Origin of the sequence: Microbacterium sp. bgisy189 (assembly GCF_965345345.1) — a bacterium.
In the GTDB taxonomy this organism is placed as follows: domain Bacteria; phylum Actinomycetota; class Actinomycetes; order Actinomycetales; family Microbacteriaceae; genus Microbacterium.
On sequence record NZ_CBDRMZ010000007.1, the window covers coordinates 1 to 57,003 of the forward strand.

Annotated in this window: 53 protein-coding genes (1 of these 53 only partly in view); 36 read left to right on the forward strand and 17 right to left on the reverse strand. The window is 69.0% G+C overall.

Annotated features, from left to right (window positions below):
- The 5 genes from ACSF8R_RS09890 to ACSF8R_RS09910 form a co-directional block, all read right to left on the reverse strand.
- The coding region (locus tag ACSF8R_RS09890) for a pyridoxal-phosphate dependent enzyme (protein ID WP_434811714.1) at positions 1-688 on the reverse strand (688 nt) is incomplete at its 3' end.
- Positions 689-716: 28 nt separating this feature from the next.
- Positions 717-1,364 (reverse strand): GntR family transcriptional regulator, encoded by a 648-nt coding sequence (locus tag ACSF8R_RS09895; RefSeq protein ID WP_434811715.1) that lies wholly within the window; start codon positions 1,362-1,364, stop codon positions 717-719.
- Positions 1,365-1,456: 92 nt separating this feature from the next.
- A complete protein-coding gene (locus ACSF8R_RS09900) occupies positions 1,457-3,049 on the reverse strand; it encodes an isocitrate lyase (protein ID WP_434811716.1) in 1,593 nt (530 codons plus the stop codon).
- A gap of 147 nt (positions 3,050-3,196) precedes the next feature.
- Positions 3,197-3,838 (reverse strand): pyroglutamyl-peptidase I, encoded by a 642-nt coding sequence (pcp, locus tag ACSF8R_RS09905; protein WP_434811717.1) that lies wholly within the window; start codon positions 3,836-3,838, stop codon positions 3,197-3,199.
- On the reverse strand, positions 3,835-5,250 hold the full coding sequence (locus ACSF8R_RS09910; RefSeq protein ID WP_434811718.1) for an RNB domain-containing ribonuclease: 1,416 nt from the start codon (positions 5,248-5,250) through the stop codon (positions 3,835-3,837). The genes pcp and ACSF8R_RS09910 overlap by 4 nt, the downstream gene beginning before the upstream one ends.
- Before the next feature lie 135 nt (positions 5,251-5,385).
- Between ACSF8R_RS09910 and ACSF8R_RS09915 the strand changes: the two genes are divergently transcribed.
- The 4 genes from ACSF8R_RS09915 (at position 5,386) to ACSF8R_RS09930 (ending at position 9,892) form a co-directional block, all read left to right on the forward strand.
- Positions 5,386-6,399 (forward strand): hypothetical protein, encoded by a 1,014-nt coding sequence (locus ACSF8R_RS09915; protein ID WP_434811719.1) that lies wholly within the window; start codon positions 5,386-5,388, stop codon positions 6,397-6,399.
- 32 nt (positions 6,400-6,431) lie between these two features.
- Positions 6,432-6,971: a pyridoxamine 5'-phosphate oxidase family protein gene (locus ACSF8R_RS09920; RefSeq protein ID WP_434811720.1), complete on the forward strand. Its 540-nt coding sequence runs from the start codon at positions 6,432-6,434 to the stop codon at positions 6,969-6,971.
- A 36-nt stretch (positions 6,972-7,007) separates the two neighbouring features.
- Complete coding sequence (locus tag ACSF8R_RS09925; protein ID WP_434811721.1) at positions 7,008-8,765, forward strand: proline--tRNA ligase; 1,758 nt, start codon at positions 7,008-7,010, stop codon at positions 8,763-8,765.
- A gap of 62 nt (positions 8,766-8,827) precedes the next feature.
- On the forward strand, positions 8,828-9,892 hold the full coding sequence (locus ACSF8R_RS09930) for a TIGR00730 family Rossman fold protein (RefSeq protein WP_434811722.1): 1,065 nt from the start codon (positions 8,828-8,830) through the stop codon (positions 9,890-9,892).
- Positions 9,893-9,900: 8 nt separating this feature from the next.
- Here ACSF8R_RS09930 and ACSF8R_RS09935 read toward each other — a convergent pair whose 3' ends face one another.
- Together ACSF8R_RS09935 and ACSF8R_RS09940 are read right to left on the reverse strand one after the other, a co-directional pair.
- Positions 9,901-10,701: a DUF1206 domain-containing protein gene (locus tag ACSF8R_RS09935; protein WP_434811723.1), complete on the reverse strand. Its 801-nt coding sequence runs from the start codon at positions 10,699-10,701 to the stop codon at positions 9,901-9,903.
- 10 nt (positions 10,702-10,711) lie between these two features.
- Positions 10,712-12,220 (reverse strand): alanine/glycine:cation symporter family protein, encoded by a 1,509-nt coding sequence (locus tag ACSF8R_RS09940; RefSeq protein WP_434811724.1) that lies wholly within the window; start codon positions 12,218-12,220, stop codon positions 10,712-10,714.
- A gap of 122 nt (positions 12,221-12,342) precedes the next feature.
- Here ACSF8R_RS09940 and nusA point away from each other — a divergent pair, with 122 nt between their 5' ends.
- The 4 genes from nusA to rbfA all read left to right on the forward strand — a co-directional run bounded on the left by nusA (position 12,343) and on the right by rbfA (position 16,956).
- Entirely contained in the window at positions 12,343-13,332 is a 990-nt protein-coding gene (gene nusA / locus ACSF8R_RS09945; RefSeq protein ID WP_434811725.1) for a transcription termination factor NusA, read from the forward strand.
- A gap of 9 nt (positions 13,333-13,341) precedes the next feature.
- The gene (locus ACSF8R_RS09950; RefSeq protein ID WP_434811726.1) at positions 13,342-13,608 is read left to right on the forward strand and encodes a YlxR family protein; all 267 of its coding nucleotides are present in this window, start codon (positions 13,342-13,344) and stop codon (positions 13,606-13,608) included.
- A gap of 92 nt (positions 13,609-13,700) precedes the next feature.
- A complete protein-coding gene (gene infB / locus ACSF8R_RS09955; RefSeq protein WP_434811727.1) occupies positions 13,701-16,451 on the forward strand; it encodes a translation initiation factor IF-2 in 2,751 nt (916 codons plus the stop codon).
- 67 nt (positions 16,452-16,518) lie between these two features.
- Positions 16,519-16,956 carry a 30S ribosome-binding factor RbfA gene (gene rbfA / locus ACSF8R_RS09960; RefSeq protein ID WP_434811728.1) on the forward strand — a complete coding sequence of 146 codons (438 nt, stop codon included), beginning with the start codon at positions 16,519-16,521 and terminating at the stop codon, positions 16,954-16,956.
- Between the two features lie 88 nt (positions 16,957-17,044).
- On the opposite strand, the gene ACSF8R_RS09965 is transcribed toward rbfA, so the two are convergent.
- Positions 17,045-17,911 (reverse strand): A/G-specific adenine glycosylase, encoded by an 867-nt coding sequence (locus tag ACSF8R_RS09965; RefSeq protein WP_434811729.1) that lies wholly within the window; start codon positions 17,909-17,911, stop codon positions 17,045-17,047.
- A gap of 36 nt (positions 17,912-17,947) precedes the next feature.
- Between ACSF8R_RS09965 and ACSF8R_RS09970 the strand changes: the two genes are divergently transcribed.
- Genes ACSF8R_RS09970 through ACSF8R_RS09980 form a run of 3 tightly spaced genes read left to right on the forward strand, consistent with a single transcriptional unit; the run spans position 17,948 to position 19,868 of the window.
- Positions 17,948-18,592, forward strand: coding sequence for a uridine kinase (locus ACSF8R_RS09970; RefSeq protein WP_434811730.1), 645 nt, complete (start codon positions 17,948-17,950; stop codon positions 18,590-18,592).
- A gap of 23 nt (positions 18,593-18,615) precedes the next feature.
- Positions 18,616-19,503 (forward strand): tRNA pseudouridine(55) synthase TruB, encoded by an 888-nt coding sequence (gene truB, locus ACSF8R_RS09975; RefSeq protein WP_434811731.1) that lies wholly within the window; start codon positions 18,616-18,618, stop codon positions 19,501-19,503.
- Positions 19,500-19,868, forward strand: a complete 369-nt coding sequence (locus ACSF8R_RS09980; RefSeq protein ID WP_434811732.1) for a hypothetical protein — start codon at positions 19,500-19,502, stop codon at positions 19,866-19,868. Before truB ends, ACSF8R_RS09980 begins: the two co-directional genes overlap by 4 nt.
- A 6-nt stretch (positions 19,869-19,874) precedes the next feature.
- Here the strand turns inward: ACSF8R_RS09980 and ACSF8R_RS09985 are convergent, their stop codons facing one another.
- Positions 19,875-20,975: a peptidoglycan DD-metalloendopeptidase family protein gene (locus ACSF8R_RS09985; RefSeq protein ID WP_434811733.1), complete on the reverse strand. Its 1,101-nt coding sequence runs from the start codon at positions 20,973-20,975 to the stop codon at positions 19,875-19,877.
- A gap of 183 nt (positions 20,976-21,158) precedes the next feature.
- On the opposite strand from ACSF8R_RS09985, the gene ACSF8R_RS09990 reads away from it, so the two are divergent.
- The 13 genes from ACSF8R_RS09990 to ACSF8R_RS10050 all read left to right on the forward strand — a co-directional run bounded on the left by ACSF8R_RS09990 (position 21,159) and on the right by ACSF8R_RS10050 (position 36,004).
- Positions 21,159-21,608, forward strand: a complete 450-nt coding sequence (locus tag ACSF8R_RS09990) for a hypothetical protein (RefSeq protein ID WP_434811734.1) — start codon at positions 21,159-21,161, stop codon at positions 21,606-21,608.
- A complete protein-coding gene (locus ACSF8R_RS09995) occupies positions 21,605-22,564 on the forward strand; it encodes a bifunctional riboflavin kinase/FAD synthetase (protein WP_434811735.1) in 960 nt (319 codons plus the stop codon). Before ACSF8R_RS09990 ends, ACSF8R_RS09995 begins: the two co-directional genes overlap by 4 nt.
- A 114-nt stretch (positions 22,565-22,678) precedes the next feature.
- Complete coding sequence (locus ACSF8R_RS10000) at positions 22,679-23,428, forward strand: hypothetical protein (RefSeq protein WP_434811736.1); 750 nt, start codon at positions 22,679-22,681, stop codon at positions 23,426-23,428.
- Between the two features lie 47 nt (positions 23,429-23,475).
- Positions 23,476-24,633, forward strand: coding sequence for an ROK family protein (locus ACSF8R_RS10005; RefSeq protein ID WP_434811737.1), 1,158 nt, complete (start codon positions 23,476-23,478; stop codon positions 24,631-24,633).
- 51 nt (positions 24,634-24,684) lie between these two features.
- Positions 24,685-25,704 (forward strand): deoxyribose-phosphate aldolase, encoded by a 1,020-nt coding sequence (gene deoC, locus ACSF8R_RS10010; protein WP_434811738.1) that lies wholly within the window; start codon positions 24,685-24,687, stop codon positions 25,702-25,704.
- A gap of 20 nt (positions 25,705-25,724) precedes the next feature.
- Entirely contained in the window at positions 25,725-27,167 is a 1,443-nt protein-coding gene (locus tag ACSF8R_RS10015; RefSeq protein WP_434811739.1) for an aldehyde dehydrogenase family protein, read from the forward strand.
- A complete protein-coding gene (locus ACSF8R_RS10020) occupies positions 27,164-28,027 on the forward strand; it encodes an aldehyde dehydrogenase family protein (RefSeq protein WP_434811740.1) in 864 nt (287 codons plus the stop codon). Before ACSF8R_RS10015 ends, ACSF8R_RS10020 begins: the two co-directional genes overlap by 4 nt.
- Positions 28,028-28,112: 85 nt before the next feature.
- Positions 28,113-28,994 (forward strand): glycerophosphodiester phosphodiesterase, encoded by an 882-nt coding sequence (locus ACSF8R_RS10025; protein ID WP_434811741.1) that lies wholly within the window; start codon positions 28,113-28,115, stop codon positions 28,992-28,994.
- 63 nt (positions 28,995-29,057) lie between these two features.
- Entirely contained in the window at positions 29,058-29,264 is a 207-nt protein-coding gene (locus tag ACSF8R_RS10030; protein WP_434811742.1) for a heavy-metal-associated domain-containing protein, read from the forward strand.
- A 7-nt stretch (positions 29,265-29,271) separates the two neighbouring features.
- A complete protein-coding gene (locus tag ACSF8R_RS10035) occupies positions 29,272-31,458 on the forward strand; it encodes a heavy metal translocating P-type ATPase (protein WP_434811743.1) in 2,187 nt (728 codons plus the stop codon).
- A 213-nt stretch (positions 31,459-31,671) separates the two neighbouring features.
- Positions 31,672-33,846: a DEAD/DEAH box helicase gene (locus ACSF8R_RS10040; protein ID WP_434811744.1), complete on the forward strand. Its 2,175-nt coding sequence runs from the start codon at positions 31,672-31,674 to the stop codon at positions 33,844-33,846.
- A 96-nt stretch (positions 33,847-33,942) separates the two neighbouring features.
- Entirely contained in the window at positions 33,943-34,971 is a 1,029-nt protein-coding gene (locus ACSF8R_RS10045; RefSeq protein WP_434811745.1) for an ATP-dependent 6-phosphofructokinase, read from the forward strand.
- A 766-nt stretch (positions 34,972-35,737) separates the two neighbouring features.
- Positions 35,738-36,004, forward strand: coding sequence for a DUF559 domain-containing protein (locus ACSF8R_RS10050; protein ID WP_434811746.1), 267 nt, complete (start codon positions 35,738-35,740; stop codon positions 36,002-36,004).
- A 94-nt stretch (positions 36,005-36,098) separates the two neighbouring features.
- On the opposite strand, the gene ACSF8R_RS10055 is transcribed toward ACSF8R_RS10050, so the two are convergent.
- A complete protein-coding gene (locus ACSF8R_RS10055; protein WP_434811747.1) occupies positions 36,099-38,204 on the reverse strand; it encodes a S9 family peptidase in 2,106 nt (701 codons plus the stop codon).
- A 199-nt stretch (positions 38,205-38,403) separates the two neighbouring features.
- Between ACSF8R_RS10055 and ACSF8R_RS10060 the strand changes: the two genes are divergently transcribed.
- The 5 genes from ACSF8R_RS10060 to ACSF8R_RS10080 all read left to right on the forward strand — a co-directional run bounded on the left by ACSF8R_RS10060 (position 38,404) and on the right by ACSF8R_RS10080 (position 43,071).
- Complete coding sequence (locus ACSF8R_RS10060; protein WP_434811748.1) at positions 38,404-39,702, forward strand: anion permease; 1,299 nt, start codon at positions 38,404-38,406, stop codon at positions 39,700-39,702.
- A complete protein-coding gene (locus ACSF8R_RS10065) occupies positions 39,699-40,034 on the forward strand; it encodes a peptidase (protein WP_434811749.1) in 336 nt (111 codons plus the stop codon). Before ACSF8R_RS10060 ends, ACSF8R_RS10065 begins: the two co-directional genes overlap by 4 nt.
- 44 nt (positions 40,035-40,078) lie before the next feature.
- Complete coding sequence (locus ACSF8R_RS10070) at positions 40,079-40,978, forward strand: metallophosphoesterase (RefSeq protein ID WP_434811750.1); 900 nt, start codon at positions 40,079-40,081, stop codon at positions 40,976-40,978.
- Positions 40,979-41,101: 123 nt separating this feature from the next.
- Positions 41,102-42,568: an aspartate ammonia-lyase gene (locus tag ACSF8R_RS10075; RefSeq protein WP_434811751.1), complete on the forward strand. Its 1,467-nt coding sequence runs from the start codon at positions 41,102-41,104 to the stop codon at positions 42,566-42,568.
- Positions 42,569-42,606: 38 nt separating this feature from the next.
- Positions 42,607-43,071, forward strand: a complete 465-nt coding sequence (locus tag ACSF8R_RS10080; protein ID WP_434811752.1) for a DUF4190 domain-containing protein — start codon at positions 42,607-42,609, stop codon at positions 43,069-43,071.
- Positions 43,072-43,123: 52 nt separating this feature from the next.
- On the opposite strand, the gene ACSF8R_RS10085 is transcribed toward ACSF8R_RS10080, so the two are convergent.
- Positions 43,124-43,990, reverse strand: a complete 867-nt coding sequence (locus ACSF8R_RS10085; RefSeq protein ID WP_434811753.1) for a fumarylacetoacetate hydrolase family protein — start codon at positions 43,988-43,990, stop codon at positions 43,124-43,126.
- Between the two features lie 81 nt (positions 43,991-44,071).
- Between ACSF8R_RS10085 and ACSF8R_RS10090 the strand changes: the two genes are divergently transcribed.
- From ACSF8R_RS10090 to ACSF8R_RS10100, 3 genes are all read left to right on the forward strand, one after another.
- Positions 44,072-45,244, forward strand: a complete 1,173-nt coding sequence (locus ACSF8R_RS10090; protein WP_434811754.1) for a PrsW family intramembrane metalloprotease — start codon at positions 44,072-44,074, stop codon at positions 45,242-45,244.
- Between the two features lie 136 nt (positions 45,245-45,380).
- On the forward strand, positions 45,381-45,749 hold the full coding sequence (locus ACSF8R_RS10095; RefSeq protein ID WP_434811755.1) for an FKBP-type peptidyl-prolyl cis-trans isomerase: 369 nt from the start codon (positions 45,381-45,383) through the stop codon (positions 45,747-45,749).
- A gap of 141 nt (positions 45,750-45,890) precedes the next feature.
- Positions 45,891-46,448 carry a YceI family protein gene (locus ACSF8R_RS10100; protein WP_434811756.1) on the forward strand — a complete coding sequence of 186 codons (558 nt, stop codon included), beginning with the start codon at positions 45,891-45,893 and terminating at the stop codon, positions 46,446-46,448.
- 78 nt (positions 46,449-46,526) lie between these two features.
- Here ACSF8R_RS10100 and ACSF8R_RS10105 read toward each other — a convergent pair whose 3' ends face one another.
- Positions 46,527-47,837, reverse strand: coding sequence for an MFS transporter (locus ACSF8R_RS10105; protein ID WP_434811757.1), 1,311 nt, complete (start codon positions 47,835-47,837; stop codon positions 46,527-46,529).
- A 169-nt stretch (positions 47,838-48,006) separates the two neighbouring features.
- Between ACSF8R_RS10105 and rpsO the strand changes: the two genes are divergently transcribed.
- On the forward strand, positions 48,007-48,276 hold the full coding sequence (gene rpsO, locus ACSF8R_RS10110; RefSeq protein ID WP_239277182.1) for a 30S ribosomal protein S15: 270 nt from the start codon (positions 48,007-48,009) through the stop codon (positions 48,274-48,276).
- Between the two features lie 192 nt (positions 48,277-48,468).
- Here rpsO and ACSF8R_RS10115 read toward each other — a convergent pair whose 3' ends face one another.
- Positions 48,469-49,482, reverse strand: a complete 1,014-nt coding sequence (locus tag ACSF8R_RS10115; RefSeq protein WP_434811758.1) for an isopenicillin N synthase family dioxygenase — start codon at positions 49,480-49,482, stop codon at positions 48,469-48,471.
- 152 nt (positions 49,483-49,634) lie between these two features.
- On the reverse strand, positions 49,635-50,798 hold the full coding sequence (locus ACSF8R_RS10120) for an acyltransferase family protein (protein WP_434811759.1): 1,164 nt from the start codon (positions 50,796-50,798) through the stop codon (positions 49,635-49,637).
- A 155-nt stretch (positions 50,799-50,953) separates the two neighbouring features.
- Here ACSF8R_RS10120 and ACSF8R_RS10125 point away from each other — a divergent pair, with 155 nt between their 5' ends.
- Entirely contained in the window at positions 50,954-52,153 is a 1,200-nt protein-coding gene (locus ACSF8R_RS10125) for an LLM class flavin-dependent oxidoreductase (protein WP_434811865.1), read from the forward strand.
- Positions 52,150-52,794: an FMN reductase gene (locus ACSF8R_RS10130; RefSeq protein WP_434811760.1), complete on the forward strand. Its 645-nt coding sequence runs from the start codon at positions 52,150-52,152 to the stop codon at positions 52,792-52,794. The genes ACSF8R_RS10125 and ACSF8R_RS10130 overlap by 4 nt, the downstream gene beginning before the upstream one ends.
- 3 nt (positions 52,795-52,797) lie before the next feature.
- On the opposite strand, the gene ACSF8R_RS10135 is transcribed toward ACSF8R_RS10130, so the two are convergent.
- The 3 genes from ACSF8R_RS10135 to ACSF8R_RS10145 are packed head-to-tail and all read right to left on the reverse strand — an operon-like array spanning position 52,798 to position 54,566.
- Complete coding sequence (locus ACSF8R_RS10135; protein ID WP_434811761.1) at positions 52,798-53,595, reverse strand: DNA/RNA non-specific endonuclease; 798 nt, start codon at positions 53,593-53,595, stop codon at positions 52,798-52,800.
- A 31-nt stretch (positions 53,596-53,626) separates the two neighbouring features.
- The gene (locus ACSF8R_RS10140; protein WP_434811762.1) at positions 53,627-54,331 is read right to left on the reverse strand and encodes a gamma-glutamyl-gamma-aminobutyrate hydrolase family protein; all 705 of its coding nucleotides are present in this window, start codon (positions 54,329-54,331) and stop codon (positions 53,627-53,629) included.
- A 55-nt stretch (positions 54,332-54,386) separates the two neighbouring features.
- Complete coding sequence (locus ACSF8R_RS10145; RefSeq protein ID WP_434811763.1) at positions 54,387-54,566, reverse strand: DUF5302 domain-containing protein; 180 nt, start codon at positions 54,564-54,566, stop codon at positions 54,387-54,389.
- Positions 54,567-54,860: 294 nt separating this feature from the next.
- On the opposite strand from ACSF8R_RS10145, the gene ACSF8R_RS10150 reads away from it, so the two are divergent.
- On the forward strand, positions 54,861-57,003 hold the 5' portion of the coding sequence (locus tag ACSF8R_RS10150; protein WP_434811764.1) for a polyribonucleotide nucleotidyltransferase. Its footprint extends 107 nt past the window's final position; the window shows 2,143 of its 2,250 coding nt (coding positions 1-2,143); it begins with the start codon at positions 54,861-54,863; its stop codon lies beyond the right edge, outside the window.

Sequence of the window (57,003 nt, forward strand, 5' to 3'; positions counted from 1 at the left end):
TGGCCGAGGCGTCGATGCCGAGCACACGACGCTTCACGCCCGTGAGCTCTTCCAGCGCGGCGAAGCCCGCGATCATGCCCGCATGGGTCGATCCGGTCACGGTGCACACCACGATCGTGTCGTAGAACACGCCGAGCGTCTTCTCCTGTTCGGCGACCTCGAACGCCCAGTTCGCGAAGCCGAGCCCGCCGAGGCGATGCTCACTCGCGCCCGCGGGGATCGGATACGGCGTGCCGCCGGCATCCTCCACCTCCTGCAGCGCCTGCTTCCACGAATCACGGATGCCGATGTCGAAGCCGGCGTCCTCGAGGCGCGAGTCGGCGCCCATCATGCGTGAGAGCAGGATGTTGCCGACACGGTCGTTGGTCGGGTCGTCCCACGGCACCCACTTCTCCTGCACCAGGCGCGCCTTCAGGCCGAGATGTGCGGCGACGGCGGCGACCTGCCGGGTGTGGTTGGACTGGTAGCCGCCGATCGACACCAGCGTGTCGGCGCCCGAGGCGAGTACGTCGGGAACGATGTACTCGAGCTTGCGGACCTTGTTGCCGCCGTAGGCCAGTCCGCTCGAGACGTCCTCGCGTTTGGCCCAGACCTGTGCACCGCCGAGGTGCTGCGTGAGGCGCTGCAGATGCTGCAGCGGACTCGGGCCGAACGTGAGCGGGTGGCGCGGGAACTCGTGCAGCTTCATGCGGATCGTCCTTCGTGGGTGGCGGGGTTCAGGCGGTGTCGAGGTGCAGGCTGTGCCATGTCTGGGCTGCAAGCCTTGCTGCCGCATCCGCGTCGCCGGCGGCGCACAGTTCGATCAGCCGCTCGTGGCGCCTGGCAGACTGCTCACCCTCGGCCGATCCGAAGCGCAGGCGTTCGGCGCGATGCAGCACAGGTTCGTACTGAGCGATGACAGCGCGCGCGGCCGCGTTGCCGCACCGGTCCAGGGCGATCGCGTGGAAGTCGGCGTCGGCGGTGAGCGCCGCATCGAGGTCGTCGGCATCCCGCGCGGCGCGGAAGCGTTCGTTCGCGGCGCGCATCGCGTCGAGGTCCGCCGGCGTCAGCCGCGGTACGGCGGTGCGCACGGCGAGGGCGTGCATCGCCCCGACGACCGCCTGTGCATCGCGCAGGACAGCGGGCTCGATGGGGGAGACGACGGTGGATCGGCCGGGAACGGCATGCACGAGTCCGGCGCGCGAAAGCTCGAGCAGCGCTTCGCGCACCGGGGTGCGTGAGACCCCGAGCCAGGCCGCGAGCTCCGCGTCTCGCAGCTGCTCGTCGGGTGCCAGCGTGCCGTCGACGATCGCATCGCGCAGACGCCCCAGCACGGTGTCGCGCAGCAGCGGTCTCGGGGCGAACGTCTCTGTGGGAATCGGCACGATATGCAATATATCGCGCTGAGTCGAGATCAGGGGCCCCTGCTGGTGCAGGGGCCCCTGATCGGCGTTCGTCAGAACCGCTTGTGGCAGAGTCAGAACTGGTTCATCGTGTTGTCCTTGCCGCCGGCCTTCAGGGCCGCGTCGCCGGCGAAGTACTCCTTGTGGTTGTCGCCGATGTCGCTGCCGGCCATGTTCTGGTGCTTGACCGTCGCGATGCCCTCGCGGATCTCACGGCGCTGCACGCCCTTCACGTAGGCGAGCATGCCCTCTTCGGCGAAGTAGTCCTTGGCCAGATCGTCGGTGGACAGTGCGGCCGTGTGGTAGGTCGGCAGGGTGATCAGGTGGTGGAAGATGCCGGCACGGGCCGAGCCGTCCTTCTGGAACGAGCGGATCTTCTCGTCGGCCAGGCGCCCCAGCTCGGTCTCGTCGTACTCGACGCTCATCAGTTCGTCGCGGTTGTAGGCCGAGACGTCCGCGCCCTGCTCGACAAGGGCGTCGTAGGCCTGCTGGCGGAAGTTCAGCGTCCAGTTGAACGACGGGCTGTTGTTGTAGACGAGCTTCGCGTTCGGGATCACCTTGCGGATCTCGTCGACCATGCCGGCGATCTGCGCGACATGGGGCTTCTCGGTCTCGATCCACAGCAGGTCGGCGCCGTTCTGCAGCGACGTGATGCAGTCGAGCACGCAGCGCGCCTCGCCCGTGCCCTTGCGGAACTGGTAGAGGTTGCTGGCCAAACGCTTCGGGCGCAGCAGCTTGCCGTCGCGCTTGATGACGACGTCGCCGTTGCCCAGCTCGTCCTCCGAGATCTCCTCGACATCCAGGAACGCGTTGTACTGGTCGCCCAGGTCGCCCGGCTGCGCCGTGACGGCGAGCTTCTGGGTGAGGCCGGCGCCCAGCGAGTCGGTGCGGGCGACGATCACGCCGTTGTCGATGCCGAGCTCGAGGAACGCGTAGCGGACCGCGGCGATCTTGGCGAGGAAGTCCTCGTGGGGCACCGTGACCTTACCGTCCTGGTGGCCGCACTGCTTCTCGTCCGAGACCTGGTTCTCGATCTGGATGGCGCAGGCGCCGGCTTCGATCATCTTCTTGGCCAGCAGGTACGTCGCCTCGGGGTTGCCGAAACCGGCGTCGATGTCGGCGATGATCGGCACGACGTGGGTCTCGTAGGTGTCGATCTGCGACTGGATGAACTCGACCGCGGTCTCGTCGCCCGCCAGGCGTGCGTCGTCGAGCTTCGTGAACAGCAGGTCGAGCTCGCGGGAGTCGGCCTGACGGAGGAACGTGTAGAGCTCCTCGATGAGTGCCGGGACTGCGGTCTTCTCGTGCATCGACTGGTCGGGGAGCGGACCGAACTCCGACCGGAGCGCGGCGACCATCCAGCCCGACAGGTACAGGTAGCGCTTGTTCGTGGTCTTGAGGTGCTTCTTGATCGAGATGAGCTTCTGCTGCCCGATGAAGCCGTGCCACACGCCGAGCGACTGGGTGTAGACCGACGAGTCGGAATCGTACTCGGCCATGTCCGCCCGCATGATGTCGGCGGTGTACTGGGCGATCTCGAGTCCGGTCTTGAAGCGGTTCTGCGCCCGCATGCGGGCGACGTACTCGGGGTTGATCGCATCCCAGCTCGAACCCTGCTGCTCCTTGAGCGCGCGGATGGCTTCGATGTCGTCGTTGTACGCAGTCATGTTGGTTCCTTCGCGGTGGGTGGTTCGCTCACGGACGCTGTGGGCGAATCGCTTGGTTCCACTGTGTGCCAAGGAATGACGGTCTTCTGACCAAAACCGGCGTGAAGATTTGCCGAAATTCTGCGACTGCGAAGGGTTGGGGGTCCGTCAGTGGATTGCGCCGCCCGGCATCCCACCGTCGTCAGCGCCGACGAGCGTCGTGTCGATCGCGATGCGAAGCGCGGCGGCGATGTCGTCGAGCGGCAGCGTGGGCTGCCCCGTCGGCGCCCCCTCGATCGCCCACGGCACGTGGATGAACCCTGCCCGTACGTCACTGGGCACGGCCTGCAGCGCCGTGTAGAACACGTGGTTGCACACGAACGTTCCGGCGGTGTGCGAGACCTCGGCCCGGATACCGGCACCTCGGATGGCCGCCGCGATCGACTTGACCGGAAGTGTCGCAAATGCGCCGGCGGGGGCGCCGTGCACCGAAGGCTCGTCGATGGGCTGGGCTCCGTCGTTGTCGGGTATCCGCGCGTCGATCAGGTTGACGGCGACGCGCTCGACGCTGATCGCCGTCCGCCCGCCGGCGAGTCCCGTCGCGATGACGATGCTCGGTCGATGCGCCTCGACCAACTCGCGCATGGCTGCGGCAGACCCGGCGAAGGTCACCGGGAGTACGGCCGTGATCAGCTCGGCATCGCCGTTCCAGGTCGCCGCGACCCGCTCGACGGCATCGCCGCTCGGATTCGACTCGTCTCCACCGAACGGTTCGAAGCCGGTCAGCAGCACGACCCTGCGTTCCGTCACCCTCGCACCTGCTCGAATTCGACCACGCCATCGGCGATCGACGTGCGCCGAAGCCGAACGCGAACCTCTGTGCCGGGGAGCGCGGTCGCCCTCTCGAGCGTCGCCTCGACCGGTGGGTCGAGCAGCGCCACCCGCACGCCGTCGCCGCGCTCGCGCAGGACCACAGCGTCGAACTCGTCGCCTTCGCGCCCATGCAGCACGGCCGCTTCGATGCGGTCGAGGGCGCCGGCCTCGACCTGGCGCACGCGCTGCTTGCTCCGCTCCATGAGGTCGGGGATCGTGGGCAGACTCTCCCGTGCCCACGTGGGCACCTCGCGCCCGTTCGCGAGCGCATCGCACACCACGAGCGACCAGCGGTCGACAAGGCGACGCAACGGGGCCGTGGTGTGGGCGTACGGGGCGGCGATCGCCGCCTGCTCGCTCACTTCTGGGATGTCGCCGTCGAACGTCGTGTAGCCCGCGCCGCGGAACAATCCGGCCGCGTGCTCCTTCACGGCGCGCGCCACCGGCCCGCGGTCCAAGCTCTGCAGGTACGCGCCGTACGGCACATCGTCGGGCCACGGCATCCCGAGCGCGACGGTCTGCGCGCGGAACGCGGCGACGTCTTCGGGGGAGGCGGGCGGCATGGTGCGCAAGATGCCGATGCCGCCGTCGAGCATGATGCGCGCCGCCGCCATGCCGGTCAGCAACGAGACGTGGGCGTTCCAGTCCTCCAGCGGCACGCCCTCGTCGATCTCGAGGCGGTAGCCGTCGCCGTCGCGCTCGATGCGCACCTCCGGCAGGTTCAGGCTCGCGCCGCCGCGCTCGATCTCGCGCGCCGCGCGCTCAGCACCGAACCACGGCATCGCCATGAGCGTCTCGGGCGCGGTGCCCGACTCGATGGCGGCCTGGGCGTCGACATACGACCACTGGGCGCGCGAGCGGATCACGCCCCGAGTGAGGGACGTCTGGGTCGGAACACCCTTCGCATCGAGCTCGAATCGCCAGACGAACGCGCGCCGGTCCTGGTCCGGGAGCAGCGAAGCGGCATCCTCGCTCAGCACAGTCGGATGCAGCGGCACCCGGCCGTCGGGTGCGTAGAGGGTCTGCCCGCGTTCGCGCGCCTCATGATCGATCGCGCCGTCAGGCTCGACATATGCCGGAACATCTGCGATGGCGTAGTGCAAGATCGCACCATCGCTGGACCGCTGCAAGTGCACGGCCTGGTCGAGGTCGGTCGATCCGGCCGGGTCGATCGTCAGGAACTCGATGTCGCGCAGGTCCGCGAGCGTTCCTCCCGGCTCGACGGCGGTCGCCGTTGCGGCAAGCTCTGCCTCACGGAGCACCTCGACCGGAAACTTTTCGGGCACCCCGAGCTGTCTCCGCGCGGCGGCGAGAGCAGCAGCAAGCGCGTCGTCAACGCTTGTCGACATACCTGCTTCTGGGTCAGGTGGCGGATGCAGTCTGGAGCGGTGCACGGACACGAGGTCAGTGTATGCGGCGAGGTGTTGCGCAATTGTTGCGCGAACTCGTGATGGGCGTCGCCTGGCGCACCCTAGCGTGATGGCATGACCTCGTCACCACGCCGCCGCCACGCGATCGCCGTCGCAGCCGCCTCGATCATCGCGCTCCTGTTGACGGGGTGCGCAACGCCCGCTCCCGTCGCGCAGACGCCGGCACCCGAGACACCCACGACCACGCCAACGCCCACACCGACCGAGACCGAGCCCGTCGTCGCGCAGGTGCTGTTCGACGGCGACTGCGCGCAAGTGCTGCCGAGCGAGGCGATCGCAGAGGTCATCGGGGCAGCGGGTGATCCGCGCGAAGGGCGCGACCTGGGAACTGCCACATTGGGCGGCCTGGGCTGCGGGTGGACGAGTGAGGAGGGCTCCCTCGACGTCATCGCCTACCCGTCCGAGATCGTCCCCGCCGACATCGCGGCGCGTTACGAGACCCCCGTTTGCGAAGGGTTCCTCTATGACGGCTACGGCTGCCGCGTCGGTGTGCGCGAAGCTGACGCTTGGGCGCTGGTGACTGTGTCGCCCCCGCTCGGAGCGCCCGCCGACGAGGAGCCGCCGGCGAGTCTCGACGTCGCGGCTGCGCACGTCGCGGAGGCGCTTGCGGGAACGACCGGCAACGCGTCGACACCGACCGCCGAATGGTGGACGACGAGTTGCGACGACGTGGAGGCAGCCTTGGATCTCACGACCCTGCTCGGGGTCGACGAGTACGAATTCGGGTTTCCCGCCGACGGTGGCGAAGACGTCGACACCGAAATCAACCGGGCATCGGGCTCACTCATCGGCACCTGCCACTGGTACGGATACGCAGGCGACGACGCCCGTGCCGTGCAGCTCTGGGCCTACCCCGGAGCGGCGACGCAACTGGAGTCCTTCATCGAGGGCCGTGACGTCGCGCCCGTGAGCATCGAAGGTGCCGAGGAGGCGCTGACGTTCCCCGGAGACGGCTACTTGGATCTCGCCATCTCAGACGGCGTGAACGTCGTGTTCGTCGACGCGCACGATGTCGCGGTCGACGTCGACGTGGTCGGGAACGCGGTCCTCGCAGCGCTCGCCGGCTGACCCACCGACCTTGCCCATGCCACACTCAAGGCATGGGCAAGGTCTTCGACGGCATCGATGCATCACTGCGTGAGTGGATTGCGGCGCAGCACCTGTTCTTCGTCGCGACGGCACCGCTGTCGGGCGACGGGCGGGTCAATGTCTCGCCGCGCGGACTCGACAGCCTCAGCATCCTCGACGACCACACCGTCGCGTGGCTCGATCTGACCGGCAGTGGGGCCGAGACGATCGCGCACCTGCGCGAGAACGGCCGCATCACCCTCATGTTCTGTTCGTTCGACGCACGGCCGCGCATCGTGCGGCTCCACGGCCGCGGCCGCGTCGTGCTGCCCGGTGAGGCGCTGTTCGCCGTGGTGGATGCCGAGCACCCTGGTCACGTCGGGGCGCGGGCTGTGATCGTCGTCGACGTCGACCGGGTGTCGGATTCGTGCGGGTGGGGTGTGCCGCAGATGGACTTCGTCGCCGACCGCGACATCATGCGCCCGTGGGCAGAGAAGAAGGGCCCGGACGGCCTCGAGCAGTACCGTGCCGAGAAGAACGCCGTCTCGCTCGACGGGCTGCCCGCCCTCTGACAGCGGCGGGATCGCGCGGGTCTAAGCTGGATCTTCGTGGTCACACGTCTGTCGAACTTCTTCCTCCGCACCCTCCGCGAAGACCCCGCCGATGCCGAGGTCACGAGCCACAAGCTGCTCGTGCGCGCCGGCTACATCCGTCGCGCGGCCCCAGGCATCTTCACGTGGCTTCCGCTGGGTCTGAGAGTCAAGGCGAAGATCGAGGGCATCATCCGCGAGGAGATGGCCGCGGCGGGTGCGTTCGAGGTGCACTTCCCGGCGCTGCTGCCCCGCGACCCGTACGAGCAGTCGGGCCGGTGGACTTCGTACGGCGACGGCATCTTCCGCCTGCAGGACCGCAAGGGAGCCGACTACCTGCTCGCCCCGACGCACGAGGAGATGTTCACGCTCCTGGTGAAGGATCTCTACTCGTCTTACAAGGACCTGCCGCTGTCGATCTACCAGATCCAGGACAAGTACCGCGACGAGGCGCGCCCCCGCGCCGGGCTCCTGCGCGGCCGCGAGTTCACGATGAAGGACGCCTACTCGTTCGATTACACCGACGAGGGGCAGGACGCCTCCTATATGAGTCAGCGTGATGCATACGAGCGCATCTTCCAGCGGCTCGGTCTCGAGTACGTCATCGTTGCGGCAGACAACGGCCTCATGGGCGGTGCGCGCAGCGAGGAGTTCCTGCACCCCATCGCCGTCGGCGAAGACACGTTCGTCCGGTCCGCGGGTGGCTATGCCGCGAACGTCGAGGCGTTCACGACCATCGCCCCCGATCCCGTGCCCTTCGATGCTGCGGGCGCCCCGGTCGTCTTCGACTCGCCGAACACCCCGACCATCGAGACGCTGGTCGCCCACTCCAACGCGCACTTGGAGGGGGAGTACACCGCGGCCGACACGCTCAAGAACGTGGTCCTGGCGCTGACGCACGCCGACGGCACGCGTGAGCTCGTCGTCGTGGGTCTGCCGGGCGACCGTGAGGTCGACGACAAGCGCGCCGAGGTCGCGTTCGCACCGGCTGCGGTCGAGGCCGCGACGCCCGAGGACTTCGAGCGTCACCCGCTGCTCGTGAAGGGCTACATCGGTCCGTGGTCGCCCGAAGGGGCCGTCCTCGGCGAAGAATCGGCCACCGGCATCCGTTACCTGCTCGACCCGCGCGTCGTCGACGGGTCGAGTTGGATCACCGGCGCGAACATCGATCAGCAGCACGCGCACTCCGTGGTCGCAGGCCGCGACTTCTTCGGCGACGGGTTCGTCGAGATCGCGAACGTGCGCGAAGGCGACCCCGCACCGGACGGATCGGGGCCCGTCGAACTCGCGCGTGGCATGGAGATCGGACACGTGTTCCAGCTCGGTCGCTTTTTCGCCGAGACCCTCGGCCTCAAGGTGCTCGACGAGAACGGCAAGCTCGTCACCGTCACAATGGGTTCGTACGGCATCGGCGTCACCCGCATCCTCGCGATCCTCGCCGAGCTCAACAACGACGACAAGGGCCTCGTCTGGCCCGCTGCGATCGCGCCGTTCGACGTGCAGGTCGTCGCCACCGGCCGGGATGCGGCCGCATTCGAACTCGCCGAGCAGGTCTCGGCGCAGCTCGAGACGGCCGGACTCGACGTGCTCCTCGACGACCGCGCGAAGGTGTCGCCCGGCGTGAAGTTCGGCGATGCCGAGTTGATCGGTGTGCCGCAGATCGTCATCGTGGGTCGCGGCGCGGCCGACGGTCAGGTCGAGCTGTGGGATCGCCGCACGGGCGAGCGTCAGGTGGTACCGGCCGCCGAGGCCGTGGCCGCGCTCTCGACCCGCTGACCGGATGCCGCGTGTTCACCGCGCGGCCACCGCACGTCATCGTGACGTGACAGGCTGAGGGCATGGCACCAGGTTCCACCGCGTCCATCCCGCCCGAAGTCACGGATGCGCTCCGCACCGTGATCGCCGAAGCCGGCATCACGCACGACCAAGACCTCATCGCGCGCATCCTCGCCACCGGCGTCGGGCTGGGGCTCGATGACTCCGATCGGCTCGACCTCAAGATCACCTCTGCTGCGCTCACCGAGATGCGGGCGGCGTTCCAGCTGTTCGCGCCGTTCCGCGGTGTGCCGAAGGTGACCGTGTTCGGTTCGGCCCGCACGAAGCCCGAGTCGATGCTGTACCGACAGGCATCCGGGGTCGCACAGGCGCTGGCGGAGCGCGGGTGGATGGTCGTCACGGGGGCGGGGCCCGGCATCATGCAGGCCGCCGCCGAGGGTGCTGGGCCGGAGCGATCACTCGGGGTCTCCATTCGGCTGCCGTTCGAAGAGAAGCCCAACGCCGTGATCGCGGCATCCGCGAACAACGTCGCGATGAAGTACTTCTTCACCCGCAAGCTCATGCTCGTGAAGGAGTCGCACGGGTTCGTGTGCGTGCCCGGCGGTTTCGGCACGCTGGACGAGATGTTCGAGCTGCTCACGCTGCAGCAGACGGGGAAGGCGGAGCCGGTGCCGATCGTGCTGCTCGACGAGCCCGGCGGCACGTTCTGGGCAGGACTGCAGCACTACATCGACGAGCACCTGATTCCCGCGGGCGTCATCTCGCCCGACGACTTCGACCGTGTCCTCGTCACCGACTCGGTGGATGCCGCGGCCGAGGCGATCACGGGGTTCTGGCGCAACTACGACTCGTTGCGCTGGGTCGGTTCGCACCTCGTGCTTCGCCTTCGCGCCGAGCCGACCGACGATGAGGTCGACGACCTCAACGAGCGGTTCGGTGGGCTGCTGCGCGCCGGGCGCATCGAGAAGCGCGATGCCATGCGCCCTGAGCGCGAGGACGACGACAAGGTCGACTTGCCGCGGCTCGTGCTCGACCTCGACCAGTTCCAGGTCGGTGACCTGTACCGGCTCATCGGCGCGATCAACGCGCTGGGGTCGGCGCCGGGAGGGCGCGCGCACGCGAAGTGAGCGGCGCGTCACAGATCGGCGTAGCGCGACCGAATCGCGGTGAAGACGCCGTAGGCGATGAGTCCGACGCCGACCAGTGCTGCCAGGAAGGGGCCGAACGGCATCTGGATGAGTCCGTCGACGGCGCCGTCGAGGCCGCCCGCGGCATCCGCGTCGCCCTTGACCGCTGCCACCACGAGCAGCACGCCGACGATCCCGAGTGCCGCGCCCTTGCCGATGTACCCCGCGATGCCGAGCACATCGACGACGCGGCCGATGCCCGACCGTGGGAGTGTCATCTTCTTCCGGTAGGTGCGCAGCATTCCCGCCACGGCGAATCCGATCCCGGCCCCGACGAAACCCACACCGACGGCGGCCAGGACGAACACGCCGCCTGGAATCTGCAGCACGCCGCGGCTGGTGTCCTCTGCCGTGCGGTCGGCGTTCGGCCGCGCACCGAGGCCGACCGCCGCCGACACGACACCCAGGGCCACGAACACGGCCGCCTGCCCCCACGCCGAGGCGCGGGCGCCCCAGTCGGAGAGGTCGCCGCCGCGCACCAGGATGCCTTCGGCCACGCGCCACAGGGCAAGGGCGATGAGCGCGGCCGCGATGACCCACAGCACGACGAAGCCGAGCGGGGCGGTCGCGATCGCCCGGAACGCGCCGGACTGGTCGGCATCGCCGCGGGCGCCGAACGCGACGGCGAGCACGATCGCGCCGAGCAGCACGTGCACGACGCCGTTCGCGGCGAAGCCGGCGCGGGCAAGCGCACGGAAGGCGGGTTTCGACGTCGCCTCTCGCGCGACCTGCGTGGCGGGGTCGCTCATGTCGCTCCGATCAGTTCGTCGGTCGGTCGTGGTGCAGGTGGTCGCGGTGCTTGTCGGCCTGGTGCGCCTTCGTGACGATGTCGAGCGGGCCCGTCACCGTCAGTTCATCCTCCCAGCACTCGATGCCCGATACCCCGGGAAGCCGGTCGCGGGTGAACACCGGGTCGCGACCGGCTCGTCGCTGCGCCGTGTAGTCCTTCAACAGGCGGAAGGCGATGCCGGAGAGCAGCCCGATGGCGATCAGGTTGATGAGCGCCATGACGCCCATGATGCCGTCGGCGAAGTTCCAGACGAGGTCTGCCGACGCGATCGCGCCGACGAACACCGCGACAATCACGAGCAGGCGATACCCCGTGAGCACGGCGGGGCTGCGGGTGATGAACTCGATGTTCGATTCGCCGTAGTAGTAGTTGCCGAGGATCGACGAGAATGCGAGCAAGAAGATGATGATGCTCAGCGCGATGCTCGACCAGTCGCCGAGGGTGCTCGTGAGGGCGCCCTGGGTGAGGTCGATGCCCTTCTCGGCGTTGGCGAGATCCGGCACAGACACCAGGATGATGAACGCGGTGATCGAGCACACCAGGAACGTGTCGAAGTAGACCCCGAGCGTCTGCACGAGCCCCTGCTTGACGGGGTGGGTGACGGCGGCGCTCGCGCCGGCGTTGGGCGCCGATCCGAGACCCGCCTCGTTCGAGAACATGCCGCGCTTCACGCCGGTGAGCACGATGTAGCCGAAGGCGGCGCCCACCACCTCGTTGAAGCCGAACGCCTGCGTGAAGATCTGGCCGAAGACCTCGGGAAGCCGGTCGATGTGCAGTGCCACCACGATGAGACCGAGGAAGAGGTATGCCAGTGCCATGAGCGGCACGAGCAACTGCGTGACCGACGCGATCCGGCGCACGCCGCCGAACACGACGAGTGCGGTCAGCAGGGCGATCACGCCGCCGATGACCCATGCGAGCCAGACCGGCGCTTCACCCACCGTTGCGCCGATGGTGCCCGCGATCGTGTTGGCCTGCAACGAGCTGAATGCGAACGGGAAGCACACGATCAGCACGATGGCGAAGACGATGCCCATCCACCGCGCGCCGAGGCCTCGCTCCATGTAGTAGGCGGGGCCGCCCCGGAAGCTGTCCTTCTCGCGGGTCTTGAACAGCTGCGCCAGCGACGATTCGATGAAGCTCGACGCGCCGCCGACGAACGCCATCAGCCACATCCAGAACACCGCTCCCGGGCCGCCGACGGCGATCGCGGTGCCGACCCCGGCGATGTTGCCGACGCCCACGCGGGATGCCGCCGAGATCGTGAACGCCTGGAATGCCGAGACGGACTGCGGCTCACCGGACTCGGTGCGGGGCGTCTTGTCGGTGAGGGTGCGGAACATCTCGGGAATGAGGCGGAACTGCACCACCCCCGACCGCACCGTGAAGTACAGGCCGAGCAGCACGACGACGGGCAGCACTGCCCACGTCCACAGCTGTTCGCCGGCCCAGAGCACTGCGTCGTTGACCTGATCCATCGCAACAGTATGGCGATGCGTGCCCGTGCAGACCAGGCCGGGGCGGTGCCCGGCGGCATCAGGTAACGTTGTGTGGATGCCGGAGCGTGATTTTCGGCGGAGAAGTGAAAAGGGAGGACACCGTGGACATCGATCTCGGACTGCTGCGGACGGTCGAGCGTGAGAAGGAGATCCCCTTCGACGAACTCGTGCGGATCATCGAACAGGCGATCCTCACCGCATACGCGAAGCACACGTCCCCCGACGGCGAGCTCCCTGAGGGTGCGAGAGCGCAGCTCGACCGCAAGACCGGTCACGTCGCCGTGTACATGCCGTTGCGCGACGAAGAGGGCGTCGTGATCGGCGAGGAGGAGAGCACGCCCGACGACTTCGGTCGCATCGCCGCGTTCGCCGCGAAGCAAGTCATCAGCCAGCGCCTCCGCGACATCGCCGATGACGCGGTGCTGGGAGAGTTCCGTGGCAAGGAGGGCGACATCGTCGCCGGTGTCGTGCAGCAGGGCCCGAACCCGCGCATGGTGCATGTCGACCTCGGCACTGTCGAAGCGATGCTTCCTCCCGAGGAACAGGTGCCGGGGGAGGAGTACCCCCATGGTTCGCGGCTGCGCGTCTACGTCACGTCGGTCTCGAAGGGCACGAAGGGGCCGTCGATCACCGTCTCGCGCACCCACCCGGGCCTGGTCCGCAAGCTGTTCGCCCTCGAGGTGCCCGAGATCGCGAACGGGCTCGTCGAGATCGTTTCGCTCGCGCGCGAGGCCGGACACCGCACCAAGATCGCCGTGAAGGCGAACGACCCGTCGATCAACGCGAAGGGTGCCTGCATCGGCGAGCTCGGCCGCCGCGTGCGCGCCGTGACCGAAGAGCTCGGCGGCGAGAAGATCGACATCGTCGACCACGACCCCGAGCTCGCGAAGTTCGTCGCCAACGCGCTGTCGCCCGCGAAGGTGACCTCCAGCTTCGTGCTCGACGCGGCCAATAAGGCCGTGCGGGCGCTCGTCCCCGACTATCAGCTGTCGCTGGCCATCGGCAAGGAAGGCCAAAACGCGCGTCTGGCGGCCAAACTGACCGGCGCCAAGATCGACATCCAGCCGGACTCGATCTTGGAAGACGCGTGACGGGGTAGGATGGAACCTGTTCGTACGTGCGTGGGATGCCGCGCGCGTGCCCCGCGGCCCTCACTTCTGAGAGTCGTCGCCCACGATGGAGTCCTCGTCCCAGACGAGCGCGCCGTCCTGCCGGGCAGGGGTGCGTGGGTGCATGACACGGAATCGTGCGTGGATGCCGCCATCCGGCGCCGCGCCTTCGGACGAGCACTGCGTGTGTCGGGACCCCTGAGTGATCAGGCCCTGGTCACGCGGACCAACACAGAACACCACCAGCGAAACGGCTGAACGGCTATGGACACAAAGTGAACGGCTCGAAATGAGACCCGTCCGCAAGTAACGGTCCGCCCTGTCCGGGGTGGACCCCAGACAGGAGAATTGTGGCAAAACCACGCGTGCACGAGATCGCTTCCGAGCTCGGCGTCGACAGCAAGGTCGCCCTCGCGAAGCTGAAGGAGCTCGGCGAATTCGTCAAGAGCCCCTCATCCACCATCGAGCCCCCCGTGGCTCGCAAGCTCCGTGCTGCCCTCGAGGCAGACGGAGCAGGCAAGGCTGACGCACCCGCGCCGGCCGCCGCTCCCGCCGCAGCGAAGCCCGCTGCCGCGAAGCCGGCCGCCAAGCCCGGCCCCGCCAAGCCTGCTGCTCCCGCAGCCGAGGCCGCACCGGCAGCCGAGGCGCCGGCACCGGCCCCCGCAGCCGAGGCGCCGGCCGCTCCGAGCGCGCCGAGCCCCGGCCCGGCCAAGCCGGCAGCTCCGGCAGCGCCCGCCCCGGGCGGCGCAGCACCGCAGGCGCCCCGCCCCGGTGGCGGAGCGCCGCGCCCCGGCAACAATCCCTTCGCGTCGTCGCAGGGCATGGGTCAGCGTCCCGCCGGCCCCCGCCCCGGCAACAATCCCTTCGCTTCGGCGCAGGGCATGGGCCAGCGCCCGACGCCCGGCAACATCCCGCGCCCGCAGGCCCCGCGTCCCGGCGCTCCGCGTCCCGGTTCCCCGCGCCCCGGCGGTGCAGGTCGTCCCGGTGGCGGCGGTCGTCCCGGCGCTCCCTTCCAGCAGCGTCCCGGCGGTCCCGGTCGTCCCGGCGGTGCCGGTGCGGGCGGTGGCGGTTTCGCCGGTCGTCCCGGTGGTGGCGGTGGTTTCGCCGGTCGTCCCGGTGGTGGCGGTGGCCGCGGTCGTGGCCCCGGCGGTGGTACCGCGGGTGCCTTCGGCAAGGGTGGCGGCAAGTCCAAGCAGCGCAAGTCGCGTCGGGCGAAGCGGCAAGAGTTCGAGATGCGGTCGGCGCCGGTCGTCGGCGGCGTCAACGTCCAGAAGGGCAACGGCGAGATCATCCGCCTGCGCCGTGGCGCGTCGATCGCGGACTTTGCAGACAAGCTCGAGGCGCTGCGCGGGTACACCGTGCAGCCCGGCACGCTCGTGACCATCCTGTTCAATCTGGGTGAGATGGCGACGGCGACCGAGTCTCTCGACGAGGCCACCTTCGAGGTGCTGGGCGAGGAGCTCGGCTACAAGATCCAGATGGTCTCGCCCGAGGACGAGGACAAGGAGCTCCTCGAGGGCTTCGGCCTCGACCTCGAGGCCGAGTTGGAGGCGGAGAACGAGGACGACCTCGAGATCCGTCCTCCGGTGGTGACCGTCATGGGTCACGTCGACCACGGTAAGACCAGGCTCCTCGACGCCATCCGCCAGACGAACGTCGTGGCAGGCGAGGCCGGTGGCATCACGCAGCACATCGGTGCGTACCAGGTCTGGACCGAGCACGACGAGATCGAGCGTGCGATCACCTTCATCGACACCCCGGGTCACGAGGCGTTCACCGCCATGCGTGCCCGTGGTGCGCAGGTGACCGACATCGCGATTCTCGTGGTGGCCGCCGACGACGGCATCATGCCCCAGACCGTGGAGGCCCTGAACCACGCCCAGGCGGCGAACGTGCCGATCGTGGTCGCGGTCAACAAGGTCGACAAGCCCGAGGCCAACCCCGCCAAGGTGCGCCAGCAGCTCACCGAGTACGGGCTGGTCGCCGAGGAGTACGGCGGCGACGTGCTGTTCGTCGACGTGTCGGCCCGTCAGGGCACCGGCATCCAGGACCTCCTCGACGCGGTCCTGCTGACCGCCGACGCCGGGCTGGACCTCACGGCCAACCCGAACAAGGCGGCCCGTGGTGTCGCGATCGAAGCCAAGCTCGACAAGGGCCGCGGTTCGGTCGCCACGGTGCTCATCCAGTCCGGAACGCTGCGCGTCGGCGACGCGATCGTCGCTGGCACCGCCTACGGTCGTGTGCGCGCCATGATCGACGAGAACGGCGACCCGGTCGAAGAGGCCTACCCGTCGCGTCCCGTGCAGGTGCAGGGTCTGAACTCGGTGCCCCGCGCCGGTGACACCTTCATCGTCACCGAAGAGGACCGCACCGCCCGCCAGATCGCCGAGAAGCGTGAGGCCGCAGAGCGCAACGCCCAGCTGGCCAAGGCCCGCAAGCGCATCTCGCTCGAAGACTTCACCCGTGCACTCGAAGAGGGCAAGGTCGAGTCGCTCAACCTCATCATCAAGGGTGACGTCTCGGGTGCCGTCGAGGCGCTCGAGGAGTCGCTGCTCAAGATCGAGGTCGACGACTCCGTGCAGCTGCGCATCATCCACCGCGGTGTGGGTGCGATCACCGAGAGCGACATCAACCTGGCCACGATCGACAACGCGATCGTGATCGGCTTCAACGTGCGCCCCGACACGAAGGCGCGCGAGCGCGCCGCCCGTGAAGGTGTGGACGTGCGCTTCTACTCCGTCATCTACAACGCGATCGACGACGTGGAGCAGTCGCTCACCGGCATGCTCAAGCCGGAGTACGAAGAGGTCCAGTCGGGTGTCGCCGAGATCCGCGAGGTGTTCCGCTCTTCGAAGTTCGGCAACATCGCCGGTGTCATCGTCCGCTCGGGCACGATCACGCGCAACGCGAAGGCGCGCGTCATCCGCGACGGCGTCGTCATCGCCGATGGTCTGGCCATCGAGTCGCTGCGCCGGTTCAAGGACGACGTCACCGAAGTCCGGACGGACTTCGAGGCGGGTATCGGCCTGGGCAAGTACAACGACATCCAGATCGGCGACGAGATCGAGACCACTGAGATGGTCGAGAAGCCGCGCGGCTGATCGAATCTGAACGAGGGGCGTCCGGCGAACCGCCGGCGCCCCTCGCTCTTCCGAGGAAGGAACGGACATGTCGAACGAACGGCAGGCACGCCTGGCTGACCGCATCCGCGTGCTCATCGCGGAGCGCATCGAGAAGGGGCTGCGCGACCCGCGGCTCGGTTTCGTGACGATCACCGACGTGCGGGTGACCGGCGACCTCCAGCATGCGTCGGTGTTCTATACCGTGTACGGCACCGACCAGGAGCGCGCCGATTCGGCGCTCGCGCTCAAGGCAGCCACCGGCATGCTGCGCAGCGAGGTCGGCAAGAAGCTCGGCGTGCGCCTGACGCCCAGCCTCGAGTTCATCCCCGACGGCATCCCCGAGAACGCCGGGCACATCGAAGACCTCCTCCGCGAAGCGCGCGAGCGCGACGCGTCGGTGGCAGGGCTGTCGGCGTCGGCGAACTACGCCGGCGAAGCCGACCCCTACCGCAAGCCGCGCGAAGACGAGGCCGACGAGGACTGACACTCGGACACAGGTGAAATCACCGGGACAGGACGATCCACGCTGGATCATCCTGTCCCGGTGACATTTCCTGTGTTGGTGATGCCGCTCAGCGCGGCAGTCGCAGCATTCCATCCGCCGCCTCGATGAGCCCGTCGACGACGAGCGAGTCGATCGCGCGGTCGCGCTGGACGGAGTCGTGCCAGTCGGCGATGACTGCGTCCGCGGGGACTTCGTGCCGTTTGGCTTCACGCAGCACCTTGAGCACGGCGCCGCGCGTCTGCCGGTCGCTGCCCTCGTACTTCGCCTGCCGGCGGCGCTCGTCGCCGGTGTCGGGGTAACCGGCGGCCCGCCATGCGCACTGCTTCGCGATCGGACACGCCTCGCACCGCGGCGCGCGCGAGGTGCACACGACGGCGCCGAGTTCCATCGCGGCGGCGTTGAGCGTCGCGGCATCCGCGCGGTCCGCGGGCAGGATCGCGGCCATCGCGTCGAGGTCGCGCTTGTGGGGTGGGCCGGGCTGCGACCTTCCATCGACCGCGCGCGCGAGCACACGTCGCGTGTTCGTGTCGACGACGGGATGCCGGTCTCCGTACGCGAAGACGGCCACGGCCCGCGCCGTGTAGTCGCCGATGCCGGTCAACGCCAGAAGCGCCTCGACATCGCGGGGCACGACGCCGTCGTGCCGATCGCGGATCTCGACCGCGGCCCGGTGCAGCCAGAGGGCCCGCCTCGGGTAGCCGAGATTCGCCCAGTGGCGCACGGCGTCGGCCGGGGGAGCGGATGCCAGGGCTGCCGGTGTCGGCCAGCGGCTGAGCCACGCATCAAGCAGCGGAATCACGCGTGCGACCTGTGTCTGCTGCAGCATGAACTCGCTCACCAGCACGCCCCACGCCCCGAACCCGGGTGCGCGCCACGGCAGGTCGCGCGCGTTGTCGCGGTACCACGCGATCAGCGGCGTGGCGAGGTCGGGCATCCGCCCAGCCTATGCGGCCACAGGTAGCCTGGCGTGATGTCGTCCTCGCTCGAATCTCGGCTTCAGGCGGCGATCCGCGAACGGTGCCCGGCAGGCCGAGTGCTGGTCGCGATCGATGGTGAGGACGGCGCGGGCAAGACCGTCCTTGCGGACCGACTCGCATCGCACCTCGTGACCGCAGGGGAGCCGGTGCTGCGTGCGAGCATCGACGGGTTCCACCGGCCTCGAGCCGAGCGCTACGCCCGCGGTCGCACGTCGCCCGAGGGGTTCTACCGCGATTCGTACGACCTCGACGCGTTCCGTCGCGAACTGATCGACCCGTTTCGTCGCGGAGCGCCAGTGCGGTCCGCGGTCTTCGACGTCCGCGCTGACGCGCCGGTGCGCACCACGCCACAGGCGACGCCTGTCGACTGCGTGCTGATCGTCGACGGCATCTTCCTCCACCGGCCCGAGCTGCGCGGCCTCTGGGACTGGTCGCTGTGGCTCGAGGTCGCCGCAACCGAGCGGTTTGCCCGCATGGCGGTTCGCGATGGCACCGATCCCGCCCCGACGCATCCCGGCAATCTCCGTTACTTCGTCGGTCAGCAGCTGTACCGGGCCCAGGTCGCCCCCGAAGGGCTCGCGGATGCCGTCGTCGACAACACCGATCACGCCCACCCCGTCGTCGTGCGCGGTTGCTGAGCGGCACGCCTAGGCTGGAAGGCATGCCTGCTCCCACCGGGATCCTGCTGGTCGACAAGCCCGGCGGCATCACGAGCCACGACGTCGTCGCGCGCACCCGACGCGCGCTGAACACCCGCAAGATCGGCCACGCGGGCACCCTCGACCCGATGGCGACGGGGCTGCTGGTGTTGGGCGTCGGCGGCGCGACGCGGCTGCTCACGTTCATCGTCGGGCTCGACAAGACGTACGAGGCGACGATCCGGCTCGGCGTCTCGACCGACTCCGACGACGCCGATGGTGAGGTGACCGCCGAGACGGATGCCGGTGATGTGACCGAAGGCGCGATCGTCGACGGCATCCGCGACCTGACCGGACCCATCTCACAGGTGCCGAGCACCGTGTCGGCGATCAAAGTCGGCGGCAAGCGCGCCTACGACCTCGCGAGGGCGGGGGAGGACGTGCAGTTGAAGGCGCGCGACGTCTCGGTGTCGCGCTTCGAGGTGCTCGAGATCCGTCGCGGCGACCGGGTGGTCGATCTGGATGTCGTCGTGGACTGCTCCAGCGGCACCTACATCCGCGCCCTCGCCCGCGACCTCGGGAGCGCCCTCGGCGTCGGCGGCCACCTCACCGCGCTCCGGCGCACCCGCATCGGCCCGTTCGACGTCGCCGACGCGGTGGCGGAGCTCGAACCTGGGATGCCGCTGCTCGGCGCGGCGGAGACTGCGGCATCCGTGCTCGGTCGCTTTGACGTGACCGCCGACGAGGCCCGCGACCTGCGCCACGGCAAGCGATTGATCGGTGCGGCGTTCCGTCTCGACGGAGCGTCTCCCGCGGCGATCGACCCCGACGGCCGTTTGGTCGGCATCGTGGGCCCGCGCGGTGCAGACGTGAAGAGCATCATGAACATGCCCGAGGAGGAATCCGCGTGATTCTGTGGTTCACCATCGCCCAGGTCACTGTGGCCGTCGCGGTCGGCCTGCTCTGCGTCGTGCTGGGCCTTGCCGGGCGCAGGCCGAGTGATCTCAGCGTCGGCGGCCTCGCGCTCGTGCTGCTCCTGCTCATCGCGCAGGTGGTCGTCGGGATCGTCGCGCCGCTCGTCGGCAACCCCGCCAGCGGCAGCCTGCTCGAATTCTGGACCTACCTGGTGTCGGCCGTGCTGCTGCCGCCCGCAGCCGTCGTGTGGGCGCTCGTCGAACGCAGCCGCTGGAGCACCGTCATCATGGGCGTCGCATCGCTCGCGGTTGCGGTCATGGTGTGGCGCATGTTCGTGATCTGGACCGTCCAGGCGGCGTGAGCAGATTCACCGCTTGGTGAGAAAGTCCGAGTGCACCCAGCCGGTCTTGCCTGCGTAGGTGACCTTGCGCCAGTCCCCACTCTTCTTCTTGATCGCGCCGACGCTGGAGCCCTTCGGAATGGTGAGAATCCGCTGCTTGCTCGTCGACGCGCCCGTTCGCAGGTTCAACGGGGCCGTCGTCTTGTAGGTGGGCGCCTTCGCCGCGGCCGCTGGTGTCGCCGCGGCCGCTGGTGTCGCCGTGGGCGTGGGCGTGGGCGTGGTTGTGGGTGTGGCCGGCTTGTGAGGCGTGACCAGTGAAATCGCGATCCAACCCGACCGCGATCCGACCTTCACCGGGATGAACCCGTCGGTGACCTTGCCCGGGACGTGCACCATCGCTGTACCCTTCGGGAGCAGCTTGATGATGTCATGCGCGGTCGAAGGTCCGGTGCGGAAGTTGACGCCACCGACCGTGTAGTACTTGCACGTCGCGGGTGCGGACTTCGCCCAGATTGACGTCGCAGCTCCCAGCAGGTCCACACCCTTGGCAGCGAGGAGCGTCGCGGCGTCTTCGGCGACCATGCCCTTCGACGTCTTGCGCCACACCTCGAGATGCAGATGGTTGCCCGTCGATGCGCCGCTGCTTCCAACCTCACTGATCCGTTGCCCGGCTTTGACCTTCTGCCCGACCTTCACGCGCGTCGTCGACTTCCACATGTGCATGTAGACCGATTCGTATTCGACCCCGTCGATCTTGTGACGCACTTTGATGTACCCCTCGCGGGATGAGGTGCCGTCGACCGTGGCGGTCACGACGCCTGCCGCGATGGCGTAGATCGGCGACCCGCCGCGCGTCGCCATGTCGACGCCACGGTGCACGGTCCCGCCGCCCTGCGTGGGGATGCAGCGCGGTCCGAAGAACGAAGAGACGTTGTAGGACTTCGCGACGAGCGGCAGTTTGAAGCTCGTGGCCGCAGGCACCGTCGGTGCGGGCGTCGGTGTCGAGGCCGCCGGGCGCGCGGTCGACGACGTCGGGGCGCCGGTGGTGGCCGTGGCGGGCGCGCTCACGCCGAGGATGAGCGCTGTTGTGGTGGCGCAGGCGAGCAAGATGGTGCGGATCGATCGCATGGTGCACTTCACAGGGTTGGGAGAGGGGTGCGTGGCGGACGCCAGCCTGTGAATATTGTCACTTCTTGGTGTGTCTGTCTACCGGCGAGGCGAAAGTGGTCTATGTGCCAGCTCGCGCAGGCCCCTGGATGGGTCGATGGACCGTCCAGGCGGCGTGATCGACGCGCCTAGGATGGACAGGTCATGGCTACGACCCGCCCCCGCATGACCGGCATTGGCCGCGTCCTCGTGATCGTCTACGCGATCATGGCGCTCGCCGCGACCGGCCGATCGTTCGTGCAGATCGTGCAGGAGTTCGACGCCGCGCCCGTCCCGTACACGCTGTCGGCTGCGGCCGCCCTCGTCTACATCCTCGCGACGGTCGCACTCGTGAAGTCTGGTTCGCGCACCTGGTACATCATCGCGTGGGTCGCGATCTGCTTCGAACTGGTCGGTGTGCTGGTCGTCGGCACACTGAGTCTCGTGCTGCCCGACCTCTTCGCCCACGACGCGACGGTCTGGTCGGGCTACGGCTATGGCTATGTGTGGGTGCCCCTCGTGCTGCCGTTCATCGGCCTGTGGTGGCTGGTCACGCACCGTGACGGTTCGCACGTCGTCGAAGAGGAGCCCGTCGAACAGGGGTCGAGCTGGTGATCGTCTTCCGTGAGCCGGCGGAGGTGCCCGTAGGGTTCGGCCCGAGCGTCGTCGCGATCGGCAAGTTCGACGGGGTGCACTCCGGGCACCGCGCGGTGATCGACCGTGCCCGGGTGGCCGCGACGGATGCCGGGGCGCGCGTGGTCGCCGTGACCTTCGACCGCAATCCGCTGAGCCTGCTGCGTCCCGAGCTGTGCCCTGAGCCGCTGGTCAGCCTCGAGCAGAAGCTCCGGCTGCTCGCCGGAGCCGGCGTCGACGCGACGCTCGTGCTGCGCTTCGACGAGGCGCTCGCGGGACTGAGTCCGCGGGAGTTCGTCGAGCACGTGCTGGTCGATGCGCTCGGCGTCGTCATGGTGCTCGTGGGCGATGATTTCCGCTTCGGCAAGGGCGGCGCCGGCAACCCCGACCTGCTCGTCGACCTCGGCGCCGAGTTCGGCTTCCGTGCCGCCGTCGTCGGCGACATCGAGGGCGGCGGACGGCGGGTTTCGTCGACGTGGGTGCGCGAAGCGCTCGCGGCGGGTGATGTCGAAGACGCGGCGCGTCTGCTGGGCCGGGCACACGAGGTGCGCGGTGAGGTCGTGCACGGCCTCAAGCGCGGCCGCGAGCTGGGTTATCCGACGGCGAATCTGTCCACTGAACTCGAGGGGTTCGTGCCGGCGGACGGCGTGTACGCGGGCTGGCTGCTCGACGAAGGAGTTGGCGCAGGGGCGCCGTCGCACGCGGTCACGCGCTACCCGGCAGCGATCTCGGTCGGCACGAATCCGACCTTCGACGATGTGCTGGCGCGCCAGGTCGAGGCCTACGTGCTCGACGAGCACGACCTCGATCTGTACGGCCACACCGTCCGTGTCCGGTTCACGCACCGGGTGCGGCCGATGATGGCGTTCGACGGCATCGAGACCCTCATCGCACAGATGGGCGACGACGTCGCGCGCGTGCGGTCGCTGCTGCGCTGACCGTCACCCTGCCCGAACCGCTGGTGTGGCGGGCGCCTGCACGTGGCATCCGAGGCGCTAGAGTCGCGCACAGGCGGCCGATCGCGAAGGCGCAGGCCGAGAGGGGGCGCGACGATGAGTGAACCGGTGAACCGGGCCAAGACTGTCAGGCGGGTCGTCGTCTGGGTGGTGGTCGTCTCGTTCGTGCTGGCGGCAGTGGCCGGCATCGCTGCGCTGCTCGGCGGTGGCATGGACGAGACCGTCTGGCGGATCCTCGGCACGACGGCCCTGTCGGGTGTCTTCAGCATCGCGGTGCTGTGCTGTGCCACGCTCCTCGAGCGCCGCACGAAGGTGTTCGGGGCAATCGGCATCGGCGTCTCCATCGTCACGCTCGTCCTGCTGCTCGGGCTCGTGTGGGAGCTGATCCCTTGGGACGACATCGTCACGAAGCTGGCCGTGACGGGATCGATCGCGACGGCCCACTTCGCCGTGGCATCGTTGCTGCTCCTGCTGGTCGACCGTCGCCGCACACCCGTGCGGGTGGCGCTCGTCACGACCTTGGCGCTGCTCGGCGTCACATTCCTCGTGGCGACGTTCGGCATCTGGAACGAGGATGCGTTCGGTGACGCGTACTGGCGGGTCCTCGGCATCGCGCTGATCCTCGCCGCCCTCGGCGTCGTGGTCGTGCCGGTCATGTCGCTGCTGCTGCGCGATGACGTCGCGGCCGCCGCTGCGGCACCCGTGGCGCCGGCAGACCCCACGATCGTGAGCGCACAGCTCGCCCAGCAGCTCACCGACGAGGCGCGTCGTCGCGGCATTTCGGTCGACGCGCTGGTGGCGCCCGTGTTCGCCGCACCCGGGCATCCCGACGCGCCGACGCAATAGGGAGCGCGAGGGTCGACACGGCGTCGGCCGCTTGCGAAGATCGATGGGTGGATGAGATCGCGGCGAGCCTGCTCGGGCTGATCCGTTCCGGCGCGGCGACCAGTCAGGCGCAGCTGGTGCGCTCGACGGGCCTTGCACGGGCGACCGTCGCGCGGCGACTGGATGCGCTCCAGTCGAGCGGGCTCGTCCGCGCCGACGCGTACGTCCGCGGCACCGGCGGGCGCCCTGCCGACCGTCTCGTGATCGATGGAGCCCGAAAATTCCTGCTCGGTGCCGACGTCGGCGGCAGTCACACGCGCGTCGCGATCGCCGACCTCCTCGGCACCCTGATCGAGGTCACCGATCACGACATCAACGTCAACGACGGACCGGATGCCGTGCTCGGCACCGTGCAGGCCGCATTCCTCGAACTGCTCGAGCGGCAGTCCGCGACGCCGGCTCGAGTGGCCGGAATCGCCGTCGGCATCCCCGGCCCGATCGAGCAGTCGACGGGGCGCGTCGTCAGCCCCCCGACCATGCGCGGTTGGGACGGGATCGACGTGCCTGCCGCGTTCACCGAACGTTTCGACGCACCGATCGTGGTCGACAAGGATGCCAACATCATCGCGATCGGTGAATACGCACACGTTCCGCCCGCCGTCCGCGACGTGCTCCTGTTGAAGGTCGGCATGGGAATCGGCGCCGGCATCATCGCCAACGGCGAGATCCTGCGCGGCGGACAGGGCGCTGCCGGCGACCTGGGGCATCTCCCACGGCCGGGTGGCGAGCGCTGCCGGTGCGGACAGTTCGGCTGCGCGGAGGCGACCGCGGGCGGGTGGGCCATTGCGCGGGTCCTCGAGAGGGACGGGGGCATGTCTGTTGCCACGAGCGCCGACATCGTCGCGCTCGCCCGCGACGGGCACCCGCTCGTGCTCGACCTGCTGCGCCGCGCAGGCCACCGGCTCGGCGACGTGCTGGCCGACGCCGTCGGCATGCTGAACCCGACGCTCGTGATCGTCGGCGGCAACCTCGCCCCCGCCAGCCCGGCACTGCTCGATGCCATCCGCGAGCGGGTCGCGGAGCGTTCGCATCCGCTCGCGACGAAGAATCTGCGCATCGAACTCGGTGCGCTCGGCGCCGAAGCCGGTCTCACCGGAGCCGTGAAACTGGCGGGCGATGCCGCGTTCGCCTGGCCGCATACGGCAGCACTCCTTCATAATGTCTAGAATTAGACCTTTCCCCGTCCGCCCCTCCCGATGAGCCGAAAGACGATGAACATGACGATCTCGTCCTCTCCGACGCGCGAGTTGAGCGTCACCGAACGCGCCGTCGAAATTCTGGGCGGCGCCCCAGACGACACCACGCTGCGCCGCTACCTGCACGGGCTGCCGGGCGTCGACGCGGTCGGCCTCGAACAGCGGGCGGCCGGCCTCGGAACCCGTTCGATCAAGACGACGTCGAAGGCGTGGGCCCTCGACCGCATCATCGAGCTGATGGACCTCACCACCCTCGAGGGCGCCGATACGCCCGGAAAGGTGCGCTCGCTGGTCGCCAAGGCGCTGCATCCCGACGCCTCCGACCCCACCTGTCCGCGCGTTGCGGCGGTCTGCGTCTACGGCGACATGGTGCCGTTCGCCGTCGAGGCCCTCGGCGGCATGCACGGCGACCCCGACGACGGCCTCGTGGGCGTCGCCGCCGTCGCGACCGCGTTCCCGAGCGGTCGGTCCTCGCTCGCCATCAAGCTCGCCGACACCGCCGAGGCCGTCGCGGCAGGCGCCGACGAAATCGACATGGTGATCGACCGTGGCGCCTTCCTCGCAGGCCGGTACGCGCTCGTGTTCGACCAGATCGTGCAGGTCAAAGAGGCCTGCCGCCGCGCCGACGGCTCGTACGCGTCGCTGAAGGTCATCCTCGAGACCGGTGAGCTGAACACCTACGACAACATCAAGCGCGCATCGTGGCTCGCGATCCTCGCCGGCGGCGACTTCATCAAGACCTCGACCGGCAAGGTGCAGCCTGCGGCGACCCTTCCCACAACGCTCCTCATGCTCGAGGTCGTGCGCGACTGGTACCGCGCGACGGGGCAGAAGATCGGTGTGAAACCCGCGGGCGGCATCCGCACGGCGAAGGATGCCATCAAGTACCTCGTCACCGTCGCCGAGACGGTCGGCGAGGAGTGGCTGCAGCCGCACCTGTTCCGCTACGGCGCATCGAGCCTGCTGAACGATGTGCTGCTGCAGCGTCAGAAGCTGCGCACCGGCCACTACACCGGCGTCGACTACGTGACGATCGACTGATCTGGATACGGAAAGAACACATGAGCTTCCTCGAATACGCTCCTGCCCCCGAATCACGGGCCATTCTGAACCTCCGTGACGAGTACGGACTGTTCATCGACGGCGAGTTCCGCGCCGGGTCCGGTGAGTCGTTCCTGACGATCTCGCCCGCCGATGAATCGACCATCGCGTCGGTCGCATCGGCGACCGAGGCCGATGTGGATGTCGCCGTGGGCGCAGCCCGCCGCGCCTTCGACAAGACGTGGTCGAAGATGAGCGGTCGCGATCGCGGCAAGTACCTCTTCCGCATCGCCCGTCTCGTGCAGGAACGCGCCCGCGAGCTCGCCGTTGCCGAGAGCCTCGACAACGGCAAGCCCATCAAGGAGAGCCGCGATGTCGACGTGCCGCTCGTCGCCGCCTGGTTCTTCTACTACGCCGGGTGGGCCGACAAGCTCGACCACGCCGGCCTCGGCGCGGCCCCCAAGCCGCTCGGCGTCGCGGGCCAGGTGATCCCGTGGAACTTCCCGCTGCTCATGCTCGCGTGGAAGATCGCACCGGCGCTCGCCGCGGGCAACACGGTCGTCATCAAGCCCGCCGAGACGACGCCCCTGTCGGCGCTCATCTTCGCCGAGATCCTGCAGCAGGCAGACCTGCCGCCGGGCGTCGTCAACATCATCACGGGCGCCGGAGCGACCGGCGCGGCGCTCGTGCGTCACCCCGACGTGAACAAGGTCGCCTTCACCGGGTCGACCCCCGTCGGCCGCGAGATCGCGAAGTCGGTCGCCGGCACCGACAAAAAGCTCACCCTCGAACTCGGCGGCAAGGCCGCGAACATCGTGTTCGAGGACGCGCCGATCGATCAGGCCATCGAGGGCATCGTCAACGGCATCTTCTTCAACCAGGGGCACGTCTGCTGCGCGGGCAGTCGTCTGCTCGTACAGGAGTCCGTGCACGACGAGGTCATCGACCGGCTCAAGGCCCGGCTGTCGACGCTGCGCCTGGGCGACCCCCTCGACAAGAACACCGACATCGGGGCGATCAACTCCGCCGAACAGATCCAGCGGATCACCGAGCTCAGCAAGATCGGCGAAGAAGAGGGCGCGGAGCGTTGGAGCGCGGACTGCGAGATTCCGAAGAACGGCTTCTGGTTCGCCCCCACGATCTTCACCGGCGTGCAGGCCAGCCACCGCATCGCCCGCGAAGAGGTCTTCGGTCCGGTGCTCTCGGTGCTCACGTTCCGCACGCCGGCCGAAGCGATCGAGAAGGCCAACAACACGCCCTACGGCCTGTCTGCGGGCATCTGGACCGACAAGGGCTCGCGCATCCTCGCCGTCGCCGACCGGCTGCGCGCGGGTGTCGTGTGGGCCAACACGTTCAACCGATTCGACCCGTCGAGCCCGTTCGGCGGTTACAAGGAATCCGGCTACGGCCGGGAGGGCGGCCGCCACGGCCTGCTCGCGTACCTGAAGGGAGCGTCGGCGTGAGCAAGCGACTGACCGTGCCGAAGACGTACAAGCTCTTCATCGGCGGGGCCTTCCCCCGCAGCGAGTCGGGGCGCACCTACGAAGTGCGTTCGACGTCAGGCGAGTTCCTCGCCAACGCTGCACTCGCGTCGCGCAAGGACGCCCGCGATGCCGTGACCGCCGCGCGCGCGGCGGGCAAGGGGTGGGCCGGCGCGACCGCGTACAACCGAGGTCAGGTGCTGTACCGCGTGGCCGAACTGCTCGAAGGGCGACGCGCGCAGTTCGTCGACGAGATCGTGCAGCAGACCGGCGCCACCGCGACGGCGGCGCGCGCTGAGGTCGACGAGGCCATCGACCGCTGGGTCTGGTACGCCGGATGGTGCGACAAGTACGGCCAGGTCGCCGGAAACGGCAACCCCGTCGCGGGCCCCTACTTCAACATCTCGGTGCCCGAGCCGACTGGCGTCGTCGCCGTCATCGCGCCGCAGGACACCGCGTTGCTCGGGCTGGTCTCTGCCATCGCGCCGGCACTGGTGACCGGCAACACGGTCGTGGTCGTCGCCGCGCAGCGCTTCCCGCTGTCGGCGATCAGCCTCGCCGAGGTGCTCGCGACCAGCGACGTGCCCGGGGGTGTGGTCAACGTGCTCACCGGTTCACCCGCAGAACTCGCACCGTGGCTCGCGTCCCACCCCGATGTGCACGCACTCGACCTGGTGGGCGCCGGCGACCTGGACTGGGTCGATCTGCAGATCGCTGCGGCTGAGACGCTCACGCGTGTGCTGCCGCCGGAGGGCGGTGACGATGCCGCGGCCCCGAGCCTGGCTCGCATCACGGCGTTCACCGAGACGAAAACGGTGTGGCATCCGAAGAGCATGGTCTGAACGCCGAGCGAAAAAAGGGTAACGAAAAGGTAACGCTGTGGCGTAGGGTGGGCTCGACGACGACGTCGAGCGAAGGACATACCCGATGCCCCGCACGCTCCGAGCCGAACGGCTCTCTGCGCTCTGGCTCGCGGCACTGGCCGTGGCGGCCGTCACGCTTGCGCTGCTGGCGGCGGTCCCGACGCGCGTGAGCGCGCACGAGTTGCTCGGTGAGGCGCGCGACCCCGGTGACCGCGCCCTCATCGCCAGCCATCGCGGCGGCGCGGCACTCGCGCCCGAGAACACGTTGCCCGCTGTCGAGGCGGCCCTGTCGGGTGGCTTCGACTATGTCGAGGTCGACGTGTCGCTCACCGCCGACGGTCATCCGGTGCTCTTCCACGATGCGACCGTCGATCGCACGACCGACGGCGCAGGCGCACTGGCCGAGCTCACGCTCGCCGAGGTGCAGCGGCTCGACGCGGGCGCGTCGCACGACGCCTCATTCCGTGGCACGCGAGTGCCGACTGCGGAGCAGTTCCTCGATCTGTTGGCACGCCGTGACGGTCGCGCGCTGCTCGACCTGAAGGGGGAGTGGGATGCCGCGGGCGCCGCCGCCCTCGTCGCGGCGATCGAGCATCGCGGACTCGAGCGCGCCGTCGCCGTCGCGTCCTTCGATGCCCGGGTGCTGGGGCTGTTCGGCGCGGCATCCGACGTCATCGCCCGGCTCGTGCTGCTCAAGCAGCTGCCCGCGGATGTCGTCGAGGCGGCCGTGCAGGTCGGCGCCCGCGGCATCATCGTGGATCGAAAAGCCCTCCTCGCACGACCCGAGGCGGTCGACGCGCTCCAGGCCGCGGGAATGCGCGTCATCGTGTTCACACTCAATTCCGATGACCAGTGGGGCGAGGTCACTGCCCTCGGCGTCGACGGGATCGTCACCGACGACCCGGTGCGGTTGGACTCCTGGCAGCAGACGCTCGCCGCCGAGTGATGGGATGCCGGGAATACCCCTAGGGGGTATCATGTTGCTATCCCTGAACTCGAAGGAGCAGCCATGAGCACCCAGACCTACACCGTCGAAGGCATGACCTGCGGGCACTGCGCCCAGGCCGTCGCGCGTGAGGTGAGCGCCGTCGACGGCATCACCGACGTCGCCGTCGACGTTTCGCAAGGGACCGTCACCGTCGCCGGCGCCGCATCCGACGAGGCCATCGCCGCTGCCGTCGCCGAAGCCGGCTACGCGTTCGCCGGTCGCGCCTGAGGCTGCCATGACAGACACCCGTGAAGCCGTCCTCGACATCGAGGGAATGACGTGCGCCAGCTGTGTCGCGCGCGTCGAGAAGCGGCTGCAGACCGTGGCCGGGGTGACGGCATCCGTCAATCTCGCCACCGAGTCGGCGCGGGTCGTCTTTCCCGAGGGCACCGACCCGGGTGCGCTCGTGAGCGCTGTGCGTGAAGCCGGATACGACGCGCGCGTGCGCCGCGAGCAGGCACCGGCCGCGCCGGAAGGTGACGCCGACGGCTCGCTGCGCACGCGGCTGTTCGTCTCGGCGGCACTCGCGGTGCCGGTCGTCGCACTCGGCATGGTGCCGGCCTGGCAGTTCCCCGGGTGGCAGTGGGTCTCGCTCGTCCTCACCGCACCGATCGTGCTGTGGGGTGGTTGGCCGTTCCACCGTGCGACCGTCGCGAACGCGCGTCACGGCGCCGCCACGATGGACACGCTCATCACCCTCGGCACGCTCGCCGCGTTCGGCTGGAGCGTCTGGGCACTGCTGTTCGGCACCGCGGGGCGCATCGGCCTCACGCACGATGTCGTCCTGTTCGGGCCCGTTCATGACGCCGGTGCGCTCGTCTACTTCGAAGTCGCGGCGGCCGTCACCGCGTTCCTCCTGTTGGGGCGGCACATCGAACACCGCTCGAAGCGGCGGGCGGGCGCTGCGCTGCACGCCCTGCTCGACATGGCGGCCAAGGACGTCGAGCGTGACGACGGTCGCCGGGTGCCGGTCGACCACCTCGTCGTCGGCGACCGCTTCGTCGTGCGGCCGGGCGAGAAGATCGCCACGGACGGCATTGTCGAAGGGGGGCGGGCAGCCGTTGACCAGAGCATGATGACGGGAGAGTCCGTCCCCGTCGACGTCGCCGTCGGCGACCCGGTCACCGGCGGAACCATCGCCGCAGACGGGCAGCTTCTCGTCCGGGCGACCGGCGTCGGGGCAGACACCCGCCTTGCGCACATGGCGCGGCTGGTCGAAGACGCCCAGACCGGCAAGAGCCGCGTGCAGAAGCTCGCCGACCGCATTTCGGCCGTCTTCGTGCCGATCGTCATCGCCTTGTCGGTGCTCACGCTCGCCGGGTGGCTTCTCGCCGGGCAGCCCGTCGCCACCGGGTTCACCGCCGCCGTCGCGGTGCTCATCATCGCCTGCCCCTGTGCACTCGGACTGGCGACGCCGATCGCGGTGCTCGTCGGCACCGGACGCGGCGCGCAGTTGGGCATCCTCGTCACCGGACCCGAGGCGCTCGAGAACGCCGACCGCATCGACACCGTCGTGCTCGACAAGACCGGCACCGTCACCGAGGGGCGCATGAGCGTCGCTGATGTGGTGCCGTTCGGCGACGCAGACCCGGTCGCCGTCGGGCGCATCGTCGCATCCCTCGAACACGGCTCAGAGCACCCCATCGCGCGTGCGCTCGCCGCCCTCGCCGACACGCGCAGCGACGTGGACCAGTTCACGGCGCACGCCGGGCGGGGAGTCACAGGCGTCGTCGACGGCCACGTCGCCTTTGTCGGGCGGGCGGGATTCGCGGCCGAGCACGCGACCCTCGATGCAGAGGTCACCGCGCGCATCGCTGGGTTCGAAGCCGACGGTGCGACCGCCGTCGTCGCCGGATGGGACGGCGAGGTGACGGCGGTGATCGCCGTCTCCGACACGGTGCGCGCCGACAGCGCCGACGTGGTGACCAGACTCCGCGGACTCGGACTCGACGTCGTCCTCCTCACCGGCGACAACGCCGGCGCAGCCGCGGCCGTGGCCGCCGAAGTCGGTATCGACCGCGTCGTCGCGGGCGTGCTGCCGGAGGGCAAGGTCGCCGAGATCGAGCGACTTCGCGCCGAAGGGCGCCGCGTCGCGATGGTCGGCGACGGTGTCAACGACGCCGCAGCGCTCGCGACCGCCGACCTCGGCATCGCGATGGGTGGCGGCACGGATGCCGCGATGCACGCCAGCGACATCACCGTCGCCGGCAGCGGACTGGCACCCGTCGCCACCGCGATCTCGCTCAGTCGCCGCACGATGCGCATCATCCGCGGCAACCTGTTCTGGGCCTTCGCCTACAACGTCGCGGCGCTCCCGCTCGCCGCTGCAGGCCTGCTCAACCCCATGCTCGCCGGTGCCGCGATGGCCTTCTCGAGCGTGTTCGTCGTGCTCAACAGCCTGCGACTGCGGCGCGCGGGCTGACACATCCCGCGCCGATCGGGGCGTGCGCGCTACACTGGTGACGAGGGATCCGTCGCTCCGACGTTGCAGCTCGCAGAAGCGAGTACCCGCAGCCGGCACCGACGAGCCTCACGCACTCCCGCTCGCGACGTCTGGGCGTCACGGGCACCGAACCGCCGATCGACCCGTCGATCCGGCCGCCGGGTCGACCCGGCCCACACGCTCAGGAGGAGCATGCCGACCACGGCACCCGCCGCGCCCGCCACTCGAGGCGCGTCCACATCATCGGCCCGCCGCCGCAAGGGCTCGTCTTCGCGCCGCGACGACGAGGCCCCCCTCATCCCGATCCTCGCCCGCAAAGTGCGCGAAGTCGAGGCGAAGGCGCAGCGCGGCAAGCTGGGCCCCACCAACCGCGTCAAGTTCCAGGTGATCGCCTTCCTCGTTCGCGAGGAGCGCGCCCGCGTCAAGGCCGACGGCGAGATCGCCGACGGCGCGCGCGTCGAGCTGCTCAAGCGCCTCGACGGTGTCGCGACGATCCTCGCGAAGACGGCTGCCCGCGACACGTCGCTCATCCAATTGCTCGAGGTCGACCAGGCCACGTCGCCGGTCGCCAAGCGCATGCGCCGTGACTGGCTGCTCGAATCCGGTGCCGAACTCCCCGAGGACGAACTCATCATCACCGACGTCAAGCCGGTGCAGGCGGCCGTCGTGCCCGCCGCGCTCGCTGAGCGACAGGTCGTGCCGCCGCAGATCGAGGCGCGGCGCGAGGCCAACCCGTTCCTCGCCCCCGATCTCGCGCTGCGCGCGCCGGTCGCCTCGCAGCGTCGGCGTCTCGACGGCTGGGAACTCATGGGCCCGCTGTACAAGTCGTTCGAGATCGGCGCCGGCGGGGGAGCGGCATCCATGGAGCTGCCGCCCGTTCCAGAGCTCGACCGTCTGTCGCCCAAGGGCCTCGACATCATGCCGCACCAGTCGCGGTTCCTCGAGGCCGTCCGTGAGGGGCACCGCAGCTTCCTGCTGGCAGACGAGCCGGGTCTGGGCAAGACGGCGCAGTCGGTGCTGGCGGCATCGGTCGCCGGCGCCTACCCGCTCCTGGCCGTTGTGCCGAACGTCGTCAAGATGAACTGGGCGCGCGAGGTCGAGCGGTGGACGCCGCAGCGCCGCGCCACCGTCATCCAGGGTGACGGCGCCACCGTCGACGCGTTCGCCGACGTGTTCATCGTCAACTACGAGGTGCTCGACCGGCACCTGTCGTGGCTGAGCACACTGGGCCTGAAGGGGCTCGTCGTCGACGAGGCGCACTTCATCAAGAACCTCACGTCGCAGCGTTCGCAGAACGTGCTGGCCCTCGCCGGCCGCATCCGCGAGCAGGTGCGCGACCCGCTCATGCTCGCCCTCACCGGCACCCCGCTGATCAATGACGTCGAAGACTTCGATGCGATCTGGCGCTTCCTCGGCTGGACCAACGGCGAGAAGCCCGGCCCGGTGCTGATGGAGAAGCTCGACGCCACCGGCCTCACCCCTGCCGACAAGGCCTTCTACCCCGAGGCGCGCGCAGCAGTCATCTCGCTCGGTATCGTCCGCCGCAAGAAGAAGGACGTCGCCGCTGACCTGCCCGACAAGCTCGTCGCCGATCTGCCGGTCGAGCTCGACGACGAATTCGGACGCTCGATCCGTGCCGCTGAGCGTGAGCTCGGCGAGCGCCTGGCGGCGAAGTACCGTCGCATCATCGAGGCGCGCGGCGATCGGGTCGTCTACGGCGAGGCCGATGAAGACATCGTGCGGCTGGTCGCCGAAGGCGAGCTGGAGGAGTCGCGGGCATCGGATGCAGGCGGCGAAAACGTCTTCACGATGGTCCGCCGCATCGGTCAGGCCAAGGCCGTGCTCGCGGCCGACTACGCCGTGCAGCTGCAGCGGTCTGTCGGCAAGGTGGTCTTCTTCGCCAAGCACATCGACGTCATGGACGCCGCCGAGGCGCACTTCGCCGCGGCGGGCCTGCGCACGGTGTCGCTGCGTGGCGATCAGTCGACGCCCGCCCGTCAGGAGGCGATCGACGCGTTCAACAACGACCCCGATGTCGCCGTTGCCGTGTGTTCGCTCACGGCGGCGGGTGTGGGTGTGAACATGCAGGCGGCCTCCAACGTCGTGCTTGCGGAGCTGTCGTGGACCGCCGCCGAGCAGACGCAGGCGATCGACCGCGTGCACCGCATCGGGCAGGACGAGCCGGTGACGGCGTGGCGCATCATCGCGGCGCACACGCTCGACACGAAGATCGCCGAGCTCATCGACTCGAAGGAGGGGCTTGCCGCCCGAGCCCTCGACGGCGCGGCCGTCGGGCCCGAGTCCGGTGAGTCGGTGCAACTGTCGGCGCTCAAGCACCTGCTGCGGCAGGCGCTCGGCGCTGCTTGATCCGTCACGTGTGGCACGCGGTGCTCGCACGGCGATAGTCTCTGTGCGAGGCAACGGCGCCGCGCTATCCACGAAACACCAAGGGATCCTCACCACATGAAGATCGGCATCCTCACGTCCGGCGGCGACTGCCCCGGCCTCAACGCGGTGATCCGCGGCGTCGTGCTCAAGGGCACCACCACGTACAACGTGGAGTTCGTCGGCATCCGCGACGGTTGGCGAGGCGTCGTCGACGGCGACTTCTTTCCGTTGACGCGCCACGAGGTGAAGGGGCTGTCGAAGGTCGGCGGCACGATCCTCGGCACGAGCCGCACGAACCCGTACGAGGGTCCCCGCGGCGGCGCCGAGAACATCTCGAAGACGCTGTACGGTCACCGCATCGACGGGATCATCGCGATCGGCGGCGAAGGCACGCTGGCTGCAGCCAACCGCCTCGCGAACGACGGCATCAACGTGCTGGGCGTTCCGAAGACGATCGACAACGACCTGCGTGCGACCGACTACTCGTTCGGGTTCGACACGGCCGTCAACATCGCGACCGACGCGATGGACCGGCTGCGCACCACCGGAGACTCGCACCAGCGCTGCATGGTGGCCGAGGTCATGGGCCGCCACGTCGGCTGGATCGCGCTGCACGCCGGTATCGCCGCCGGTGCCCACGTCATCTGCATCCCCGAGGTGCCGATGTCGATCGAGGAGATCGCCGCGCAGGTGCAGAAGGCGCACGACCGCGGCCGCGCGCCGCTCGTCGTCGTCTCTGAGGGCTTCACCCTCTCCGGCATGGACGAGGCCTACAGCGACAAGGGCCTCGACGCGTTCAACCGTCCGCGCCTCGGCGGCATCAGCGAGATCCTCGCGCCCGAGATCGAGCGCATCACCGGCATCGAGACCCGTTCGACCGTGCTCGGCCACATCCAGCGCGGCGGTTCGCCGTCGGCGTTCGACCGCGTGCTCGCGACCCGTCTGGGCCTGGCCGCGGCCGACGCCGTCGTCGAGGAGGCTTGGGGGCAGATGGTGTCGCTGCAGGGCACCGACATCGTCCGCGTCCCGTTCGCCGACGCCCTCGGCGAACTGCACACCGTGCCGCTCTACCGCTACGAAGAGGCCGCCGCGCTCTTCGGCTGACCCGCGGGGCCGCGCGCCGAGAACAGGAGAAATCCCTGGGACAGGACCAAATCTCGGCGATCGTCCTGCTTCGGGGATATCTCCTGTGTGCGTGAGACGCGCCGGCTCCTCCCCAACGGTGAGGTCAGCGGAGTTGTCCCCAGATCATGCCGCCGCCGGGCACAGCAGCGGCGCACCGCGGCACCGTGGTCGGCATGAGGTCGATCGGACAATTCAGCCTGTGGCTCGCTGAACAGGGCGGAGTCGCCCACACGACAGTGGCCCGAGAGTCAGGATTCACGACCCACGGGATTCGGTGCGCGGTGGCGACCGGTGCGGCCGAACGCGTTCGTCGATCGTGGCTGGTGAGCCCGGATTGCGATTGGTCGCTTCGGCGGGCGGCGCTCAGCGGCGGCCGGGTGACGTGCCTGACGCAGGCCGAGCGCGCGGGACTGTGGACGCCTGCGCACGATGCCCTCCATGTCGCCGTTCCGCCGACGGCGTCTCGAGTGGATGACGCCGGGCTCCGACTGCACTGGTCACGGGGACCGGCGCCTGTGGCCACCCCCATGCGCTCGAGGACCCGATCATCAACGTCCTCTTCCATGTCGCGCGGTGCGTACCGCTCGGTGACGCGCTCAGCGTCTGGGAATCCGCGATCCGCAAGCGGCTCATCGATCCGCAGGTGCTGTCACGTGTGCGGTGGCGAAGCGAACGTGCTCGGCGGATCGGAGACCTGGCATCCGAGCTGTCGGACTCCGGGTTGGAGACTCGCTTCGCGACACTCATGCGATCGATCGGCGTGGAGATCCGGCAGCAGGTGTGGCTCGACGATCATCCTGTCGACGCGCTCATCGGGCGCCACCTGGTGGCCCAGCTCGACGGGTTCGCGCATCACCAGGGAGCCGACCGCCGTCGCGATCTGCGCGCCGATGCGCGGCTGGCGCTGCGGGGGTACACCGTGTTGCGGTTCGACCTCCAACAGTTGCTGTTCGACCCCGAGTACGTCATCTCCACCATCGCTGCGGCAATGGCGCAGGGACTCCACCGCTGACGTCGCCTCAACAGGAGAAATCACGGAGACAGGAGCATGGGAGCCGAATTCGCCTGTTCCGGCGACTTCTCCTGTCTTCGGGAGACGCCGCGCCTCAGTCGGCCAGGCCCAACACGTCGAGCAGCCAGGCGAGTTCGAAGGCGCGCTGGCGCCAGGCGTTGTAACGGCCGCTGACACCGCCGTGGCCGGCCGCCATCTCGCACTTGAGCAGTGCGTCGGCGCCGACTTCGCGCAGGCGCGCGACCCATTTGGCGGGCTCGACGTACAGCACGCGGGTGTCGTTGAGTGAGGTCGACGCGAGGATGCGGGGGTACGTCACGCCTTCGCGTACGTTCTCGTACGGCGTGTACGACTTCATGTACGCGTACACCTCGGGGTCGTGCAGCGGGTCGCCCCACTCGTCCCACTCGATGACGGTCAGCGGCAGCGACGGGTCGAGGATCGTCGTCAGCGCATCGACGAACGGCACATCGGCGAGGATGCCGGCGAACAGCTCCGGTGCGAGGTTGGCCACCGCGCCCATCAGGAGGCCGCCGGCGGATCCGCCCTCGGCGACCAGGCGCTCGGGCACGGTCACCCCGGCATCGACGAGGTGACGGCCCGCGGCGACGAAGTCGGTGAAGGTGTTGCGCTTGGCGAGCAGCTTGCCGTCCTCGTACCACTGGCGGCCCATCTCGCCGCCGCCGCGCACGTGCGCCACGGCGAAGACGACGCCGCGGTCGAGCATCGACAGGCGTGCGACCGAGAAGCCGGGGTCGATCGAATGCTCATATGAGCCGTAGCCGTACAGGTGCACGGGGCGCGGCCCGTCGGCGGGGTCGCCGAACGAGCGCTTCCAGACGAGTGAGATCGGGATGCGGGTGCCGTCCTCGGCGGTGGCCCACAGGCGGCGCTGGTCGTAGTCGGCCGGGTCGTACCCACCGAGCACGGGCTGGCGCTTGCGCAGCAGCAGTTCGCCGCTGCCGATGACGTACTCGTACACGGTGCCCGGCGTCACGAACGAGCCGTACCCCAGTCGCAGCACCGGCGGCGCCCACTCGGGGTTGCCCGACGCGCCCGCCGAGTACAGCGGTTCGTCGAAATCGAGTTCATCGACGGCACCGCTGGCGTAGTCGAGCAGGCCGACGCGGGGGAGCCCTTCGCGCCGGTATGACACGACACCCCAGTCGCGGAACGCCGACATGTGCAGCAGCCGGCGACCCGGTTCGTGGCCCAGCACCACCTCGCGCGCGCCCGCAGGGTCGGATGCCGACACCCGCACGAGCTCGAAATCGAGCGCGTCGGCGTTGTGCAGCACATACAGCACGTCCTCGCCGTCGACCACGGCGTGGGTCACCGAATACTCGACGCCCTCGACGCGCGGCCACACCGACCGTGGTTCGGCGCGCAGGTCGTCGGCGGGCACCAGGAACTCCTCCGACGTGATCGACGAACCGGTCTCGATCACGAGGTAGCGTTCGCTTCGCGTGAAGCCGGCTCCCACCCAGTAGCGCTCGTCGGGCTCGTGGAACAACTGCTGCGCCGCGGCCGGGTCTGCACCAAGCTCGTGCAGCCACACGGTGTCGGGACGCCAGGCGTCGTCGACGGTCGTGTAGACGACGAAGCGGCCGTCGGGGGAGAGGGTCGCGCCGGAGAACGTGTCGGTGATGACGTCGGGCAGGTTCTCGCCCGTCGCGAGGTCGCGGACGCGCAGCGTGTAGCGCTCGTCGCCCTCGGTGTCGACGCCGTACAGCAGCAGCGCGCCGTCGGTCGAGACGTCGAAGGTGCCCAGCGAGAAGAACTCGTGCCCCTCGGCCTCGACGTTGTCGTCGAGCAGCACCTGCTCGCCCGGCACGTCGACGCCCGGGGTGAGCTGCGGCGGCGTCCAATCATCGGGGGATGCCAGGGGTGCACGGCAATGGATGCCGTACTGCCGTCCCTCGACGGTGCGGCTGTAGTACCACCATGACCCGTGCCGGGTGGGGACGGACAGGTCCGTCTCCTGGGTGCGGCCCTTGATCTCGTCGAAGATGCGACCGCGCAGTCCTTCGAGATGCGCGGTGCGCGCGTCGGTATACGCGTTCTCGGCGTCGAGGTGGGCGCGCACGCTCGCGGCATCCTTCTCGCGCAGCCATTCGTACGGATCGGCGAAGGTGTCGCCGTGGTGGGCACGGGGGGAGGGGCGGCGGTCGGCGACGGGTGCGGAGAGTTGCTCGGTCACAGGCTCAACGCTAACGCCCGCGCGCCGTCGTGCGGCGTGCTGGGCGATCGCAGATGCGGTTGGTTCCCTGTTCCCAGGAGGGTGTGACAGGATACATTCTGGTCCGGTTGCCGGACACTGAAACCACGGTGAACTCTTCGTTCGCACCGCCGATCATCATCGGCCATTTCCCCCTCAACACCCCGACGGAAAGCGACCTGTGGAAACAGCAGCCCTGATCGTCGTGCTGGTCATCGCACTGGCGCTGTTCTTCGATTTCACCAACGGCTTCCACGACACCGCGAACGCGATGGCGACGCCCATTGCGACCGGCGCGCTCAAGCCGAAGACCGCCGTGCTGCTGGCCGCCGTGCTCAATCTCGTCGGGGCGTTCCTGTCGACGGAGGTCGCCAAGACGATCTCCGGCGGCATGATCCGAGAAGATCAGCTCTCGAGCAGCATCTTTCCGGCCATCATCTTCGCCGGCCTCATCGGCGCGATCACGTGGAACATGCTCACGTGGCTGCTAGGGCTGCCGTCCAGCTCCTCGCACGCCCTGTTCGGCGGGCTGATCGGCGCGACGCTCGTCGGTGCCAGCGCGGCGGCGATCGACTTCGGCGTCGTGCTCACCAAGGTCGTCCTCCCGGCGCTGATCGCGCCGCTGACGGCGGGCATCATCGCCTTCACCGTCACGAAGCTCGCCTACGCGCTCACGCGTCGTTACGACGCCAAGCCGGACGGCCGCGACGGCTTCCGCTGGGGCCAGATCTTCACGTCGTCGCTCGTCGCGTTGGCGCACGGCACCAACGACGCGCAGAAGACGATGGGTGTCATCACCCTCGCCATGATCACCGTCGGCTGGCAGTCGGCAGCGCACCACGAGCCGCAGTTGTGGGTCATCATCGCGTGTGCCGTGACGATCGCGCTCGGCACCTACATGGGCGGCTGGCGCATCATCCGCACGCTCGGCAAGGGACTCACCGACGTCAAGCCGGCGCAGGGCTTCTCCGCCGAGGCATCGACCGCATCGACCATCCTCGCCTCCAGCGCGCTCGGCTTCGCGCTGTCGACGACGCAGGTCGCGTCGGGATCGGTCATCGGTTCGGGACTCGGGCGCCGCGGGTCGAAGGTGCGCTGGCGCACCGCCGGTCGCATCATGATCGGCTGGGTGCTCACGCTGCCCGCCGCAGGTGCCGTCGGTGCGCTCGCGGCGCTGGTGGTCGTGTGGCTCGGGCAGGTCGTCGGCGTGCTCATCGGCGCAGTCGCCGCGGTCGCGATCATCCTCGCGATCTTCCTCCGCTCACGGCGCAACGAGGTCAACCACGCCAACGCGATGAGCGAGGTCGCCGACTCGGGTCACGCCATCAAAGTCAAGCGCAACCCGCCGCCCACGCGACGCCAGCGTGTCGCGCTGCGCGAAGAGGCCAAGCGCAAGGCTGAGGCCGAGGCGCGTGAGCGCGCCGCACAGAAGAAGGCCGCGAAAGACGCCGCGCGTGCGGCCAAGGGAGGCGAGCGATGAACATCGAGATCAACTGGATCGCCTTCCTGCAGGTGTTCATCGCCGCCATGATCGGTGCCGTCGCGGTCGTGTCGTTCTACGCGATCGGGCTGCGTCTGCTCGTGCTCGCGGGTCGCTCGCCGGTCGTCGCACCGGCAGAGTTCACCGATGCGATCACGATCATCACTGAGAAGGAGGCCAAGCGGGCGGCGAAGGCCGCTGCCAAGGCCGCCAAGAAGAGCCCCCTCACCGACGGGCAGAAGCAGTTCGCCTTCGTCGGCGCGATCGCATCGTTCGCGGTCGCCGGGGGCGCGGTGCTTGTCGGCCTGCTGCTGATCGTCTTCAACCACTGACGCGGTCCACAGTCGAGGTCGGTACCGGGTCGTAGGCTGGCGACATGGATGCCGTGCAGTTCGGAGCGCACCCGCCCGCCGAGCGGGTGCTCGTGCATCTCAGCGACACCCACCTGCTCGCGGGCGATGCGCGGTTGGGTGACCGGTTCGATACCGTCGACGGACTCGAACGTGCACTCGAGGCGGTGCGGGCCACCGGCATCCGGCCCGACGCGATCGTCTTCACGGGCGACCTGACCGACCTGGGTGAGCCCGACGCGTACCGCGCGCTGCGCGAGCGTGTCGAGCCGTTCGCGGCGTCGCTCGGTGCACCCCTCGTGTGGGTGGCGGGCAATCACGACGAGCGCCCGGCGATGCGCGAAGGGCTGTTCGACGCCATCGGGTCGCAGGAGCCGATCACGGGGGTGTGGGATCTGCGGGGGCTTCGGCTGATCGCCCTCGATACGACCGTGCCGGGTTGGCATCACGGCGATCTCGACGACGACCAGCTCGACTGGCTGCGGGCGGAACTTGCCGAACCGGCGCCGTTGGGCACGCTCCTCGCGCTGCACCACCCGCCGCTGCCGAGCCACGTGCCGCTGTTCGACATCCTCGAACTGCGCGGTCAGGATCGCTTCGCGGCGGTGATCGCCGGCACCGACGTGCGCGGTATCCTCGCGGGGCACCTGCACTACGGCATGAGCGGCATGTTCGCGGGGGTGCCGGTGAGCGTCGCGGCGGCCACCTGTTACACGATGAACCTGCAGCGCCCCGCCAACCGGGTCAACGGCATGGATGCCGGGCAGTCGTTCCAGCTCGTGCACGTCTACCGCGACACGATCACCCATACGGTGGTGCCGGTGGCCTCGGCCGACACCGTCGAGTACTTCAGCGATGCGTGGACGGCGCGCATGGCGACCCTCACGCCCGAGGAGCGGTTGGAGCAGTTCTCGCGCAAGCGATGACACGCGCCACCGCGGCGTATCGAGCGTGCAGAACTATACGCCGTGTCCGGTCGGTGCGTCGCGCGACGTGGGTAGGCTCGAAGCATCCCTTCCTCGCTGTGACGACCCACAAGGACTGCACACATGGCTCTGGACGCGACGACGCGAACCGAATCCGACTCGCTGGGCTCGATGGAGATCCCGGCCGATGCCTACTGGGGCATCCACACCGCCCGAGCGCTCGAGAACTTTCCGATCTCGCGCAGACCTATCTCGGTGTACGCCGACCTGGTGCGTGGGCTCGCGATGGTCAAACAGGCCTCGGCCCGCGCGAACCGCGACATCGGCGTGCTCGACGCCGAGCGCGCCGACCTCATCGACCGCGCCGCGCAGCGGGTGATCGACGGCGAGTTCCACGACCAGTTCGTCGTCGGGGTCATCCAGGGCGGCGCCGGAACCTCGACGAACATGAACGCGAACGAGGTCATCACCAACATCGCGCTCGAACTCGCCGGCCGCGACAAGGGCGACTACGACTTCTTGTCGCCGATAGACCACACCAACCGAAGCCAGTCGACCAACGACGTGTACCCGACCGCGATCAAGGTCGGGCTCGCCCTCGACCTGCAGTCGCTGCTGGAGGAGCTCGATCTGCTCAAGCAGTCGTTCCTCGCCAAGGCGGTCGAGTTCCACGACGTCCTCAAGATCGGTCGCACGCAGCTGCAGGATGCCGTCCCGATGACGCTCGGGCAGGAGTTCCACGGATTCGCGACGACCCTCGCATACGACCACCAGCGGCTGAACGAGAACGCCTACCTGCTGTACGAGGTCAACATGGGCGCGACCGCGATCGGCACCGGCATCACGACACACCCGGCGTACGCACCCGCCGTCGTACGTCACCTGCGCGAGATCACCGGGCTCGACCTGGTCACGGCCGACGACCTGGTCGAAGCCACGAGCGACACCGGCTCGTTCATGTCGTTCTCGTCATCGCTCAAGCGCAACGCGATCAAGCTGTCGAAGATCTGCAACGACCTGCGCCTGCTCTCCAGCGGCCCGCAGGCCGGACTCGGTGAGATCAACCTGCCGGCCCGCCAAGCGGGTTCGTCGATCATGCCCGGCAAGGTGAACCCGGTCGTGCCCGAGGTCGTCAACCAGGTCGCATTCGCCGTCGCGGGCGCCGACCTCACCGTCACGATGGCCGTCGAGGGCGGGCAGCTGCAGCTCAACGCGTTCGAACCCGTCATCGCGCACTCGATCTTCCAGTCGATCACGTGGATGCGGCGCGCCATGCGCACGCTGCGGGTCAACTGCGTCGACGGCATCACCGCCAACCGTGAGCGCCTCGGTGCCATGGTGGGCTCCTCGGTCGGTGTCGTCACAGCGCTCACGCCGTACATCGGCTACGCGGCTTCGGCGGCGCTCGCGAAGACAGCGCTGCTGACCGGCCACAACATCGGCGACCTCGTCGTCGAGGCCGGCCTCATGTCGCGCGAAGAGGTCGACAAGCAGCTCTCGCCCGCTCGGCTGTCGGGCCTCGAAGCCATCACGCAGGCGATCCCGATCGTGCAGCCCGCCGAGAACGTCGTCGAGGCCGACCGCCTTTGACCGGGAGGGCCTCGGCTGGATAGCGTCGACGGTGGCCGATGTCCGGCCCCCTGTACGAGGAGACCACGAACATGACCGATCCGCAGAACTCGACGCCGTCGAACCAGCCGCCCGCCTATCAGGCCCCGGCCTACGCTTCCGCACCGCCCGCTTCGCCCGCCGCCGGTAGCGGCCCGATCCCCGGGCGCACGATGGGAATCGTCGCGTTCGTGCTGTCGTTCTTCGCGCAGCTGATCGGCCTCATCCTCGGCATCATCGCGCTCGTCCAGAGCCGCAAGGCCGGCCACAAGAACGGTTTCGCACTCGCCGCGATCATCATCAGCGTCGTGCTCGGCATCGTCGGCATCATCGTCGGCATCGTCGTGTTCTCGCTGTTCATGAACGCGTCGACGGACATCTACCAGCAGTACCTCGACAACTGCTCGACGGGCGGCTCCGGGTACATCGAGTACATGGGCGAGCAGATCCCGTGTGAGCAGGTGGATCAGGGCCAGCTCGACTGATCGGCGTTCCAATGCGGCGGATGTCCCCTCGGGGGCATCCGCCGTCGCCGTTTCAGCCGATGATGCGACAGCGGGTGGTGAGTTCGCCGATCCCGTCGACGCCGACGGTGACGGTCGATCGGTCCCGCAGGAAGATCTGCGGGTCGCGCGAGTAGCCTGCGCCGCCGGGGCTGCCGGTGGAGATGAGGGTGCCGGGCAGCAGTGTCGCCGACTGCGACAAGTGGGAGACGAGTGTCGGCACCGAGCGGATCATCTGCCCCGTGCTGCCGTCCTGCACGGTCTGACCGTCGACCACCGCCCAGATATGCAGGTCCTGCGGATCGGCGATCTCGTCGGCGGTCACGACGAAGGGGCCGTTCGGAGTGAATCCGTCGAACGACTTGCACCGTGACCACTGCGCTTCCGAGAACTGGATGTCACGGGCCGTGATGTCGTTGACGACGGTGTAGCCCCACACGTGCGCCAGCGCGTCGTCGGGGGAGACGTCTTTCGCGGCGCTGCCGATGACGACGCCCAGTTCGGCTTCGTAGTCGACCGACTCGCTCAGGGTCCGTGGCCAGGTCGTGGTCTGCCCGTGCCCGCTGAGCGAGTTCGGCCACAGCACGAAGACCGTCGGGGCGGTGTCGGCTTTGAGGCCGAGTTCGCTGGAGTGGGCCGCGTAGTTCAGGCCGATGGCGAGGACGATGGGCGGCGTATCCACCGCCGCCGCGAACGCGAGCCCGTCGATCGGGTGCCCCGCTGGGGCATGCTCGGCGGACTGCCGAACCCGGTCGAGTGCCTCGTCGCCGCCGTCGATCAGCTGCTGGAGGCGTGTGGGTGCGCCGTCCCACAGCGAACCCACCGCGACGGCGTGTCCATCGCGGACGAGGACGAGCTGCGGTGCCGCCTCTCCGGGCAGGGTGACGTGGGCGAAGCGCATCCTTCCAGGCTACCGGCGCGCGGAGAAGTGGCGCGCGAGGTGACACGGTTCGCGCTCCGTGTGCGCCCCTAGGCTGGGGCCGTGACCTTCCCTTCGCCGCTGGCCCAGGAGCCGCACGGCGCTCCCGCTTCCATCGTCCCGCCGCCCGCACCAGCCGCGCCGGCCCTGCCGGTGCCGACGCGAAAGGGCCGCTCGACACCCATCTGGGTGTTCGCGGTGCTCATCGTGCTTCTCATCGGGCTCGTGGCATACCTGCTGACCTTCCTCGGAGCGGCCGCCTCAACCATCGGGATGGTCCTCGCGCTGCTGCCGCTGACGGGGGTTCTGCTGGCCGTTCGCCTCGTCGACCGATGGGAGCCCGAGCCCCGCTCGCTCGTGATCTTCGCGATCGCATGGGGTGCCATCGTGTCGGTGGGCATCGCACTCGGCGTCGACATCGGACTCGTCGCGCTGTTCGGTCGCGACGACTCGACCTTCGGCGAAGCGCTGTCGTCAGTCGTGCAGGCTCCCGTGGTCGAGGAGTTCGCGAAGGGACTCGGCGTCTTCCTCATCTTCGCCGTCGCGCGACGCGCGTTCGACGGCCCTGTCGACGGTGTCGTCTACGGCGCGCTCGTGGGTGCCGGGTTCGCGTTCACCGAGAACATCCTCTACTTCGCGACGAGCCTCATCGACGAGGGTGTCGACGGAACGACGATCACGTTCTTCCTGCGCGGCATCCTCTCGCCGTTCGCCCACGTCATGTTCACGGCCGTGACGGGGTACGCGCTCGGCCGCGCCGCACGGTCCGGGCGGGGCGCGGCGGCGGCGCTCGGCCCCGGGCTGCTCGGCCTGGTCGGCGCCATCGCGCTGCACGCACTGTGGAACGGGTCGGCGATGTTCGGCGACTTCTTCGAGCTGTACGTGACGCTGCAGGTGCCGTTGTTCATCGGGTTCATCGTCGGGGTCGTGCTGCTGCGACGGGAGGAGTCCCGGCTCACGCGCGAACGACTGGGGGAGTATGCAGCCGCCGGCTGGTTCGCCCCGCAGGAGGTCGACATGCTCGCGACGTCGTGGGGGCGCCGAGCGGGGATCGCGTGGGCCAGGACGCTTCCCGGTGATCGAGTCCGACACATGAAGGACTTCATCGCGGATTCGACTGCGCTCGCCGCGGCGCGCCAACGGGCGCTGACGGGGCGGGATCCGCACGCGGCCGAAGACGAGAAGGTCTTCCTCGCTCGGGCGGGTGCCGCGCGGGTCGCGCTGCTGTCCCGCTGACAAGACTCAGCGCCCGGTGCTGCGGCGATGCCTGCATGACTCCCGGGCGCTGAGTTGGCCTTGACCCATTGTCGAGGCGGGCGCTCGGCCGTGTCAAGAGGGTCCGCACGCGGTCATGAGGTGCTTGGATGGAGTCATGACTGATGAGCGCACCAAGCCCGAGTTCGACGCCCCGTCCGGCCCGGCCCCGCAGGAGCTCGTCACCCGCGACATCATCGTGGGCGACGGCGACGAGGCGAAGCCGGGCGACACCGTCACCGTCCACTACGCCGGCGTCGAGTACGACTCCGGCGAGGAGTTCGACTCGTCGTGGGGACGCGGCGAGTCGATCCAGTTCCCGCTGCGCGGCCTGATCCAGGGCTGGCAGGACGGCATCCCCGGCATGAAGGTCGGCGGACGGCGCGAGCTGGTCATTCCGCCGCACCTGGCGTACGGCCCCGCGGGCGGTCACTTCCTGGGCGGAAAGACCCTGATCTTCATCATCGACCTGCTCAAGGTCGGCTGACCGGATCGGCTGAACCGAGCAGCGAGAGGGCGGGTGGCATGACCACCCGCCCTCTTCTGCGCACGAATTTCGTATTCACGGGAATAGATCCGATCGCGAGTGGTTGCACCCTGCAGACCATTCACCAACGGAAGGCCCCTCATGACGACCACCGCGATCGATATCCCCGGCTACAAGGCGGGCACCTGGGTGCTCGACCCCTCGCACAGCGAGGTCACCTTCAGCGTCCGCCACATGATGATCTCGAAGGTGCGCGGCACCTTCGGCGTCAAGAGCGCCACGATCATCGCGCCCGAGAACCCGCTCGAGGCGCGCGTGGACGCCTCCGTCGACGTGACCTCGATCGACACGAAGGATGAGGGCCGCGACACCCACCTCCGCTCCGCCGACTTCTTCGACGTGGAGAACTACCCGACGATGGAGTTCGCCTCCACCGGCGTGCGCATCGAGGGCGGCGACTTCCTCGTCGACGGCGACCTCAGCATCCGTGGCGTCACCAAGCCGGTGACCTTCAAGGTCGAATTCGGCGGCTTCGGCACCGACCCGTGGGGCAACTACAAGGCGGGTGCGACGGCATCCACCGTCATCGACCGCGAGGACTTCGGCCTCACCTGGAACGCCGCGCTCGAGACCGGCGGCGTGCTGGTCGGCAAGGACGTCACGATCACCCTCGACCTGCAGGGCGCGCTGCAGGCTTGAGGAACCCGCGTTCCAGCACGCGACGCGAAGGGGTGGATGCCGCGGCATCCACCCCTTCGTCGCGCCTCAGGCCGGTGCTCAGGGCGTCGGTTCGTCGGCGTCGTACGTGCGGAACCGGGGGTTCAGGCGCACGAGCATCAGCGCGAGCCCCATGATCACGAAACCGCCGAGCAGCGGCGGAAACCACAGCGTCGTGAAGGTCGCGAGCGCGCCGGCGTAGAGCGCTCCGAGCCGCGGGCCTCCCGCGACGACGACGATGAAGACGCCCTGCAGGCGGCCGCGGATGGCGTCGGGCACAGCGGCCTGCACCATCGTGTTGCGGAAGATCGAACTGATGTTGTCGGCGGCGCCCGCCGCCGCCAGGGCGACGGCTGCGGCGACCAGCAGTGTGATGTTCGCCGACGACGCATCGACGACCGCCGGAGCTGCGACGCCGAGCGCCGCGAGCAGCAGCACCGCGCCGAAGACGCTGATGGCGGCGCCGTAGCCGATGATGGCGCGCTCGATGCCCACACCGTGATGGCGGTATCGGGCCACGGGCCCCGAGAACAGGCTCGAGAAGAAGGCACCGATCGCGATCGACGCGGTGAGCACCCCGGTGGTGATCGGTCCGCCGCCCAGCAGCAGGGTGCCGATCGCGGGAAACAGCGCGAGCGGCTGTCCGAACGTCATCGCGATGATGTCGAGCACGAACTGCAACCGGATGTTGCGCGCGCGACGCAAGAACGCCCAGCCGTCGGCGAGCGACCGAAGTCCCGGCCGGACCGTCTCGCCTTCGGGATGGATGCGTGGCAGCGTCCACAGGCCGAGGAAGAGCGCCGACATGAGCACGAGATCGATCGTGTACGTCCAGCCGTAGCCCGTGAACGCGACGAGCACACCGGCCGCGGCAGGCCCGATCGAGACCATGATGCCCATCGTGATGCCACCGAGCGCCGAGGCCGCCGGCAGCAGCTCACGCGGAATCAAGCGCGGGACGATCGACTGGCGGGCGGCCATGACGACCGAGTTCGCGGCGGAGTTGACGACGGCGATCACGTAGAGCGCGGCCACGGTCTCGCCGCCCATCCACGTCAGCGTCATGAGGACGGCTGTCGAGCCGAACGTCACGGTCGCCGCGATGAGGGCGACCCGTCGCCGGTCGAACGCGTCGGCGAGCATGCCGCCGTACAGTCCCGCGATGATCATCGGCACGAGTCCCGCGACGGCGATCATCGACACCGCGAAGGTCGACGCCGTCAGGTCGTACATGTGCAGCATGATCGCGACGATCGTGAGCTGGCCGCCGAGCCCGGCGAGCGTCGACCCGACCGACATCCGCGCGAACGCCGGACTCGCGGTGAGTGGGCGCAGATCGATGAAGTGGTCGCGTCGCAGGCGCGCCATCATGACGCGGAACTCAGGGGGAGGGGCACCATTCGAGGCTACCCTCGCTCAGGTCGCCGCTCGGCCCGAGGGCTGGTAGGCTGTAGCGGTTGCCGTTCGATCGGCCGCGGAGAAAGAGAGCCCCACGCATCAGGCGTCGGGCGCCGCGCAACGACAAGAAAGGGGATCACCTATGGCACTGGAAGCAGACGTCAAGAAGGCGATCATCGAAGAGTACGCGACGCACCCCGGTGACACCGGATCCCCCGAGGTGCAGGTCGCGATGCTGACGCAGCGCATCAAGGACCTCACCGAGCACCTCAAGGCACACAAGCACGACCACCACTCGCGTCGTGGCCTGTTCCTGCTCGTCGGTCAGCGCCGCCGCCTGCTGGGTTACCTGCAGGACATCGACATCAACCGTTACCGCTCGCTCATCGAGCGTCTCGGCCTGCGTCGATAAGCAGCATCGTCGCCAGCGTTCAATCGCGCGAAACATTCTTGCGAAGACCTCCCCACGGTGTGGGGAGGTCTTCTTTCTGTTCACGCCGCGCCTTCACGCAGCTCCGACACAGGAGAAATCACCGGCGCAGGACGATTCCAGACGAATCGTCCTGTTGCGAGGATTTCTCCTGCGTCCGAGAGCTGGCGACGGTCAGACCTGCGCGGCGCGGGCGGCCACGAGGTCGGCGTGCCAGATCTCGGCGACGTCGGGGTGCGCGCGCAGTCGCGACTTCAGGGCATTGGTGCCGTGCAGGCCGTGGATGGGGTTGGCCGGGTCGTCGGTGACGCCGCGCGCCTCGGCGGCCAGCTCGGGCGGCAGGTCGATGAGCGGGAACCGTGCCTCGAGCGACGGGTTGAAGAAGAACGGCACCGAGATGCGGTCGTCCGGATGCCGGGGCGAGATGACCCGGTGCTTCGTCGCAGTGAGGTAGCCGTTCGTCGCGTGCTCGAGCAGTTCGCCGATGTTCACGACGAACGCTCCAGGCACGGGCGGGGCATCGACCCAGACGCCGTCCCGCTCGACCTGCAGGCCACCTTTTCCTGGCTCGACCCACAGCAGCGTGAGGACACCGGCATCCTTGTGCGCGCCGACGCCCTGCGACGGGTTCTCCTTGCCGGGGTACCGCACGATCTTCAGGAGCGTCTGCGGGTCGCCGAAGTGCTCGTCGAAGTAGGACTCGTGGGCGCCGAGCGCGAGTGCCCACGCACGCAGGAGCTTGCGCGAGACGCCGGAGAGGTGCGCGACCCATTCATCGGCGACGTCGCGCAGTTCGGGCTGGGCCGAGGGCCACAGGTTCGGGCCGACGAGCACGGCGTAGTCCGGGGCCGCGCGGTCGGTGACCGGCTCGCGCTCGGGGCCGATGTCGATCTGCTCGCGCCAGTCGACCTTGCCCTGCGTGCGCTCGCCGCCGACGCGCGTGTAGCCGCGGAAGTGCGGGCTCTTGACGTTCTCGATCTCGAGCTTGTCCGCCTCGGGCAGATCGAAGAAGGCGCGCGCGGTGCGATGTAGGCGCGCTTCGAGCTCGGGCGAGACCCCGGTGCCGGTCAGGTAGAAGAATCCGACGTCGTGGGTCGCCCGGCGCAGATCGTCGCGGAACCGTGCGGCCGCATCGGGCCCCTGGTCGAGCAGTGAGAGGTCGAGCACGGGCAGGTTCAGGTCAGACATGCACCGAGAATATGCACGGTCCGTTGTGCCGCGGGCGGTTGTTGCCGTTCGTTACCGCTGGCGAGCGTGCGGTCCTCGGCCTCATCCTGGGCCTGTCCTGCTCGCCTGGCGGGCGGTCTTCGCCGTGACGCCCGCTCAGCCCGCGCGGTAGCTCACACCGGCGGTCGGTCGATGCGTCGCGCGACGGGTATCGGCGGCGCGGGGCGCTTCGATCCGGTGGGGTCGTTGCGGCGCCCCTCCTTGCCGGCGAGCGTCGGGTCGGCGAACAGCCACGCGGGGCGCGGTTCGATGACGGGGCGGAACACGAATCGGACGGGTTTCGTGGCCAGCCCGATCGCAATCAGCACCGAGAGGACGATGACGATCGGCAGCCACAGCCACGTCGGGTCGAGATCGCGCAGCACGCCCGATTCGCGGAACGGGTACAGCACGAACGAGTGCAGCAGGTAGACGTACATCGTGTACTGCCCGAGTTTGGTCCACCAGTGCTGGCCGCGGGGGATGAGCGCGAAGAAGGCGACGCTGAGGATGAGCGCAACGGCCATCAGCGCCAGGCGCACGCCGGCCGCCCACCACTGCGTGCCGCCGATCTCGGCATAGCTGTCGTCGTAGAACAGCCAATCGCGCAGGCTCATCTCGCGCCAGGCGTCGACGAAGAACCACGCCGCCCACCCGGCGACGACGAACGTCACCGCGGCAGCGCCACGCACCCACCACCGCTGCCTGCGCAGCAGGTCGAATCGTTCCAGGATCCCGTGGTGGCTCAACCACCATCCCAAGGTGAAGAACGGCAGCAGGCCGAGCGTGCGCGACAGCGAGAGCGTCGAGTCGATGTTCGGCAGGTAGCCCACACTCAGTGAGATCAGCACGGTCCACGCCAGCGGCCAGCGCAGCAGCGCGAGATAGGGCAGGACGAGTCGGAAGATCGCGAGCGCGAGCAAGAACCAGAGCGTCCAAGACGGTTCCGTGATGTTCGGATTCGCCCGCCCTTCGACGAGCAGCTTCGTGAGGGTCCAGAGCCCCTCGAAGATGATGTACGGCACGACGATGTCGGTGATCACGCGCGCCATCTGGCGGCGGGAGGGCGAGTCCGACTTGGAGAAGTAGCCCGAGATGATCGCGAACGCGGGCATGTGGAACGCGTACACCAGCAGGTAGAGGCCGAGGGCGATGTCGGAGTCGTACGTGAGCCGCTGGACGGCGTGCCCCAGCACGACCAGCACGATGCAGGCGAAGCGGGCGTTGTCCCAGAGCGGCACCCGGCGACGCTTCTGCGTTGCGACAGGGCCGGTGCGCGGGGTCGAGGACTCGGTCATGACGCAGGCCACCCTACCGGCCGGGAATACTCTGGACGAGGTCGCGTTGCACCAGATACATTCAATTGCATAGACCCGGATGCCGCGGCATCCAGAATCAGGAAGAGATCGTGAGCGAGACCACCGGCAGCGCCGACAGCACGACCGGCGGCGCCATGCAGTTCGGCATCTTCACCGTCAGTGACATCACGACCGACCCGACGACCGGTCACACGCCCAGCGAGGCCGAGCGCATCCGGGCGACCCTCACGATCGCGAAGCACGCCGAGGAGGTGGGACTCGACGTCTTCGCGCTCGGCGAGCACCACAACCCGCCGTTCTGGTCGTCCTCGCCGACCACGACCCTCGCGTACATCGCCGCGCAGACTGAGCGGCTCGTGCTCTCGACCGCGACGACCCTCATCACGACGAACGACCCGGTGAAGATCGCCGAGGACTACGCGATGCTCCAGCACGTCTCGGGCGGCCGCGTCGACCTCATGCTCGGCCGCGGCAATACGGGGCCCGTGTACCCGTGGTTCGGCAAGGACATCCGTCAGGGGCTGCCGCTGGCCATCGAGAACTACGCGCTGCTGCACAAGCTGTGGCGTGAGGACGTCGTGGACTGGGAGGGCAAGTTCCGCACCCCGCTGCAGGGCTTCACCTCGACACCGCGCCCGCTCGACGGCGTCGCCCCCTTCGTGTGGCACGGCTCCATCCGCACGCCCGAGATCGCCGAGCAGGCCGCCTACTACGGCGACGGCTTCTTCGCGAACAACATCTTCTGGCCGGCCGAGCACTACCAGCGACTCATCGCGCTGTACCGGCAGCGCTGGGAGCACTACGGCCACGGTGCACCCGAGACGGCGATCGTGGGCCTGGGTGGTCAGGCGTTCCTCGCGAAGAAGTCGCAGGATGCCGTCGACCAGTTCCGCCCGTACTTCGACAACGCGCCCGTCTACGGTCACGGACCCTCGATGGAGGACTTCGCCGAGATGACGCCGCTCACCGTCGGCTCGCCCCAGCAGGTCATCGACCGCTACGCCGGGATGCGCGATCTGTACGGCGACTACCAGCGCCAGCTGTTCCTCATGGACCACGCCGGACTGCCGCTGAAGACCGTGCTCGAGCAGCTCGACCTGCTCGGCGGCGAGGTCGTGCCGGTGCTGCGCAAGGAGCTCGCCAAGGACCGTCCCGCAGCCGTGCCAGACGCACCGACGCACGCCCGCCTGGTCGCCGCGACCTACGGCGACGGCCCGACCCGGCAGGCGACGCCCCGCGCGAACCGCGGTGACAACCTGAGTGGCCCGTCGCCCTACCAGGATGCGCCGGCTCCCGCGGGCGCCGCCGTCGGCGTGACGGGAGCGCAGTCATGAGCGCGCGTCGCATCGCCGTCGTTTCGGCAGGGCTCTCCAACCCGTCGTCGACCCGTATGCTCGCCGACCGGCTTGCTGCGGCGACCGTCGCCGACCTGCGTGATCGGGGCATCGAGGCGACGGTCGACACGATCGAACTGCGCGACCTCGCACACGACATCACCAACAACCTGCTCACCGGTTTCGCGCCCGCCGCGCTGGAGTCCGCGATCAACACGGTGGTGTCGGCGGACGCGCTGATCGCGGTGACGCCGATCTTCTCCACGAGCTACTCGGGCCTGTTCAAGTCATTCATCGACGTGCTCGACCCCGACGCGCTCACCGGCATGCCGGTGCTGATCGGCGCGAACGCCGGCACCGCCCGGCATTCGCTCGCGATCGACTACGCCATCCGGCCGTTGTTCACCTACCTGCATGCCGAGCCGGTGCCGACCGGTGTGTTCGCGGCATCCAGCGATTGGGGCGCGCACGCCGACGAGGTCGCACCGCTCAGCTCCCGCGTCGAGCGCGGCGCACGCGAGCTGGCCGAGGCGATCTCGCGCAAGGCACCGGCGACCGCATCCGACGCGTTCGATCCGGCAAGCTACCTCGGGGAGGGGAAGAGCTTCGGCCACCTGCTGGGCGGCCTGTCGGGCGAGTAGCGGCTACGAGAGTCGGATGTCGGCGATGCTCGCGAGTTCGACCCACGGCTCGCCCCGCACCGATGCCCCGCGCACGTCGGCGTCGACGAGGAGGCCGAGGTCGATCCCGGCGATCGCCTCAACATCGGCGACGGCGACCTGGAAGGTGCGGTACTCGCCGAGCGGTTCGACCGTGACCCCTTGCGACTCGTCGAGCAGGTCGGACTGGTCGAGCACGAACGCGGCAGCAGCCGGGCCGCCCGCGCCGTCGCGCCAGACGGCCACCTTCCAGAAGCGGCGGGGGAGCAGGACGCCGCGGTACGGCGGGTCTTCGGGGTCGAGCACCGGCGCTGTGAAGACCACCACCCGGTGATCGAGCGCATCGGCGTACGCGAGCACATGGTCTTCGAGGCCGAGCCACAGTTCGCGTGACTGGTTGAACGAGGCCGCCTGCGGAGCGGCGTTCGGGTAGGCGAAGGTTGCCTCCATCGCCTCGGCGGCGCGATCGCCCCACCCGGGGTCGCGCCTGCGCACGAGGTGGCCACGATCCAGGTCGTTGCGTGCATACACGTCACCCCCGGTCTGCCGCTCGGCCGGCAGGCGAGAGTCGAGGTGCCACTCGCCGGAGCGGGGGAGATCGACCAGGCTCGCGCCGTCGATCATGACGGCCGTCACAGACGCGAGCCGCCGGGCATCGTCCAGCAGCACCGTGAAGTGCGGGTAATCGAGTCTCGTCGCAGGCGTCGACGGCACCGGGAGCGGCACCGCCACCCGCAAGAAGCAGTCGTCGTACCCGAGTGTGTCGCCGGTCTCCCCGTTCATGCCACCAGTGTGCCGGGTGCATCCGACGCTGTCAGTGCGAGCGCTGCGCCACCAGTTGCATCAGTGTCAAGAACGGCGCCAGTGCATGCGCGGCCGGTGTGCCCTCCGCCTCAGGGTGCCATTGCACGGCGATGACGCGGTCTTCGGCGCGTTCGAAGGCCTCGACCAGTCCGTCGGCGGCCACAGCGCTCGCCGTCAGCCCGTCGCCGAGCCTCGCGATCCCCTGGTGGTGTCCCGAAGCGACCTGCAGTTCTGCGTCCGTGTGCGAAGAGAGCAGCGACCCCGGTGAGACGGCCACCGGATGCCAGGCCCACACGATCTGCGCGCCGTCGCCGCTGACGGTGTGCACGACGTCGGTCGGAGGGAGGTCTTCGGCGAGGGTGCCGCCGTAGACCACGTTGAGCACCTGCAGCCCGCGGCATACTCCGAGCACCGGGAGCCCTGCGGCCAGCGCGGCATGCGCGATCCCGAAGTCGAGCGCGTCCTGTGCCGGATTCACGTCGTACAGCGCGTCGATGACCTCGCCACCGTACCGCGCAGGGTCCACGTCACCGCCGCCGGGGAGCACGACGGCGTCGATGCCCGCGAGGTCGACGGTGTCGATGAGGATCGGCGTGCCGCCTGCGCGTTCGACGAGGGTGACGACGTCGGCGAAGATGCGGTTCGCGACGTCGATGCGCGCGTCGGCGCGACCGTCTGACAGGCGTACGGGCATCGCGATTCGGGGCGGGTTCACGTGACCATTGTGGGGCACGCAAGCCCCCCGGCCGTCGTGTTCCGCGTCGTGCGGGTCAGCCGCTCTTGCGGCGGAACTCGCGCCTGGTCATCGCGCCGTGGGTCCCGTGGACCGCGGAGTCGCCGTCGAGGTGCGCCTCACCCTCACGGTGGTGGGCGTTCTTCTTCTCGAGCGCCTCGCGGAACTTGCGCTTCATGTCGTCGGTTGCGGCGGCATCGCCGTTCTCGGTGCTCATGTTCCCAACGATACGCACAGGAAAGGCCTGCTGGTAGGCTGGATCGGGTTGTCACGGGTCTTCCGTGTCGACCGCTCGAATCAAAGAGCTCAGGGAGCAGGTCCAGCGGCGAGCTGGTCCCCTGTGGTGGATTCCCGTCCCGAACGGTGATCTTTCACTGGTGGCCAGCGCAAGCGACGATCACGCTCGCGTCTGCAGTGACGCGGTGTGCGCCCGAACCGATGTGTCCCGCTCCTTCGCACGATCTCGTGCGCGAAACGCGCGTGCGAGTCTAAACAAAGAAGGAGAGACCTCTTGGAAGGTCCTGAAATCACCGCCGCCGAAGCCGTCCTCGACAACGGCCGCTTCGGCACCCGTACCGTCCGGTTCGAGACCGGACGCCTCGCCCAGCAGGCGCAGGGCGCCGTCGCCGCCTACCTCGACGAGGAGACCATGCTCCTGTCGGCCACCAGCGCCGGCAAGCATCCGCGCGAAGGCTTCGACTTCTTCCCGCTGACCGTCGACGTCGAAGAGCGTTCGTACGCAGCAGGCAAGATCCCCGGCTCGTTCTTCCGCCGTGAGGGCCGCCCCTCCACCGAGGCGATCCTCGTGTGCCGCCTCATCGACCGCCCGCTGCGCCCGTCGTTCGTCGACGGCCTCCGCAACGAGGTGCAGATCGTCGTCACGGTCCTCTCGATCGCTCCCGGCGAGTACTACGACGCCCTCGCGATCAACGCGGCATCCGCGTCGACCCAGATCTCGGGTCTGCCATTCTCCGGCCCGATCGCCGGCGTCCGCCTGGCGCTCGTGCCCGGTCACGGCGAGCACGAAGACCAGTGGGTCGCGTTCCCGAGCCAGAAGGTCGTGGAGGAGGCCGTGTTCGACCTGATGGTCGCCGGTCGCGTCCTGCCCGACGGCGACGTCGCGATCATGATGGTCGAGGCCGAGGCCACCGAGAACAGCTGGAACCTCATCAAGGGCGGCGCTGTCAAGCCGTCCGAAGAGGTCGTCGCCAGCGGCCTCGAGGCCGCGAAGCCCTTCCTCAAGCAGCTCGTCGAGGCGCAGGCGCAGATGGCCGCAACCTCGTCGAAGGAGCCGGGCGTCTACCCGGTCTTCGCGCCGCACAGCCAGCAGACCTACGACTTCGTCGCCGGTCGCGCCTACGACGAGCTCGTCGGCATCTACCAGATCGCCGACAAGGTCGAGCGCCAGAACGCCGACGACGCCGTCAAGGACCGCGTCAAGGCCGAGCTGATCGCCGCAGTCGAGGCCGAGGAGCTGCCCGCCGTGGCGACCCTCGAGTTCTCGGCCGCCTACAAGTCGGTCACCAAGAAGATCGTGCGCGGCCGCATCCTCACCGAGGGCGTGCGCATCGACGGTCGTGGGCTCGCCGACATCCGCCCGCTCGACGCAGAGGTGCAGGTCATCCCGCGCGTGCACGGCTCGGCGATCTTCCAGCGCGGCGAGACCCAGATCATGGGTGTCACCACGCTGAACATGCTGAAGATGGAGCAGCAGATCGACTCGCTGTCGCCCACGACCAGCAAGCGCTACATGCACCACTACAACTTCCCGCCGTACTCGACCGGTGAGACCGGCCGTGTGGGAAGCCCCAAGCGTCGCGAGATCGGCCACGGCTTCCTCGCCGAGCGCGCCCTCGTGCCGGTGCTGCCCGCACGCGACGAGTTCCCCTACGCGATTCGTCAGGTCTCCGAGGCGCTCGGCTCCAACGGGTCGACGTCGATGGGCTCGGTCTGCGCCTCGACCCTGTCGCTGCTGAACGCGGGTGTGCCGCTGCGCGCCCCCGTCGCCGGCATCGCGATGGGTCTGGTCTCCGACGAGGTCGACGGGCAGACCCGCTACGCGGCGCTGACCGACATCCTGGGCGCCGAGGACGCGCTCGGCGACATGGACTTCAAGGTCGCCGGGACGAGCGAGTTCATCACCGCGATCCAGCTCGACACGAAGCTCGACGGCATCCCGTCGTCGGTGCTGTCGGCTGCGCTCACCCAGGCCAAGGAGGCTCGCACCACGATCCTCGGTGTGCTGAACGCGGCGATCGACGCGCCCGACGAGATGGCGCCGACCGCGCCGCGCGTCATCAGCGTGCAGATCCCGGTCGACAAGATCGGTGAGCTGATCGGTCCCAAGGGCAAGACGATCAACGGCATCCAGGATGAAACCGGCGCCGACATCTCCATCGAGGAGGACGGCACCGTCTACATCGGCGCCGTCGACGGCCCGTCGGCCGAGGCCGCCCGTGCCCAGGTCAACGCGATCGCCAACCCCACCAATCCTGAGGTCGGCGAGCAGTTCCTCGGCACCGTCGTGAAGATCGCCACCTTCGGCGCCTTCATCTCGCTGCTGCCCGGCAAGGACGGCCTGCTGCACGTCAGCGAGGTCCGCAAGCTCGCCGGTGGCAAGCGCGTCGAGAACGTCGAAGACGTGCTCGGTGTCG

Coding starts and splice junctions, on each gene's coding strand:
- ACSF8R_RS10035 (WP_434811743.1), top strand. CDS start 29,272: ATGACAGACACCCGTGAAGCCGTCCTCGACATCGAGGGAATGACGTGC.
- ACSF8R_RS10095 (WP_434811755.1), top strand. CDS start 45,381: ATGACTGATGAGCGCACCAAGCCCGAGTTCGACGCCCCGTCCGGCCCG.
- ACSF8R_RS10115 (WP_434811758.1), bottom strand. CDS start 49,482: ATGTCTGACCTGAACCTGCCCGTGCTCGACCTCTCACTGCTCGACCAG.
- ACSF8R_RS09900 (WP_434811716.1), bottom strand. CDS start 3,049: ATGACTGCGTACAACGACGACATCGAAGCCATCCGCGCGCTCAAGGAG.
- ACSF8R_RS09965 (WP_434811729.1), bottom strand. CDS start 17,911: ATGCCCGACCTCGCCACGCCGCTGATCGCGTGGTACCGCGACAACGCG.
- ACSF8R_RS10030 (WP_434811742.1), top strand. CDS start 29,058: ATGAGCACCCAGACCTACACCGTCGAAGGCATGACCTGCGGGCACTGC.
- ACSF8R_RS10145 (WP_434811763.1), bottom strand. CDS start 54,566: ATGAGCACCGAGAACGGCGATGCCGCCGCAACCGACGACATGAAGCGC.
- ACSF8R_RS10040 (WP_434811744.1), top strand. CDS start 31,672: ATGCCGACCACGGCACCCGCCGCGCCCGCCACTCGAGGCGCGTCCACA.
- ACSF8R_RS10100 (WP_434811756.1), top strand. CDS start 45,891: ATGACGACCACCGCGATCGATATCCCCGGCTACAAGGCGGGCACCTGG.
- ACSF8R_RS10000 (WP_434811736.1), top strand. CDS start 22,679: ATGAGTGAACCGGTGAACCGGGCCAAGACTGTCAGGCGGGTCGTCGTC.
- ACSF8R_RS10125 (WP_434811865.1), top strand. CDS start 50,954: ATGCAGTTCGGCATCTTCACCGTCAGTGACATCACGACCGACCCGACG.
- ACSF8R_RS09970 (WP_434811730.1), top strand. CDS start 17,948: ATGTCGTCCTCGCTCGAATCTCGGCTTCAGGCGGCGATCCGCGAACGG.
- truB (WP_434811731.1), top strand. CDS start 18,616: ATGCCTGCTCCCACCGGGATCCTGCTGGTCGACAAGCCCGGCGGCATC.
- ACSF8R_RS09910 (WP_434811718.1), bottom strand. CDS start 5,250: ATGTCGACAAGCGTTGACGACGCGCTTGCTGCTGCTCTCGCCGCCGCG.
- ACSF8R_RS09985 (WP_434811733.1), bottom strand. CDS start 20,975: ATGCGATCGATCCGCACCATCTTGCTCGCCTGCGCCACCACAACAGCG.
- ACSF8R_RS10065 (WP_434811749.1), top strand. CDS start 39,699: ATGAACATCGAGATCAACTGGATCGCCTTCCTGCAGGTGTTCATCGCC.
- ACSF8R_RS09940 (WP_434811724.1), bottom strand. CDS start 12,220: ATGGATCAGGTCAACGACGCAGTGCTCTGGGCCGGCGAACAGCTGTGG.
- ACSF8R_RS10105 (WP_434811757.1), bottom strand. CDS start 47,837: ATGATGGCGCGCCTGCGACGCGACCACTTCATCGATCTGCGCCCACTC.
- rpsO (WP_239277182.1), top strand. CDS start 48,007: ATGGCACTGGAAGCAGACGTCAAGAAGGCGATCATCGAAGAGTACGCG.
- ACSF8R_RS10025 (WP_434811741.1), top strand. CDS start 28,113: ATGCCCCGCACGCTCCGAGCCGAACGGCTCTCTGCGCTCTGGCTCGCG.
- ACSF8R_RS10085 (WP_434811753.1), bottom strand. CDS start 43,990: ATGCGCTTCGCCCACGTCACCCTGCCCGGAGAGGCGGCACCGCAGCTC.
- deoC (WP_434811738.1), top strand. CDS start 24,685: ATGACGATCTCGTCCTCTCCGACGCGCGAGTTGAGCGTCACCGAACGC.
- rbfA (WP_434811728.1), top strand. CDS start 16,519: ATGTCGAACGAACGGCAGGCACGCCTGGCTGACCGCATCCGCGTGCTC.
- ACSF8R_RS09920 (WP_434811720.1), top strand. CDS start 6,432: ATGGGCAAGGTCTTCGACGGCATCGATGCATCACTGCGTGAGTGGATT.
- ACSF8R_RS09935 (WP_434811723.1), bottom strand. CDS start 10,701: ATGAGCGACCCCGCCACGCAGGTCGCGCGAGAGGCGACGTCGAAACCC.
- ACSF8R_RS10075 (WP_434811751.1), top strand. CDS start 41,102: ATGGCTCTGGACGCGACGACGCGAACCGAATCCGACTCGCTGGGCTCG.
- ACSF8R_RS10120 (WP_434811759.1), bottom strand. CDS start 50,798: ATGACCGAGTCCTCGACCCCGCGCACCGGCCCTGTCGCAACGCAGAAG.
- ACSF8R_RS09990 (WP_434811734.1), top strand. CDS start 21,159: ATGGCTACGACCCGCCCCCGCATGACCGGCATTGGCCGCGTCCTCGTG.
- ACSF8R_RS10050 (WP_434811746.1), top strand. CDS start 35,738: ATGCGATCGATCGGCGTGGAGATCCGGCAGCAGGTGTGGCTCGACGAT.
- ACSF8R_RS10135 (WP_434811761.1), bottom strand. CDS start 53,595: ATGAACGGGGAGACCGGCGACACACTCGGGTACGACGACTGCTTCTTG.
- ACSF8R_RS10080 (WP_434811752.1), top strand. CDS start 42,607: ATGTCCGGCCCCCTGTACGAGGAGACCACGAACATGACCGATCCGCAG.
- ACSF8R_RS09915 (WP_434811719.1), top strand. CDS start 5,386: ATGACCTCGTCACCACGCCGCCGCCACGCGATCGCCGTCGCAGCCGCC.
- ACSF8R_RS09950 (WP_434811726.1), top strand. CDS start 13,342: ATGGAACCTGTTCGTACGTGCGTGGGATGCCGCGCGCGTGCCCCGCGG.
- ACSF8R_RS10045 (WP_434811745.1), top strand. CDS start 33,943: ATGAAGATCGGCATCCTCACGTCCGGCGGCGACTGCCCCGGCCTCAAC.
- ACSF8R_RS10130 (WP_434811760.1), top strand. CDS start 52,150: ATGAGCGCGCGTCGCATCGCCGTCGTTTCGGCAGGGCTCTCCAACCCG.
- ACSF8R_RS10015 (WP_434811739.1), top strand. CDS start 25,725: ATGAGCTTCCTCGAATACGCTCCTGCCCCCGAATCACGGGCCATTCTG.
- ACSF8R_RS09930 (WP_434811722.1), top strand. CDS start 8,828: ATGGCACCAGGTTCCACCGCGTCCATCCCGCCCGAAGTCACGGATGCG.
- ACSF8R_RS10070 (WP_434811750.1), top strand. CDS start 40,079: ATGGATGCCGTGCAGTTCGGAGCGCACCCGCCCGCCGAGCGGGTGCTC.